Genomic DNA, 50,106 nt, shown 5'->3' with positions numbered 1-50,106 from the left:
ATGCCATCCACCGAAAGTTCACGACCATACCCTGAGATTTTGGTGCCCCCAAAAGGCAGTCGTGGGTCACTTTTCACCAATTCATTTACAAATACGGCCCCGTCCTCAAACTGGGGAATGAGTTCTTTTGCTACCTCAATATTTTCAGTAAAAAGGGAAACCCCCAATCCAAAATCACTTTGATTGACCAATTTTACAGCTTCTTCAGCAGTTTCAAAAACGGTGATGCCAATCAATGGGCCAAAGGTCTCTTCCTTGAAAATGGACATGCTAGGGGTTACATCACCCACAACGGTCGGCTCAAAATGGGCATCTTTCCGATTGCCCCCCAACAGAATTTTTGCCCCTTGCTCCACAGATTGTTGTAATTGCTGTTCAAGTTCTTTGGCTAGGTCTACCCGCGCCATGGGACCAATGTAGGTTTCAGGGTCAATGGGGTCACCACTTTTGAGTTCCCGAACGGCTTCCACAAATTTATTGGTGAACTCTGCTGCAATGGATTTGTGCAAAAGCAAACGCTTTCCGGCGATACAACTTTGCCCCGTGTTCTGAAAGCGTGCTTGGACGCATGTTTTTAGGGTTGCTGCTATATTGCAGTCGGCAAAAACCACAAGCGCATTGCTTCCGCCAAGCTCCAAAACGGATTTTTTGATTTCTGCCCCCGCAATGGAAGCCAGGGCACTGCCCGCGGGCATGCTCCCGGTAAGGGTTACCGCTTTTATTTTTTTGTTCTTGATGATGTCCTCAACCTTTGCACTACTGATGGGGAGATTGGTAAAACATCCTTCGGGGAAACCAGCCCGCTCAAAGACTTTCTCAATATTGGCGGCACTTTTCATCACATTGCTGGCATGCTTCAACAGACCCACATTCCCGGCCATCAATGCTGGAGCCGCAAACCGGAACACCTGCCAGAAGGGATAATTCCATGGCATTACCGCCAAAACGGGACCCAAGGGTTCATAACTTACATAACTTTCTTGAGCATCGGTTTTTATGGTCTTGTTGACCAGTTGCTCTTTGGCATTTTCAGCATAATATTCACAGACCCAAGCGCATTTTTCAACCTCTGCGATGGATTGACTGATTGGTTTTCCCATTTCCAATGTAATCGCTTCGGCATACTCCCTTTTGTTTTGTTTGAGCTCTTCCGCAGCAGCGTTCATTAAGCGGCTTCTTTCAGAAAATGAACGTTTCCTCCAAGATGTAAAGCATTCACCTGCCTTGTCAATGGCTTTATTGACCTGATTCATTGTGAATTCTTCTGTGTTGTAAACTTCTTTTAGGGTGTATGGGTTTATGGAATTAAGCATGCAAATAGGATTGTTGGTACTAGGTCTTGTAAGAGGGACGATAAACAACATCATGCCTCGCTTTGCTTAAAGATACCATTTGTGCAGGCTTTATCTTGGGTAAACAATTATAATAAAACCCTAATATTTTTAAAAAATGACGAAGAACGGTCAGAAATCAACTAAATCCCTGACTTTCATTCCAAGAGCATCTGCAATGGATTTCAAAGTGCAAATTGAAGTATTGATATCGCCTTTTTCAATGGAATTTATTTGACTTCTAGAAATGTTGGATTCGTAGGAGAGGTCATAGGTAGAGATGTCTTTTTGGGTTCTGATTTCCTTGATTCTTTTACCAAGGGCTTTCAGGTATTTTTCATCTCTAATTTTAGTCATAGGTCTAAAGTCACATATTTTGATTAGATTTATAGACCTATATATCGTACTATCCCATGTTGAATAAAAATCAATTGGATGAATTGTCCCAAATAATCGAAGACCAATACGGTACACCCGAAACTTTGGCCAATTGGCTGGATTTGGCCGTGGAAATGTTGTTTTATGTGGAAGAGAACACCTTTTCCCGTGTTGAAATACAGGAAGTGGCTACGGCATTAAAAAGTATTGCCCGAGTCTTAAGATGACATCAATCCCTCAACTGAAACAGCAAATCCATCACCTCAATCTCGGGTGGTTCGGACATTTCATAAGCCTTGGGTATACTTTTCGCCAAATCAGATTCCTTGTACGCTTGCAACGCTCCCATGGACTCCCAAATGTAAATGCCACTGTACAATCCTTCGCCTCGTTTTACGTAGTATTTTTGCACGAGCCCCGGAAAAGCCTTGAACTGAGGTTCACGCTCCTTGGCCCTGCGCAACAGCTCTTCTTCAGATAGGGGACTCTTTACTTTAACGATCAATAGTATCATGGTGGTTACATTTAAACATCACACCGCATAAACCCATCTTTTAAGGCCGCAATCTTGTCATCCCAAGTTGGAATGAACTCTTGGGCCACGTGTCCGGTAAAGCCAGTGGCCAAAATGGCCTTCATAATGGCGGGGTAGTACAGTTCTTGGATTTCGTCAATCTCGTGTCGCCCGGGAACCCCAGCGGTATGGTAGTGCCCAAAATAGGGGTGGTAGTTCTGTATACTGCGTATAATGTCCCCTTCTTGGATTTGCATGTGGTAGATATCGTATAACAATTTAAAATTGTCGCTACCCAAATGTTTGCAGAGTTCCACGCCCCAAAGCGAGCTGTCGCACATATAATCGGGGTGGTTTTGCTGGTTAAAAAGCTCCATCTGGATCACCACGCCGTGCTTTTCGGCCAAAGGTATGATCTTGGAAAGTCCATCCACACAGTTCTGCAATCCTACATAATCGTTCATGCCATCGCGGTTTCCACTAAAACAGATAAGGTTGGTATAGCCTGCCTCGGCCACTTTCGGGATGATTTCGGTATAGTTTTTTATCAGCTGCTCGTGGTACTTGGGGTTGTTCCACCCCTGTTCCAAATTAATTTCGGCCCCGTTGCACATGGAGCAATGAATGTCGTATTTTTTTAGGATGTGCCATCTATCGGGACCCACAAGGTCAATGGACTTGATGCCCAGTTCGTTCAGGGTGCTTAAAAACTCCTCAAAGGGAATATCGTTAAAACACCATTCGCATACACTGTGGTTGATGTTGTGCTTCAGTTTAAAATCTTTCTGTGCACCTTTCTCCTGCGCAAAGCCAGAGACCGATGCCAAACCCGCGGAACCCGCAGCGGCAGTGGCAATAAAATTTCTTCGTTTCATTTTGGGAATAGATTGTTCAGCGAAAGATAGTACATTAGACCTACAAATGGAAATCAAGCCCGATTCAAAACAACTCTTGGAACTGGCCCACTATAAAATGCCCTTTGGCAAATTTAAGGGGCGCTATTTGGTGGATCTGCCCTTGCCGTATTTGGTCTGGTTCAGTCAAAAGGGCTTTCCCGAAGGGAAGCTCGGCAACTACCTGAACACCATGCTCACCATCAAGGATAATAACTTGGAACCGCTCATACGAAAGCTGCAAAAAGAATTTCCCAAGAAATCCTCCTAATTTATGCGCTGCAATTTGTAACTTTACGCCCCGTAATAGAAAGACTAATATGTCACAGACCAAGTACATTTTCGTTACGGGAGGCGTTACTTCATCATTGGGTAAGGGAATCATCGCCGCATCTTTGGCCAAACTGCTACAGGCCAGGGGCTACCGAACCACCATACAAAAATTAGATCCCTACATCAATGTTGATCCCGGAACATTAAATCCCTACGAACATGGCGAGTGTTATGTGACCGATGACGGGGCCGAAACCGATTTGGATTTGGGTCACTACGAGCGTTTTTTGAACGTTCGCACCTCGCAGGCCAATAATGTCACCACCGGTAGAATCTACCAAAGTGTCATTGAAAAAGAGCGCCGAGGGGAGTTTTTGGGGAAGACCGTTCAGGTGGTGCCCCACATTACCAACGAGATCAAGGAACGCATCCAAAACTTGGGCAAAAGCGGCGAATATGATATTGTGATCACCGAAATTGGCGGTACAGTGGGTGACATTGAGTCATTGCCCTATATTGAATCCGTGCGACAATTGCTTTGGGAGCTGGGGGAACACAATGGCATTGTCATACATTTGACCTTGGTTCCGTTTTTATCGGCAGCGGGCGAGTTGAAGACCAAACCCACCCAGCACTCCGTAAAAACGTTGATGGAAAGTGGTATCAAGGCCGATATTTTGGTCTGCCGTACCGAACATGAAATATCAGATGACATCAAGGAAAAACTGGCCCTCTTCTGCAATGTGAAGAAAGAGGCCGTGATTCAATCCATTGATGCCTCCACCATATATGATGTACCAATTTTGATGCAGGAGGAAGGTCTGGATACCGTGGCCTTGGAAAAATTGGCTTTGCCCAATGATACCGAACCCAACTTGGACCAGTGGAAAGAATTCTTAAAACGACACAAAAATCCAAAGAACAAAGTCACCATTGGCTTGATTGGAAAATATGTGGAGCTCCCGGATTCCTATAAATCCATTCAGGAAGCCTTTATCCATGCTGGAGCGGCGAATGAAGTTGAGGTTGAGGTGCGTTCCATCCATTCCGAACACCTTACCGCCAAGAACATCGATAAGAAATTGATGGGACTGGATGGTCTTCTGGTGGCCCCGGGTTTTGGGGAACGCGGTATTGAAGGTAAGGTAAAGGCCGTACAATACGCCCGTGAGAATGATATTCCCTTTTTGGGCATCTGTTTGGGCATGCAAATGGCCGTAATTGAATTTGCCCGCAATGTTTTGGGCTTGGAAGGTGCCAATTCTACGGAAATGGATAATGACACCCCGTATCCCGTCATTAGTTTGATGGAAGAGCAAAAATCCATAAAGGATATGGGCGGTACCATGCGTTTGGGTGCTTGGGATTGCCATCTGACCGAAGGTAGTTTGGTACACCAAGTGTATGGCGCAACCGACATTGCGGAACGCCATCGTCACCGTTTCGAGTTCAACAACGAATACAAGCAGCAAATGGAGAAAGCGGGATTAGTGGCCTCTGGATTCAACCCCAAAACAGGACTTGTGGAGGTGGTGGAAATACCTTCACATCCATGGTTTGTTGGGGTGCAGTACCATCCGGAATACAAAAGTACCGTGGCCAGCCCACATCCCCTTTTTGTGGGGTTTGTAAAGGCTGTATTGACCCAAAAACAGAAACAAAAGAATGCCAGTTTGGCATAAACTGCGGTTTTGGACATATATTTGCCACCTGAAAGACCGATTAAAGATTTCTACTAAATAATTTTCATGGAAGAGAAGAAGCTGGATATCAATTCCATTATTGGATTTGTACTGATTTTTGGGATACTCATCTTTATGTTTTACCAAAATCAGCCTACCCCAGAAGAGTTGGAGGCACAAAAAGCAGAACAGGAACAGGTTGAGGCCGAAGCTAAAAAGGTTGAGGAAGAAGTCGACACCACTCCAATAAACCAATCAGAACCCATCAATTTACAGGATTCCACCGCAGTGGCCAATTATAAGAGTTCCGTAGGGGCATTTGGTTTCACCCAGGCTTCTGAAGGAACGACCCAATTGGAAAATGAGGTGCTGTTTTTGGAAGTGGCCAATAAAGGTGGACAGATTGTGGAGGCCAAAATGAAGGATTATGTCACCCATGATTCCGTTCCAATATATTTGGTGAAGGATGGCAATGCCAATTTTGCCCTTAATTTTTCAACCAATGACAATAGGGTGCTCAATACCGCTGATCTTTATTTTGAGCCATCATTGACCAAAAACGGGGACAATCAGGTGCTTTCCATGAAGGCCAAGATTTCCAATTCCCAATTTTTGGAATATCGCTATGAGATGAAACCCGGTGAGTATTTGGTGGATTTTACAGTGCGTTCCCAAGGATTGAACGGAGTCATCAATAGTACCCGACCCATTGAACTGACCTGGGACCTCAAAGCCATTCGTCAGGATCAAAGTGTACAATACGAAAACCGCTACACCCGTTTGACGTACAACCATGAGGATGATAAGATCAGCAAGTTATCCGAAAGTAGTGATTTGGACGAAGAGACCGAGGAAGATGTAAAATGGTTGTCGTACCGTCAGCACTTTTTCAGTTCCATTTTGGCAACGGACAATCACTTTAAAACTGCCAATCTCAGTTCCAAGAATTTGGTGGAGGAGGAGGGCAAAGACGTTCTCTTCACCAAGGAATATAGTACAAAGGCCCCTTTGGAGCTTAATGGGGGGGAGCTTTCCCAAAACATGCACTGGTACTACGGTCCAACAGACGTTAAAATATTGGATGACTATAAAGAGCTGGGACTGGCAGATTCCATTCCCTTTGGTTGGGGCATCTTTGGATGGATCAATCGCTACATCTTTACACCATTCTATACCTTCTTGAGTTCTTTCTTGCCTTTTGGTATTGCCATTGTTGTGATGACCATTATTGTGCGTTTGGTACTGTCCCCGGTGACCTATAAGTCGTATCTCTCACAGGCCAAGATGAAGGTGTTGAAGCCTGAGATCACGGAAATCAACGAGAAGTACAAGGACAACGCCATGAAAAAGCAGCAAGAGACCATGAAGCTGTACAACAAAGCTGGCGTTAGTCCCATGAGCGGATGTATCCCGGCATTGTTGCAGTTGCCCATTTTCTATGCACTGTTTATGTTTTTCCCAACGTCCTTCGCCTTGCGTCAAAAACCCTTTTTGTGGGCAGAGGATTTGTCTTCTTACGATACCATTTTTGAATTGCCTTTCACCATTCCTTTTTATGGGGATCACGTGAGTCTTTTCCCCATTTTGGCATCGGTGGCCATTTTCTTTTACATGATGATGACCACAGGGCAGAGCATGCAGATGCAACAACAGCCCGGTATGCCCAACATGAAGTTCATTATGTACCTATCACCCATTATGATGTTGTTCTTCTTCAACAACTACGCCAGTGGGTTGAGTTTGTACTACTTTGTTTCCAACCTCATTACCATCTTTATCATGTTGGCCATAAAGAACTACATTTTGGACGAGGATAAGATCCATGCCCAAATCCAGGAGAACAAGAAAAAACCGAAAAAAGAGAACAAGTTCCAGCGCAAGATGCGTGAAATGATGGAACAGGCCGAGGAGCAGAAGAAAATAGGAAAGCGCTAACAGAACCAAATCAAGGTGCTTCCAAAACAAAAAACTCCCTCAAGTTCTTGGGGGAGTTTTCCATTTGTAGGTATAGTTTGGAAAGATTTGGGACTCCAAAGATGCGGTATTGTGGCTGGTTAAAAAATAAATAGTTGTCAAAATGCGGTTTTTTGTATGGTAAAATGTGCCCTTTTGATGTGTCATCGATGAACGGTAATTCCCTATCGATAAATGGGCTGTAAAAAATACTTTTCAAAGCCATTCGCCCAACTTTGTAAGGCAAAGGCCAAACTGTGGACTACCTACCATCACTGAAGACTATTTTGTATTTTTGTACCCATAATCAATAGCAATGAAAAAGGTTGTTGTAGGACTTTCTGGAGGAGTGGATTCAAGCGTTACCGCCTATCTTTTAAAAGAGCAGGGGTACGAGGTAATTGGCCTTTTCATGAAGAATTGGGTGGATGACTCCGTCATTATTTCCGAAGAATGCCCATGGGTGGAGGACAGTAATGATGCCTTGATCGTGGCCGAAAAGCTCGGTATTCCATTCCAAACGGTGGATTTGAGTGCCGAATACAAGGAGCGCATTGTGGATTATATGTTCAGCGAGTATGAAAAGGGAAGGACGCCCAACCCAGATGTGCTCTGCAACCGTGAGATAAAATTCGATGTATTCCTAAAGATTGCCCTGCAATTGGGTGCAGATTATGTGGCCACAGGTCATTATTGCAGAAAAGGGGTTACCCAAAATGCTGATGGCACCGAAACCTACCAACTTTTGGCCGGGGCGGACAAGAACAAGGACCAGTCCTATTTTCTATGCCAACTTTCACAAGAGCAGCTTTCAAAAGCGTTGTTCCCCATTGGTGAGTTGACCAAGCCCGAGGTACGAAAGATTGCCGCAGAAAACGATTTGATCACCGCGGACAAGAAAGATTCCCAAGGACTTTGCTTTGTGGGAAAGGTGCATTTGCCCGAATTTCTACAACAAAAGTTGAGCCCCAAGAAGGGAGTCATTGTGGAAGTGCCCACGGATGCCTCACAATTCTCGGTTGCCGTACCCAATTTTCAGAATAAAAGGGAAGAACTGGCCTTCAATGCTGAAAAGCCTTTGTTTTCAGAAACCGATGGAAAAGTGGTGGGGGAGCACCAAGGAGCGCATTATTTCACCGTCGGACAGCGAAAAGGGCTCAATGTGGGCGGAACCAAGGAGCCTTTGTTCGTCATTGATACCGATGTGGAGAAAAACATCATCTACACCGGACAGGGAAAACTGCATCCGGGATTATACCGCCACACCCTTTTTGTGAATGAGGATGAGCTGCATTGGGTGCGCCCCGATTTGGCCTTAAAAGTGGATGAAACCATGGAAGTCATGGCGCGTATTCGATATAGACAACCCTTGCAACCCGCTACGCTCTATAAAATAGAGAATGGGCTGTATGTGGACTTCAAGGAAAAACAATCCGCCATTACCGAAGGGCAGTTTGTGGCCTGGTATATTGATGATGAATTGGTTGGGTCTGGGGTTATTGCGTAATTTGTATTTATATTTTATATTTACAGAATATAAATACAAATTAAAATGGCAACATACACTTCGTCGCTCCCCGATGAACTTCTAAACAGGCTTGCTGAAACATCCAAGGAGCTGAAACAGCCCAAGAACAAAATAATTGAACGGGCGTTGGTAATTTTTTTGGATGAATTGAAGCGGGCAAAGTATGCTAAATCATATAAAAAGGCATCCAATGATCCCAATGTATTGCTCATGGCAGAAGAGGGCATGGCCGAATACCTAAAGATGATTGAAGAGGCCGAAAAATGAAGCAAGGGGATATATGGCAAGTATATTTTGACCCTGTAAAGGGAAGCGAGCAAGCGGGCAATCGACCAGCGGTAATCATTAGTGGAAACACGCTCAATATCAATTTGAATATAGTGGTAGTCTGCCCTATAACCACCTCGGTGCATAATTATGAGGGAAATCCGGTGTTGGTGCCATCCCAAGAAAATGGTTTGTTAAAAACTTCAGAAATAATGGTCTTTCACATTCGTTCGCTATCAAAAGACCGCTTTAAACGGAAAATAGGGGTAATTTCCTCTTCGGAATTACAAAAAATAAAGAACACGCTAAATGATATTTTGAAATATTGAATAAACCTCCAAAGCCCATTGCCGAAGGTCAGTTTTACGCTTGGTGCCTATGCGACGAGTAGGTAGGCTCTGGGAGGTATTGCGTAATTTGCAGAAGTTTCCATTTTTATATATGAAAAACAGAATCACACAACTTTTTGGAATACAATATCCCATCATTCAGGCAGGGATGGTCTGGGCCAGTGGTTGGCGCTTGGCCTCGGCGGTTTCCAATGCGGGTGGATTGGGATTGCTGGGATCGGGCAGCATGTATCCCGAAGTACTCCAAGAACACATCGAAAAATGTAAAAAAGCCACGGACAAACCTTTTGGGGTGAATGTTCCCATGCTCTATCCCGATATTGACCGGTTGATGCAAATTATTGTCGACCAAAAGGTCAAGATTGTGTTCACTTCCGCTGGAAACCCCAAAACTTGGACCCCTTTTCTCAAAGAGAAAGGTATTACCGTGGTGCATGTGGTGAGCAGTGTAAAATTTGCATTGAGAGCCCAAGAAGCGGGTGTGGATGCCGTTGTTGCGGAAGGATTTGAAGCAGGCGGACACAATGGAAGGGACGAGACCACCTCTATGGTGTTGATTCCTTCGGTACGGGAGAAAATAAACATTCCCCTGATTGCTGCCGGGGGAATTGCCACGGGAAGGGCCATGTTGGCGGCCATGGTGCTCGGTGCCGATGGCGTTCAGGTGGGAAGTCGGTTTGTGGCCAGCCTTGAGGCTTCTTCCCACGAACATTTTAAGCAATGGGTGGTCAAAGCCCAAGAAGGGGATACCCACCTTACCCTTAAGGAATTGGCTCCGGTTCGACTCCTCAAAAATAAATTTTATCATGATGTGCAAGAAGCCTATGCCAAAGGGGCTACCGTGGAGGAGTTGAAAACGTTATTGGGAAGGGCACGGGCCAAAAAAGGCATGTTTGAAGGTGATATGGATGAAGGCGAATTGGAAATCGGGCAAGTTTCTGGGCTGATCCATGATATTAAACCAGCCGCAGATATTGTTCAAAATCTCATGACAGAGTTCAATTTGGCCAAAAAAGAGGTGCAAGGCCTTTAAAATAGGGGTATTACTCAATAACTTTTCATACATTTAGCCCGCGCAATGAGAACACTAATCCCCACACTACTCCTTTTTGTGCTCGCTCTGCATGGCTATGGTCAGGTTGAGCGGGACAAAGCACTCCATTTTTTGGGTGGTAATCTTTTTGGTCTTGCTGGAGCTGGAATAGCCAAACAAGCATCAGATGGAAATCGGGTCTGGACCTTCGTGGGCTCTGTGGCCGGGAGTGCCTTGATTGGGGTTGCCAAAGAGGCAGTGGATTCGGGACAGCGTGAAAATGGTTGGGACAACGATGATTTGGCCGCAACGGTTTTAGGCGGTGTCACAGTAGGCGTTACCATAGACCTCTTTTCCAAAAAGCGGGATAAAAAAAGACTTCGGGGCAACTACACCCAAAGAGAAGAACAAAAATTTGACTTCAACCCAAAAAAGAATACCGAAGCATTGGTGTTGGAAACCATACCACAGTCCTTACATTCATTGGGTCTTTCTTATGGCTTTCTTCAAAATTAAATTAGCCCCCTGGCCTTTATTTCCAAATATTTATTGATGGTGTTGATGGTCAGGTTTTCCGGTTTGGTCAAAATGGTCTGGATACCATGTTTACGCAATTCGTTTACAATGAGCCTTTTTTCATAAATGAATTTCTCGGCAATGGTCTGCTCAAAGATTTGATGGACCGTATTGGCTTTTCTTTCCGCAAATTCATTCAGCTCGGTATTTTCAAAAAATATGACCACCAATAAATGCTGTTTGGCCATGGCCAACAAGTAGGGGAGTTGCCTGTGCAGGGCATCCAAGGTTTCAAAATTGGTGTATAGCAATAATAAACTCCGTTGGTTGAGGTTACGTTTCACATCAATGTACAGTCGGCTGAAGTCACTTTCAATAAAATTGGTGTCCAGATTGTAGAGTGTTTCCAAAATCAGGTTCATTTGGGAGCTTCTCCGTTCGGCCACCACCCGGTTCTCGATTTTGTTGCTGAAAGAGAACATTCCGGCCTTATCCTGTTTTTTGAGGGCGATGTTGCTGATCACCAAAGTGGCATTGATGGCATAATCCAATAAGCTTAACCCGTTAAAGGGCATTTTCATCACCCGCCCTTTGTCTATCACGGAATAAATGGGCTGTGATTTCTCATCTTGGTACTGGTTGACCATCAACTGGCCTCTTTTAGCGGTGGCCTTCCAATTGATATTTCGGATGTCATCGCCCAAAACGTAATCCTTGATCTGTTCAAACTCCATGGTGTGACCGATACGACGAATTTTTTTCAGACCATATTCGTGTAACCTATTGGTAAAAGCAATCAAATCGTATTTCTGTAATTGCAGGAAAGAGGGGTAGACCGGCACCTCTTGGGCTTGGTCAAACGAATATTTTTTGGCCAAAAAGCCTATGGGTGAAATAGCAAAAATAGTTAAACTTCCGAAGGAATATACACCTCGCTCCGTGGGTCTCAGTTGGTAATCATAAGCTTTGTTGCCTCCACTGGAAATCTTGCTGGTCAGGCCAAAATCCCGCTTTTGGAACTGGAACGGAATCTCATCAATAATTTTCACCGTAACGGGAAAAAGATAGGTATTGGCCAGCTTCAATTGAATGGGGTTGTCATCACCATTGGACATCTTGTCGGGTAAAATCCTACCTCCTTCAATCTTTCCTTTTGAGGCAAACAAAAGAAGAATGTCAACCATCAACAAAAGGAGAAAAACAAAAAACACAACTTTTATGGCACCATACAAAGTCGGCACCATATAGGAAACCAGAAAGCCAATAATGATGGCCATCAGGGCTATAAAGAACCGTTTTTGCAGATATATGGGTCTAAAAAGTCGCCTCACGGATTATCTAGGAATTTCTATACTGTCCACTATTTGATTCACTACCTGTTCCGAAGTCAACCCTTCCATTTCCCGTTCCGGGGTCAGCATAATTCGGTGCCCCAAAACCGGACCGGCCACTTTTTTAATATCATCCGGCGTAATAAAATCCCGACCATTCATGGCGGCCAAAGCCTTTGATGCATCCATAATGGCGATGGAAGCCCTTGGCGATGCCCCCAAATATAGATTGGCATTGGTTCGGGTATTGTCCACAATGGAGGCGATATATTTGAGCAGGTTTTTTTCAACAATGATCTCTTTGATGGTCTTCTGGTAGTCCGCAATCTGTTGACCCGAAAGTAAGCTATTGATCAATTCTTCATCCACTTTATTCTTTTGCTCGTGCTTGCTTTCCAAAATTTGTATTTCTTCTTCCAAAGAAGGATAGTTTACATTGATCTTGAAGAGAAATCGGTCCAATTGAGCTTCGGGCAATCGGTAGGTACCTTCTTGCTCAATGGGGTTTTGGGTGGCAAATACCAAAAAAGGTGGTTTCATGGCATATTCGGTACCATCCATAGTAATTTGTCGTTCCGCCATGGCCTCAAAAAGGGCAGCCTGCGTTTTGGCAGGGGCACGGTTGATTTCATCAATCAGGATAATATTGGAGAACAAGGGCCCTTTCTTGAACTCGAACTCAGAGGTCTTGACATTGAAAACGGATGTTCCCAAAATATCACTGGGCATCAAATCTGGAGTGAACTGGATTCTGCTAAAATCCACATTCATGGTCTTGGCCAATAATTTGGCGGTCACCGTTTTGGCCACACCGGGAACACCTTCAATGAGTGAATGTCCGTTGGCCAAAATGGATACAATCAGCAATTCGATCATATCTTGTTGGCCAATGATCACTTTTCCCAATTCTGATTTTATCTGGGAAACGGCCTCCTGTAGTTGGGTCAGGTCAATCCGGCTGTTGAATTGTAGTGCGTCGTCCTGTTGTTCTTGTTCTTCCATGTGTCACTGCTTAAATGCGGTTATTCTTTTATTGAGTTCTATACTGTCTTGTTCTGTATGGGTGCTTTTGTTCTTTAGGTTCAGGACAAAATCAATCAAATTTTTGGTTTCCCCCACTTCTTTGCCCGCTCTTAAGGCCAAAACTTGAATGGTCTTTTCATCGAGTTGGGAGGTATCAATATGGTACCGATTTCTCAGATACGCCAAAAAATAGTTCAATTTTTTATGGATGAGGTCCGTGTAGTCCTTATTTTGATGGTACAAGGATCCCACCGCTTGGGCAAACTCCACCGAGGAGTTTTTCAAGGGCTCTATAACGGGGATGATGCGTTGCTCCCGTTTTCCTCGGAAAAGGACAAACAACAAAATGCCCAAAACGCCCAGATAGTAGCCCCATTTTAAAGCAGGCTGTGTCAATACAAAGCGCATGGGCGAATTTATGATGATGCGTCCCGATTTTTTGTAATTGTCCCAATACAACAGACCGGTATCCTGCACATAGGAAAAGGTGTGCGCCACATAATCCTGGTTTCCCTTCAGCATATAAAAATTGGAATAGGCCTGTGGGGTACTATTGATGATAAAGTGGCCTTTGCCAAACGGGGTCTTGATGAAATTGGGTCTGGTCACCTTTACTTCAGGTTGATTTTCCAAAAAGCTCTCCTTGGTATAGGTGATTTGGCCCAAAATGGTAGTGTTGGTGGAGTCGATGCTGGTAAAATGGGAGTTGAACATCCCACGAGACAACTTAAACTCCTCGTTATTGAATGTATTGTGGGTCAAGTTCAAGATAGCGGTGCCTTCCTTGAGGTTGTAATCCGAAGCAATGGTGATGTTCAAGGTGTCCAATAAAGGCCAACCAAAACCTGTGGCGGCGATGAAAACCGTATTTCCTTGATCTACATAATCCAAAAGTTGGTTGGTTTCCTGTTTGTCCAGCTCAACATATTCATTGATAAAAATATAGTTTGATGCCATGGTGGTATCCCGGTCTACTAAAACATCGTACACACTTTTTTCAACCGTTTTAATGGAATCATTGGGGAAAATTGTGGGCAATTCATTGTAAAGTACATAACATCCAAAGGGAATTTTATCTGTTGAAGTGTAGGAGGGACTCCAATTAATGGGTTTGGGCCGTACTATTTCAGTGATGATGATACCCACGACCACAGCGGCGAATATTGCAATGACTATTTTAGATCTACGGTCCATGGTCATTGCTGTATTAAATTGTTCAATCGGGTGAAACGGGAACTGGTTTTGGTGTAGCCAATTTCATCAATGGGTTGTTCACCGTACCAGATGTTCTCGTAGAGATAGGAGGCATTTTTAAACTCCTGTTGGAGGTTGTTTTGCTGTATTTCCCGTTCATAATCCACATTGGTCTTCTCAAAATGCCATTCAATGTGGTTCTTTTGGGAAAGCAGTTTCAAGATTTTGAGAAACTGGTACCGGACCGCAAGCCGATAATCCTTATCCTTCAGGGCATCATTCATAAGCGCATCCAAATCTATGGATTCAATATGGTGCTCGGCTAGATCTATGTCGACAATGGATTTGGCTTTTTTGGAGAAAATGGCACTGAATTTTTCATTGATGAACACCCGAACCAATAAGTAAATGACCAAGGCACCCATGAGCGCGTAAATGGTATATTCCAGAATGAGCAAGGTCTGGGGCGAAATGTCCAAACCAAAAGTCTCTCCAAGGCCGTTCAAAACCCATCGGATAAAACGAGCCAAGAGATTGGCGGATTCCCCGGTCTTTACATCATAATTGAAATCCTCGCCTGTGTATTTTTGGCTAAGATCCCCATTGATTTGCCGTTCGGACAAGGTGGAGGCTTCATCAATAGGTATTGAAATGGAATCGTTTTGGGCCAAAGAAAGAGAAGCCCAAAACAAAAGGAATATGGTGGCAATATGCTGGATCACTGCTCGGACTGTCCTATTTGTTCAATTTTACTGCGTGTGTTGAGGTTATAGGTTTTCTCATGCAATGTATAGAAAAGAATCCCATTAATGAATTGTGAAAGGCATTGGGCGTAAACCATGAGGATGAGCAGTGCACAAAGACCCAGGGTGTACACCACCGTGGATACGATACCGCTTACATCCACATTGTTTTCCACTACATGGAACGTATAGATGCCCACAAGGATTGCGGGAATAATCAGGACGATAAACATGAGGAGTCCATTGAGCAGGCCCAAAATAAAATTGACCCCAATTGATTTCCAAAAGTTTTTACTGACCAAATTCCAGCCTTCCCCAAAAGCATCGGTAACGCCCTTGTCCTCACTCAGCATACTAAAAAAGGAAACCCCTATCCAAGCGGTCATAAAAAATTGGATGATGTACTGGGCAAACATCCCCAACAAGGGAATAAAGGCAAAAATTATGGAAACAATAAAAAACAGGCCGTAAATGGGAATCAGCAGTAGGATAAAGACAATGGTATGGCCCAATTTATTTTTGGTTAGGTTCCAGACTTCAGTTTTATCAAAGCCCATGCCTTTATGCTCATCATATTTGATCATATAGGAGGAACTAAGGCTGAAATTTAACCCGGCGACCATTAAAAAAATCAGAAAAAACAGGATACCCCCTGCTATAATATAGATCCAATAGGTATCTTCACCACTTTGTCCTGCGTTGACTCCATATAAACCTGAGTTTTCTGAAATCATCCCCACAAATCCACTGACCAGCAAGTAACTGGTAATCAAAAGACCAATAAGAAATACGCCATTGTAGCTCAAGAAAACATTGGTGAATTTTTTAATGTTTTGCTTTAAAAAATCAAAGTATACCGTAAGAATATCGCCAAAATCGCGATTGATTCTAAGTTCGATGTAGTTGTCCTTCATAAGATCGGTTTAGTAAGATTGGATAAATGATGTAATAATAAATAATCAGGCAAAGTGATCCCCCAATAATCATAAAAGCCAGCCAATCCGGCATAGTGGCATAACGGGTGATGAACCCCTCAATAAACCCGGCAATGATAAAAAATGGAATGGTACTCACCACTACTTTTAGGCCATCTTTGGCCCCTTTCATAAAGGAGACCCGTCTTGAAAATGTCTTGGGAAACAAAATGCTGTTGCCCATAATGAGTCCGGCGCAACCCGCAATGATGATTACCGAAATTTCGATGGTGCCATGCAGCCAAATTTGCCGGTTGGCCTCAAAAAACACCCCTTTCGTATAAAAAAAGGTGATGAATGCCCCCAGCATCACTCCATTGCTGAACAAAATATAGGCCGTGCCAATACTGGTAATCACCCCAAAGGCGAAGGCCAAAAAGGCTACCCGGATATTGTTGATGGTAATTCCCAAAAATGTACCGATCTCACTACCGCTTTTGTAAATGGCCGTTGGCTCACCCTTGGCAATATTGTTCAAGGTCTCGTTTACATAGGCATCCCCCAAGATAAGCCGCACAAATGAGGAATCGTTGAGGGCCGAAATACAGCCAATGGCAGAGGCCACAATGAAAATGAGGAAAGCCACCAATAGCGTCTTGTGGTATTGCTTAAAAAAGAGCGGGAACTCCCGCGCCCAAAATTCAACAATACGGTTTCCCGATTCCTTTTTGTTCCTGTAAATTTTTTGATGCGCCTGCGACGCAAGTGAATTCAAGTACAATAAAGTCTTGCTTTCTGCGTAATACGTCTGTGCGTAGGCCAAATCGTTTGTGAGTTGGATGTAGCCATCCACAAGGGCATCGGGGTCGGTATGGGAGCCCAATGCGATTGCTTTTTCAAATGCAATCCATTTTTCCTTATTTTGTTTCACAAAGGCAGCCTCGCGCATAAGTGGAAATTCGTAAAGTTAAAATTACGGTTATATGGGTAACCTCCAAATCAATACAACGCAAAATGTCAACTTAGATTATAAGATTGTCAGTATTGGTGAACGTATTGTGGCATTTTTGATCGATGGATTCATCTTGTACATGTATGCGTACTTGGCGAACCTTATTGGCGATGCCATTGGGTATATCTATGAAGATACTTGGACCCAACGTGGGTTGGTGGCCCTTATTTTTTTGCCGGCGATGTTTTATTCCCTTTTGATGCATAGCCTTTTCAATGGGCAGACCGTGGGCAAAATGTTGATGAAAATGCGGGTGGTACGTTTGGATGGCACCCCGGTGCATTGGAGCAATCTTTTGGTGCGATGGATGCTGCGACTGGTGGATATCTGGATTTTTTTGGGCTCTATTGGCATTTTGAGCATCCTGTTTTCAGAAAAGAGACAACGGGTGGGTGATGCTGCGGCGGGAACTGTGGTGATCAGCACCAAAAAGAAGACAAAGGTTTCCCATACCATTTTGGAGGAAATCAGCGAGGAATACGTGCCCCAATTCACCAATGTGACCTTGTTGACCGACAAGGATGTGCGGTTGATCAAGGAAACCTTTCATATTGCCAAAAAGAGTGGGGATTTTAAGACCCTGACGGCCCTACGGGTAAAGGTGGAAAGTATTCTTCAGACCAATTCCAAACTTTATGATGTTCCTTTTTTGGATACGGTCTTAAAGGATTATAACTACTACACCCAAAAAATGTAAGTATGCTCTATCAAACCATTGACATTTTGGGGACCGTGGCCTTTGCCATTTCCGGGGTTTTGGTGGCCATGGAAAAACGACTGGATTTATTCGGGGTACTCATTATTGCTTTTGTGACCGCCATTGGAGGTGGAACGCTGCGAGACCTTCTCATTGGAAACACGCCGGTAGGGTGGATGACAGACATCACCTATATGATTACCATTTTCATTGCCGTTGTATTTGCCATCATTTTTGTGAACCAACTCAAATACGTTAGGCGCTCTTTGTTTTTGTTTGATACCATTGGAATCGGACTCTATACCATGGTGGGGGTGGAAAAAGGATTGCAGGCCGAACTGTTGCCCGTTGTATGCATAGCTTTAGGGACCATGACGGCCTGTTTTGGTGGGGTCCTTCGGGATATTCTTTGCAATGAGATTCCGGTGATCTTTAGAAAAGAGATCTATGCCACTGCCTGTATTTTGGGTGGGGCGAGCTATTTTTTGTTCACGGGGGGGCTCTCCATGCGGGAGGATTATGCCTATATCGCCGCCATCTTGGTTGTTATTGTGCTAAGAACCTTGGCCGTTCTTTTTGGGATACGGTTGCCCAATATCTACAAAAGGGAAGCATAATTCCAATACTTTTTGTTTTTTCAGAAGGAGGGCAGATGACAAACATCATCACGCCGGGTTGGTTAATCTATTATTAGCCTTATTAACCCTTCATTAATCTTTTTTACCCTTTTGTTAGCCATAGCTGCTAGATGAACACCCTATTTTCGTCGCAAGTTTAGTCATAAATAAGTAGTGTATTCAAGATAGAGGGCCGTCCTTAATTAGGTCGGCTTTTTTTATCAACCAATCAACCAATCAAAACAAAAAATGAAACCTCAAAGAACACTTTGTCTTATACTTTTTATTGCAGCGTCTTTCTTCGGAATCAAAACCTCAAGCGCACAAGGTTGTGTGGCCATCCGTCATTTTTCATCCTGTGTGGGAAATACGTTGGAGAGTAACCTTTTGGGTCCTGGGGACATTCAAATTGGAAGTAATTACCGTTATTTTAGATCGTTCCGACATTTTAGGGGAACCGAGGAAGAACCCGATAGGGTTGCCAATGGGTCAGAGGTGATCAACCATTCCCATTCATGGGATTTTTTCCTCACCTATGGCATCACTGATAGGTTGTATACCAGTATTACCATTCCAACTGTGATCAATACCCGATCTTCCTTGTACGAGCATGGTCGAGATGAAAGAAATGTTACCTATTCGCGCGGTTTAGCCGATATTCGGGTGGGAGTGGGCTATTGGCTGTTCGATCTTGAAAAGCACCAAAATGGAAATTTGGCTGTTGGGTTGGGGGTTAAGTTGCCCACGGGCAATTGGAATGCTTCCGATATTTTTTACAATGTAGGGCCAGAGGGTGGGCCTCAGGTTCGACCCGTTGACCAGAGCATCCAGCCCGGGGATGGTGGTTTTGGAATTACGTTGGATTTTCAATTCTATCAAAAAATTGCTGAGAAATTGTTTGCCTACGGTGGTGGATTTTATCTGATCAACCCAAGGGAAACCAATGGCACCCGAACCTTTAGGGAAACCTTGAGCCCAATTTTACAGAATGAAGCCATTATGGCCGTTCCCGATCAGTATTCACTGCGTGCCGGGGTGAGCCAAAGTTTTTCCAATACGATTTCTGGTTCGCTGGGAGCACGGTATGAAGGTGTTCCGGTAAAAGACCTTATTGGGGGCAATGAAGGATTTAGAAGACCGGGGAATGTCTTGTCCATTGACCCTGGAATTGCCTTTATAAAGGATAATTTTTCCATCAACTTAAATGTGCCTTTCGCGGTGCGAAGAGAGCGTCCGCAGAGTGTTACCGATAAACAGACTGAGGAAGCTACAGGAAACCCGAGACAAGGGGATGCCGCCTTTGCAGACTACTTGATCAATGTGGGAGTTTCTTTCCGCATCCCCAGCAAAAAGGTGAAAGTGGATCCAGAACTCATGAATGAATTCAGTAATTAATTTAAACACCGTGAAGCAAACCTCCAGAAACAGCCTTTTGGCAATTTCCATAGGTTTGGTCTACTTGTGGTTTGGAATACTGAAGTTTTTTCCAGACCTCAGTCCAGCTGAGGGATTGGCCAAAAGTACAATCCACATTCTTACTTTTGGGCTCATTCCAGATGATTTTGCCATCATACTTTTAGCACTTTGGGAAACATGGATAGGCGTGTTCTTAATCTTCAATTTGGCAAGGAGAACAGTTGCTTTGTTGGCTTTGGTGCATATTATTTTCACCTTTATGCCCTTGGTGTTTTTTCCGGATCAAGTATTCAACGAAGGGCCACTGTATTTAACCTTGTTGGGACAGTATATCATCAAAAATTTAATCATAATCGCAGCATTGCTTTCCTTGCTTAATGTTGATGTGAAATCCATTTCATTTAGATCCAAACCTAATTTTAAACAGGAACATCCTTTATCTACACGCATTTTCAAGTTTGGCGCAACTGATGACGGAAACCACCGAAAGCATTCTAAATAAGTATAATGAAGAGACAAAGATTTCCCCACTTTGCACTACTTTTCTTGTTGACTCTTTTATCCAATTTTTTTGTTTTTTCCCAAACTAAACTCACGGGTAAGGTAATTGATGCCACCGATTTGCAACCCCTCATCGGTGCACAGGTCATCATTCAAGAGGGACAGTTGGGAACCGTCACAGATGATTTTGGATTTTTTGAGGTCACTGCCCCCTATCAAAGAGGAACAGTCACCATAAAATATTTGGGTTATGAGGCAAAAGCGATTGATTTTACATCATCCATCACCAATTTGGGAGTTATTGAACTCGTTAGGGCCAACACCACCTTGGATGAGGTTATTGTGAGTGCCTCACCCCATAATTACAAGACCGATTTCAAGGGAAGTAACTTTAGGATTAACCCCATCACCTTACAAAACATTAATCCCCTGAGTACCGAGGAGGTGCTTCGTACCATTCCCGGAGTGAATATAGTGGGCGATATGGGACTGTCCAACAGGCCCAACATAAGCATAAGGGGGTCTTGGGGCAGACGTTCCAAGAAGGTTTTGTTGATGGAAGACGGAACACCTTCGGCTCCCGCGCCTTACATCGCACCCGGGGCATACTACAACCCGGTGAGCGACCGGATTACTTCCATTGAGGTATACAAAGGAGCGGATTTATTGCGGTATGGTCCCAATAACATGTATGGAGCCGTGAACTATATTACCGCCTTGCCACCCCAAAAACCAACCTTGAGGTTGAAATTGACAGGAGGACAACGAAACTATACATCTGGCCTGTTTTCGTATGGAGGTACCTGGAACAATATGGGAGCCTTGGTGGAAGGTGTCTATAAAAAGTTTGATGGCTTTACGGACAATTCCTCTGTGGAAATCTTGAACCTCAATGCGAAGGTGTTTGCCAAATTATCCAAAGATCAATCCCTCTATTTTAAGGTGAGTGGTCAGTTTGAGGACAATCAGGCCTCTTTGAGTTCACAAACCCCTTTTACTTTTGAGACCGACCCCACACAAAATCCCTTGGATGCCGATCAGTTTACCATGAGAAGGTATGGTGTGGACATCATCCACAAATGGTTGCCCAATGAAAAACTCAGTTTTACCTCAAAAATATATGCTTCGGATTTTGAACGCGATTGGTGGAGACAGGTCACTGCAAAAGTAAGGGCCTCCGAGGTTCAGGATTATGTGGGCGATGCCATTTACAATCAACGGTATGGATACCTGAACGGAAAAACATTTGATGATGAGGAATACGTGATCGTGGGAAGGGTATTGAACGGGCTGGAAAGTACAACGGATAGCCGATGGATATACAAAGTCTCTGGGATTAAGGAAACGGTGAAGGCGGTTTGGGAAGCCTTTGGCGCCCCAAGTGATTTTGAAGCCAGTATAAATTTACACAGGGAAACTTTCAAGGATGTCTTTTTGGAGGCCGAGAATTCACGTTGGGCCAGAAGCGGTGTGACCACCAAGGATCTATGGTATAGATTGTGGTCTGCCAATGGATACATTCGGAATGAATTCAACTTCGGAAAGTTGGGCATAAACCCCATTTTACGGTTTGAACATGTGGATATGTACCGACAAGACCTTATGGACCAAGCACAAGATCCAAACTTAGAAAGCACCTCAGAAGGTAGGGAACCTAACATCTATAATCAATTTTTACCCGGAATTACCATCAATTATAAAAAGGGAAGGGGAGAAATTTTTGGAAGTGTCTATCAGGGTATGATCGCGCCATCAAAAGTGTTCGGGTTTTTAGTGGAGCAGGATGGTGTGGTGACCAATCCTTTGGAAGGACAGAGCATCAATATTGACCCAGAGTTAAGCTGGAACAAGGAATTGGGGTGGCGTGGCAGTTTTTTGAATAATTGTATCAATGGTCAGTTGACCTATTTTCACAATGCGAGCAGAAATTTTTATGCGGGTGGGCGAAATGAGGTGTTTGAAGAATTGGGTAAAATCAATGTGCAGGGTGTGGAATTGGCATTTGATGCCGAATTGTTACAAAATGACGAACACCAACTCCATTTATTGGGGAATGCCACCTATATGCATTCTAAAGTAATGGAAGGCAAATTGGAAGACAAGGACCTTTTCTCACAGGTGATACACAGCTCAGCTACCCAGAACGAGTACATTACCAAAGTAAATGCCCATAGAAATGCTTACGAAATCTATGTGGACGATGGAGGAGGGGAAACCTTGCTTACCGATGAAACCATTGACGCCGGTGATTTTCCCAACATCACCAGAAGTACCATAACTTTTGGGGATCAAGGCATCAAAGATGCCGAAGCACCGTATACTCCAAAAATCAATATGAGCATTGGCCTAAATTATGATTGGAAAAGACTTTCCACAGGGTTTAATGTGCACCACGTGGGTGAGCAGTATACCGAATTCCATAATTTTAAGTCAGAGTCAGCAGATGGTGCTATTGGGCAACTCCCTTCTTTTACTACCCTAGATGCCTTTCTCAACTATGATTTTAGGATAGGGGAAAAGATGGATGCCACCGTTTTTGTCAATGGTAAAAACATAACCGATCAGAAGTACAGGGCCTCAAGATTAAACCGGGCTACTTCAGGTGTATTTGCTGGAGGCTTTCGGCAGATCATTTTTGGGATTAATCTAAAAATGTAAGGATCCCATATAGTTTCCGTGCCTATTATTTAAAAACCTCCTCAAAAAAGTGGGTCATCCGTTGCCAAGAACGATCATTGGCCAATGGGTTGAACATCATTCCTCCATCAGGATCATTGGCATTGGGGTTGGTAAAGGCATGGCCCGTATGTCCAAAAACATCCATTTCCCAGATGGCATTGCGTTCGGTGAGTTCATAGCCCAATGAAACAATGTCTTTTGGAAAAGCCAAAGGGTCTTCCCAACCGTGCATCACCAAAATTTTGGCTTTAATATCGCCTTCATGTTCAATACCTGGCGGGTCAAAAATGCCGTGGAAACAGACGGCACCTTTCACATCGATTCCGGAGCGGGCCAAGTCCAACACACATTTTCCACCGAAACAGAAGCCAATGGCCCCTATTTTTTTTACGTCGGCCATTTCATTTTCTTTTATAGTGTTCACTGCCAGAAGCAATCGGTTCAAGAGTTCTTGGCGGTCTTCCAACATTTCGTTCATCAAGGCTTCGGCCTCATTGGCGTCTTTGGCCCTTCGTCCCTGTCCAAAAACATCGATGGCAAAGGCTAAATAGCCCAATTTTGCCAATTCCTTGGCTTTGTCTTCTTCAAATTGGGATTGTCCCACCCAGGTATGGGAAACCAAAACCACGGGACGTTTGCCTTTAATAGTGTCGTCATAGGAAATTACGCCTTCGTAGGATTGTTGTTTGTCTGAGTAAATGAGTTGTTGAGTTTGTATCATTTTTTGAGTTATTCCATATGGAGTCTAAATTATATTATTTTTTTATTGGTTCACAAAACTTCAACATCAAGAATGTAAACATTTTTTTGGGGCCAGTCCCCGTCTCCAACGGGCACATTGTTTATGGCATCCACTACGTCCATCCCTTCAATGACACGGCCAAAAGGGGTGTAGGAACCATCCAAGTGATACGAACCGGGTTTGGTGACCACAATAAAAAACTCATAGGGTGAGGCCAACTTATGGGGGTTGTCCCTTTCGCTACTGGGCATGGAAATGGTGCCCCGGTGGTGTTTGTAGCCTTTTTTGGCATCGGGAGGAAGCAGATACCTTCCAATATCACCACGTTTTCTCGCTGTTTTTCTATCGTCTGAGTTGCCGCCTTGGATTATAAAATCCTTGACCACGCGGTGGAATTGGGTGCTGTCAAAATAGTTCTGTCGGGCCAAATAGATAAAATTCGCCTTGTGGTAGGGGACATCATCATACAGTTGAACGGTGAAACTCCCCATGGTGGTAGTGATCTTTACTTTGTTTTTTTTGAGCTTTTTGGCATAATCAAAAAAGAAATTGATGGCATTTTCTTCATCCAATACAAAGGTTTCTTCTTCCTGTTCCTCTTCTTCGGAAGGGTCTTTGATGTCTTCTTGCTGTACGGAATCTATTTTAACAGCGGTTTCTTCCTTTTGAACGACTTTCTTTTTTGGTGACTCTCCGCAGGAGACGAAAAAAATTAGTAGTATACTTGTAGTTAAAGCTGATGATCTTAACAACATGAATTTTGATGAATTTTGTGAAATAGCTTTAAAATTAAAAAATCTCCCTCTTCCAGGAGAAGAATCCCACTATAAAATGTCCCCACTGGAGCGGGTACAGTGGATGAAGCAGAACAATATCAAGAAAATAAATCCCAAAAGGGCAGGGGTCATGGCTCTTTTTTATCCTGATGTGTCCATGGAAACCCGATTGCTCCTCATTTTGCGAAAAACGTATGAGGGGGTGCACTCCAACCAAATCGGTTTTCCGGGCGGAAAGGTTGAAAGACAAGACAAGGATTTAATGCACACCGCCCTCCGGGAGACGCATGAAGAAGTAGGTGTGCCACCCACTTCGGTTGAGGTGATTCGGGCTTTGAGCGAGGTGTATATTCCCCCCAGTAATTTTATGGTTCAGCCCTACATGGGAATCTACCCCAATCCCCAACCTTTTGTGCCCCAAGAAGATGAGGTGGAGCAGGTGGTGGAGGCCTATGTGAAGGATTTTTTGGACGATGCCAACCTCATTGAGGAATTGTTGAGCACATCCTATGCAAAAAATATGAACGTACCTGCTTACAAATTAAATGGTTATACTGTTTGGGGTGCCACAGCCATGATGCTGAGCGAAATCAGGGAGCTTTTACGGCAAGTGCTTTGAACGCTATTTTGTAAATTTGCCAACAACAGTTACCCCATGGGCCTATTTAAAACAAATCCTTTCGGTCATATTCTTTTCTTAAAGCGTTGGTTGATCCGTTTTGCCGGTATGATCACCCACCAACGTTATAAAGGATTCAATACGCTTGAAATAGAAGGTTCCCAGATTATTCGGGATTTGCCCGAGACCAATGTGCTCTTTGTGAGCAACCACCAGACCTATTTTGCGGATGTGGTGGCCATGTTCCATGTGTTCAATGCCAGCCTAAAGGGCAGGGATGACAATATCAAGAACTTGGGGTATTTGTGGAAGCCCAAGCTCAATATTTATTATGTGGCGGCAAAGGAGACAATGAAGAAAAGTCTGCTCACCAAGATTTTGGCCTATGCCGGTTCCATAAGTATAGAGCGAACGTGGCGAGCTGGTGGGCAGGAGGTAAACCGACAAGTGAAGTTCAGTGATATCAGCAATATAGCCAAGGCATTGGACGACGGTTGGGTGATTACCTTCCCGCAGGGAACCACAACTCCGTGGAAACCTTTGCGAAAAGGAACGGCGCACATCATAAAAAGATATAAACCCGTGGTTGTTCCTGTGGTGATAGACGGATTTAGGCGTTCTTTTGATAAAAAGGGACTTCGGGTAAAAAAGAAGGGCATTTTGCAGTCCATGCAAATCAAGCCCCCGCTTGATATTGATTACGACAACGAATCCATTGAATCCATTTTGGAAAAACTGGAATATGCCATAGAGCAACATCCATCCTTTTTAAAGGTGATTCCTCAGGAAGAATTGGCGGCCTACGAGGAAGAAAACCAAAAAAGAAGGTATAGTTACCGGGGGGATTAGACTTCCAACTTTTTTAAATCTTTATAATTTTGCCGTAAACGTTTCAAAAGAATTCCGTAGAGCAGTTTGTAGAAGAGCCAGATAAGAACCAAAAACACTGCAATAAAAACTACAGAGAAGGCAATCGTCATTACCCAAAACATGGTGGTGTTGCCATCTTGGGCCGCGGCCTCCATAAGTTTCTCACCTTCGGGACCATACACAAAGGCACCATAAATACTAATAATCATGGATATGGTAAAGATGATCAGGTTGAACCACACGTATTGGGTCACGGTTCTCTTGACACTCAATATTGTTCCCATCAGTTTTTTTGATGAATCGGTGAAGGAGATTTTGCGGTAATTGATGTAGAACTTATAGATGAAGTACAAAATAATCCCATAATTGATGAAATTCAGTACCATGATAAGTCGGTAAATGTGCATGGCCTTGAGTTCCTGCATGGATTCCGCATCGCTGAAAATGATGTTCAACCCGGCCCAAAAAACAAATTCAATGATACTGATGTAAAAAATCCATTTTACGATGGAAGATGATTTTTTCCAGATCATCTTGTAGATTTGATCATAGGACAGTTTGGGAAGGTCGGCTTCCTTTTTCTGCCAGTCTTTTTTTAAAAGTTCCAGTTCATCCACCATAACCTAAGGGTTTAATATGGTTCTTAATTTATTTTTTACCCGATTCATTTTCACTCTGGCATTGACTTCGGTGATACCGAGTGTCTCCGCTATTTCTGAATAATCTTTGTCTTCCAGATAGAGAAAGACCAAGGCTTTGTCAATATCGCCCAATTGCCGCACTGCATCATACATCAATTTTAATTGCTTTTCCTCTGTGTCATCATAGGGGTCGGCCTTAATTTTGTGAACTACCGAGTCATAATCCTGCGTCTGTACCCTTCTTTTTGATTTTCTGTACAAGGTGATGGCCGTGTTCAATGCCACCCGATACATCCATGTACTGAACTTGGATTCCCCCCTAAATTTGGGATAGGCCTTCCACAATTGAATCGTTATTTCCTGAAAGAGATCATTGTGTGAATCCTTGTCGTTGGTATAGAGGCTGCACACCTTGTGAACAATATTCTGATTGTCCTCAAGTTCGGTAACAAAACGATGTTCCAGTTCTTTGTTCAAAGGTTGGTAAGTAGTTTGACTTATATGTAGCTACAAAACGGTTTTTGTTACAGTACCACCAGAAAACCTTTATTTACGGTAATCCAAGGCCGGTGGTCTGTTGCCCAATAAGGGGATGTATTTAAAGTCTTTGCCCCGGCGTTCTTCAAGTTCTGCCTTTGCTTCTTTTACGGTTTCGGGATTCTTGAAAATATCCATGGCGGTGAGGGTCAAGGTTTTTGCGGCCACCATCATTCCCTTTGTACCAATGGATGTCCCGCCAGCGGCAACGGCCTGCCAGCTGTGTGCCGGTGTGCCGGGAACCCAGGTTGCCGTTCCCAAACCAGCGGTGGGTACGGTGTAGCTTACATCGCCCACATCGGTGGAACCGTAGGCCCGGGCTTCTTCTTGGTAAGGTTGTATGTTCTCTGCGTTTCCCATGTCCAAGGTTTCGGACCCCAAGGTTTTGGATATTTTTTCCGCAAATGCTTTTTCTTCGTCAGTGTAGGTTACGCCCCCAACTTTGGTCAAGTTATCAAACATGATTTTTTGAAGGGTCAGGTTGGGCAAGAGTTCGTGTGTTCCCCCGATCATTTCGTAATCCATGGTGGTTCCTGTGCCCAAGGCAGCCCCTTCGGCGGCTTTTACGATGCGGTCAAAAATATCAATGACCACGTCCCTTTTTCCATGTCTTGAATAGTAATATACTTCAGCAAAATCTGGAACCACATTGGGTGCTTTTCCCCCATCGGTGATCACATAATGGATTCTGGCATCCTGCGGAATGTGTTCACGCATCATATTGACCATGGCATTCATGGCCTCAACGCCGTCCAAGGCAGAGCGACCTCTTTCCGGTGCCCCGGCAGCATGTGCAGAAATGCCATAAAACCGAAATTTGGCAGATTTATTGGCCAACGCTGCTCCGGCACTGGCTTCATTTTCTGCGCCTGGATGCCAATGCAAAGCTACATCCACATCGTTGAAGACCCCTTCACGGACCATATAAACCTTTCCGGAACCACCTTCTTCGGCTGGACAACCATAAAAACGAATGGTTCCCTGTATTTTGTTGGAGGTTAGCCAATCTTTTACGGCTATGGCTGCCGCTGTGGACGCCGTGCCAAAAAGATGGTGCCCACAAGCATGTCCAGCTGCTTTATTGGCCGATTTTTTCTCGGGAACGGCTTGTTGGGACAATCCGGGAAGTGCATCATACTCCCCTAAAATGGCAATCACCGGAGATCCTGACCCATATTCGGCCTTGAAAGCAGTGGGAATGCCCGCTATGCCTTTTTCAATCGTGAAACCGGCATCGGAAAGGGTTTCTTGCAGGAGGGCAGCGCTTTTTTCTTCTTGGTAACCCATTTCGGAAAGTCCCCAAATCTCATGGGCAATGTCGCCATATTTCTGGGTTTTGGAAGTTAAATCTTCAAGGACTTTTTTTTCATCTTTTTGGGAAAAGACAGTAGTTGCGGAAAGAATGAGTGCAATACTGATCGGGAGAAATTTTTTCATTGTATGGAGTTTTGAGTCAGGCGTTAAAGATACTAAAAAACCCATCTAAATATGGCATAGCCAACATGGGAATGCTTAATTTTGCAGGCATGTCAACCATGAATATTCCGCAAACAAGCTACCCTCGGGTAGTGATCATTGGAGGTGGTTTTGGAGGAATCGCCTTAGCCAAGAAGCTCAGTAAAAAAGAAATGCAGGTAGTGCTTTTGGATAAGCACAACTACCATAACTTTCAACCCTTGTTGTATCAAGTTTCAACAGGTGGATTGGAACCGGATTCCATTGCCTATCCGATCAGAAAAGTGCTTCAGGGGTATCCCAATTTTTTCTTCCGATTGGCCAAGGTGGTAAGTATTGACACCAAAGTTAGACAGGTGAACACCAACATTGGTGAGATCAATTACGATTATTTGGTTGTTGCAGCAGGGTCGGAGACCAATTTCTTCGGAAACAAAAATATTGAGACCAAGGGCATGGCCATGAAGACCATTCCACAATCGTTGAATCTGAGGAGCCTTATTTTGGAAAATTTTGAGCAGGCACTCCTTACCGACGACCTTCATGAACGTGATGCGCTCATGAACTTTGTAATTGTGGGTGGCGGACCTACCGGTGTGGAGCTGGCCGGTGCCTTGGCGGAAATAAAAAAGGGAATATTGCCCAAGGATTATCCCGATCTGGACACCAGAAGGGCACAGATAAACCTGGTGCAGGGTGGAGACCGTATTCTTCCCGAAATGAGCGAAGTGGCCTCCCAAAAGGCCGAACGTTTTTTGGAAGACTTGGGGGTGAACGTCTGGAAGAACATCAGGGTTATGGATTATGACGGCAATCACGTTACCACAGATACCAGCACCTCTTTTGAAACGGCAACATTGGTATGGGCAGCTGGAGTGCAAGCGGTTTCAATTAAAGGCTTGGATGGAAAGGAATTTCTGTGCAGAGGGAATCGGTTGAGAGTGAACCAGTTCCATCAAGTTGATGGGTTCACGGAGATCTTCGCCATTGGGGATGTGGCCCAAATGGAAACCGAGACCTTTCCCCATGGCCATCCCATGATGGCACAACCTGCTATTCAACAGGGTAGAAGTCTTGGCGATAACTTGGTGCGATTGGTGGAAGGCCTGCCTATGAAACCATTTGTCTACAAGGATAAAGGCAGTATGGCCACCGTTGGCCGGAACAAGGCCGTGGTGGATATGAAAAGGGTAAAATTCCAAGGGGTGTTTGCTTGGTTTGTATGGATGTTTGTACACCTGTACTTCTTGATCGGTTTTAGAAATAGGGTAGTGGTGTTCATCAATTGGGTGTACAATTACATTCGTTTTGATCGTGAGGCCCGTTTGATCATTCGGCCTTATAAAAAGCAGAACCAAGTCTCCAAAAATCAATTGAATAAGGATTGATGGTATTACATTCTCATTTCCTAGGATGAAATTCGTTTAAAACCTGGGTCAAATGCACCCGGTTTACATGCATATAGACCTCGGTGGTGGTAATGCTTTCATGCCCCAACATCTGTTGTATGGCCCGCAGGTCGGCCCCATTTTCCAAAAGATGCGTGGCAAAGGAATGCCGGAATGTATGCGGGCTGATATTTTTTTTCAAACCAATGTATTCCGCCAAGCGTTTAATAATGGTGAAGATCATGGCTCGGGTGAGCTGTTTTCCCCTTCGGTTCAAAAAAACAAAATCTTCATGCTCTTTTTGAATGGGTAAATGTAGCCGCACCTCATTGCGATAGATGTTGATGTATTTTTGGTTGATGCTGCTGATGGGTACAAATCGTTGTTTGTTCCCCTTGCCCGTAACTTTTATAAAATCTTCATCAAAATATAGGTCGGACAACTTTAAGTTGACCAATTCTGACACGCGAAGCCCGCAGCCATACAAGGTCTCCAAGATGGCACGGTTGCGTTCCCCTTCGGGTTTGGACAGGTCAATGGCCGAAATGAGCCCGTTTATTTCTTCAACGGACAAGGTATCGGGCAACTTTCTCCCAATTTTTGGGGTCTCGATCAAATCCATGGGATTGTCGGAGCGATAATCCTCAAAAACCAAATAATTAAAAAATCCTTTCAAGCCAGAAATAATACGGGCCTGTGATCTTGGATTCACGGTTTTGGCCACATCGTAAATGAACTGCTGTACAGTTTCCTGATCAATTTGGATTGGGGATTCAGTAATGCTGTGTTCGTTGAGGTACTCCATCAACTTTTGCAGGTCCAGACCATAGTTTGAAATGGAATTTGAACTGAGTCCCCGCTCAATTTTCAGATAGTTTTTATAATCCTGTAGTGCTTGGTGCCAGTTCATGGTTTAAAGATAGCGACAATAATTTTTGAATGCTTTGCCCTTTTTCACCGATTGGTCAACTGATATGGCTTTTTGGTCAATTTATAGTGGGAATGAAAGAAGGGTTTAAATACATTCGTCACTTGTGTGAAAGTAGGTTTTTAACATTTGCGAATACTATATCCATTGAAGACCCGTTTAAGTGTTTAGCAAATTTTAACAAATATGAACAAGACATTTTTATTGGCAACCGCAGCAATGCTTGCCATTAGTTTTTCGACAATGGCCCAATATGTGGACCGTACAAGTTTTAAAGCAGGTTTAAACGCGGGTCTTCCTGTTGGAGATGCTGGAGATGCTTCCAGTTTTAGCCTTGGTTTGGATTTGGCCTACCACATTGGGGCCTCCGAACTGTTGGATGTAGGTTTTGCAACTGGGTTTATCCATGCTTTTGGGGATACCACCTCCCTTTCGGGCGGAGCAGTTACCGTGGAGTATGAGGACTTTCAATTTTTGCCGGTAGCAGGTTCTCTTCGGATATACCCAACCTATGATTTTAAATTGGGAGCCGATGTAGGCTATGCCGTTGGATTTAATGAACTGAACGAAGGCGGGTTCTATCTAAGGCCCATAATTGGTTACAACATTACCGGAAATACGGAATTGAATGTCTCCTATGTCAATATTAGTAATGACTGGAGTTTTTCAATTGCAACCTTGGGAATTTTGTTTTTGTTCTGATTTGGAACCTATGACCGCGGTTGCTTGGAAATAAATTAGATGTGAACTATAAAAATTGAATTATGAATTAATAAAACAAACTGTTGATAACCCCAAATCCTATAACAGTTTTTAGAACATGAATTATTAACCAATAAATACTTAAAAATGAAAAAATTACTATTTGTTTTTACGCTTGTGCTTCTATGTTCTGTATCCATCAAAGCCCAGACCAGCTATAAGGCAGCGTTGGGGCTGGGTGTGGACACGGCGGTTGAAGATGCCACCTTTGTTGGTGCCACAGGAAAGTTCTTTTTCTCTAGCAATCATGTGGGGCAGGCAGATTTGGGTTTTGAAGACAATGCAACCATAATTACGGCATTGTATTCGTACCACAAGCAATTTAGAGGAGCCAGAGGACTGCGATGGTATGTGGGTATAGGGCCCAGTATCATCCTTATCGAGGATTTTGACAATATTTTTGCGTTACGTCCCCATGGTGGATTGGATTTCAAAATAAACGGAGCACCCATTGTCATTAATTTTGATTGGAGGCCTTCCATCATTCTTAGCGACGGGCCGGACAATCATGTAGCTGCCTTTGGATTGGGCATTCAGTTTGCCTTTAATTGATTCAGAAGATAAAATGATAAAAAGGGGCGGCATATACCGCCCTTTTCTTTTTATTGTATTTTTAGCCCCATGAAACTAATGATCATCAATGGGCCCAATTTAAACTTGTTGGGCAAACGGGAACCCGAAGTCTACGGGAACACCACTTTTGAGGAATACTTTGCAGAATTGAAAAAAAAGTTCCCACAAGTGGAACTAGAGTACTTTCAATCCAATATAGAGGGGGAACTCATTCAAAAGATACAGGAAGTTGGGTTTGATTATGATGGTATTATTTTGAACGCTGCGGCCTATACCCATACCTCGGTAGGTATTGGCGATGCCATAAAAGCAGTGACCACTCCTGTTATTGAAGTGCATATTTCAAATACCCATCAACGGGAAGAATACCGCCATGTTTCGTACATATCCCCGGTGGCGAAAGGTGTCATTTTAGGCTTTGGGCTACAAAGCTATGACTTGGCCATCCAAAGTTTTTTAAGCTGAGGGACTCAAATATTTTTTATCCGCATAGAATGTCCCGAAGGGCAAAAGGGAAGCTACAAAAAGAATAATGAACCTTTTAATGCTCCATTTGTGTTCCCAACAAAACACAACGGCTACTACCACGTACAGTATGAAAAGAATTCCATGGGCATAACCAACAATCTTGTTGGGTTCGGGGATATCGGCCCAATGTTTTAATGGCATGGTCATGCCAAACAACAACAAATAGGAAATTCCCTCTAGAATAGCAGTGGCCCTGAAAAGTTTTAGCATAGTTTGGTTATAGGTGGATTACTTCATCATAGGCATCCGCAACCGCTTCCATAACCGCTTCGCTCATGGTAGGGTGTGGGTGAACGGCCTTCAGTACTTCATGTCCTGTAGTTTCCAATTTTCTGGCCACCACGGCTTCTGCGATCATATCCGTAACACCAACCCCGATCATGTGGCATCCCAGCCACTCACCATATTTGGCATCAAAAATCACTTTTACAAAGCCTTCAGGGGTCCCGGCAGCTTTGGCTTTTCCACTGACAGAAAATGGGAATTTGCCCACTTTTATATCGTATCCTTTTTCCTTGGCCTGTTTTTCGGTCAATCCAACGGAAGCCACTTCAGGAATGCAATAGGTACACCCTGGAATGTTGCCATAATCGAGCGGTTCCACATGCATGCCCGCAATTTTCTCAACACACAAAATACCCTCGGCGGAAGCTACGTGGGCCAGTGCCTGGCCTGGAGTAACATCACCAATCGCATAATAGCCGGGAATGTTGGTCTGATAGTAATCGTTCACCAAGATTTTGTCACGGTCAACAGCGATTCCAACATCTTCCAACCCAATGTTTTCAATATTGGTCTTGATGCCCACGGCTGAAAGCACAATATCAGCTTCCAGAACCTCTTCACCTTTTGATGTTTTTACGGTGGCCTTTACGCCATCACCGGAAGTGTCCACTTTGGTGACTTCCGCAGAGGTCATGATTTTTACACCAGCTTTTTTAAAACTGCGCTCCAATTGTTTGGAAACGTCCTCGTCCTCAACAGGAACAATATTGGGTAAATATTCCACCACGGTCACCTCGGTTCCCATGGAATTGTAGAAATAGGCAAATTCGATACCAATGGCACCACTACCTACCACGATCATTTTCTTGGGTTGTTTTTCAAGCGACATGGCCTCTCTGTAGCCAATCACTTTTTTACCATCTTGGGGTAGACTTGGTAATTCACGGCTTCGTGCGCCAGTGGCAATAATGATATGGTCAGCTGTATATTCGGCGGTATCGCCATGTTCTCCTTTTACCAACACTTTTTTGCCGGGCTGCACTTTTCCAAAGCCATTAAGGACTTCAATCTTGTTCTTTTTCATGAGGAATTGAACACCTTTGCTCATTCCTTCCGCTACACCACGGCTTCTTTTGACGACGGCACCAAAATCATGCTCCACATTTTCGGCACTCAAACCGTAATCCTCGGCATGCTTCAAATATTCAAAAACCTGAGCGGATTTTAAAAGGGCCTTGGTAGGGATGCACCCCCAATTGAGACAAACACCACCTAAACTTTCTTTCTCAACAAGGGCTGTTTTGAATCCAAGTTGTGAGGCTCTGATTGCGGTTACATATCCACCGGGACCACTTCCCAAAACGATTATATCGAACTTGCTCATTAGATCTTGATTTTTAGTTGTTCAGATTTGAAGCCTGCTTTAGAGCGGGCAGGTGCAAAAGTACGGAATTCAATTCCCAAATCCCAAGTCCAAGAAAGTCAAAAAGCACCCTTTTTTGTGAAATCAGTTTTTGTCCTTGCCAAACATCTTTTGATTAAAGGCATCGGAGTCTCCTTTTGGAATGGAAAGTGATTTCCAGCGGGTGCCTTTTAGCATTTTTCCGATAAAAACCAACTGCCCTACATGGCTGGCATAATGGGCCAATTGCCGATTAACGGCTTCAATTACGGTGTGCTCTTCATCCCTGATTTTGATTTTGGTATCAAAATTTGATGGATTGATGCTTTCCAAAGCATCAAACAGGCAGTTCCAGCCTTTTTCCCAAGCAACGATCATTTCATTTTTGGTGGCGTAGGGGGCTTCAAATTCCATTTCCCGGTCCCGCCACGGTTTTTCACCGTCCTCGGTCAAAAAATTGGTCCATCGGCTCAACATATTTCCCACCATATGTTTTACAATGATGGCAATGGAATTGTCCGTTTCTGAATAGGTCCGTTGGATATCATCATCGGTCAATTGGGCAAACGTATTGTCGCCCATGGTTTTATACCGATGAAACTCAAATTTTATATTGGAAAGATAGTTTTCTTGAAAGTTCATTCGGTGCTCTCTGGATCAAAGCCAATACTTACCGAGTTGATGCAATACCGTTGTCCGGTAGTTTCCCTCGGGCCATCGTTAAAAACATGTCCCAAATGACTTCCACAGTTGGCACAGCCGGTTTCGGTACGGATCATTCCATGTGTGGTATCCCTGATATATTCAATGGCACCTTCCACAGCTTGATCAAAAGAAGGCCATCCACAGCCGCTTTCAAACTTGTGTTCGCTTTCAAAAAGTTTGGCATTACAGGCTTTGCAGTGGTAGTCGCCATCTTCAAAATGCAGGTTGTACTGTCCAGTGAAGGGACGCTCCGTACCTTTCTGGCGCAACACATAGTATTCTTCTGGGGAGAGTTCTTTTTGCCACTCCTCCTCGGTTTTTTGAATATCGTATTTTTTGGTCATAGCGGCGTTTAGTGTAAGTTTTAGTCAGGGATAAAATCCAGTGCAACCCCGTTGATGCAGTGGCGTTTTCCGGTGGTTTCACTCGGACCATCGTTGAAAACATGCCCCAAATGCCCACCGCAGGTAGCACAATGTTCCTCGGTACGGGCCACTCCTATTTTATAGTCCACATCATAGGCGACATTGCCCTCAATTTCCCGGTCAAAACTGGGCCAACCCGTCCCGGATTTAAACTTGTGCTCACTTCGGAACACGGGCGTTCCACATCCAGCGCAAACATAGGTCCCTTTTTGTTTGTTGTCCAAAAGGTCACTGGTAAATGCATTTTCGGTGGCTGCCTTTCTAAGGACATAGTATTCCATGTCCGTAAGTTCGGCCTTCCATTCCGCATCGGTTTTGGTGACTTTGTAGGCAGTTTCTTTTTTGGTTTCCTTTTTCTCTTCTTGTGATGTGCCCTTACAGCCCACAAAGGCCAAAAGCACGATCAAAAGCAATTTTTTTCCCATTTCTTCTTCGTTTTATACAATAGACGTGGTTTTTAGCCTATCCTTTCAAAAATACCAAAAAAGAAAAGTCCCAGAGGAAACCTTTGGGACTTCTTGTATATGATTGAAAGAGATTTTAATTCAAATCAAGTTTCTGTACCTGATTTTCCTCAATGCCCAAAGCGGACATCACGTTTTCAATATTGGAGGTGTCCATTTTGGACGAATTGGCAAAAACACTGGGTACAAACACAATCCGGAAGATTTGGTCATCCGTAAAATCAGTGCTTATGGTAGAGAGATCAAAATTCCCCTCAATGAAAAGTTCCACGTCCACAAAAGTGTGTTCAAACACGTATTGTATGGTGCCTTCGGGAAGAAAGAAGTTTTGTGGAAGCTGGCTCCAAAGATCGGCATCGCTACCATCCTGTAAACCTACCGTACCGGCCCAACGATACACCAAAACGGCATCGGCTTCAAAAACTTCAAAGTCGGTGACATCGCTAAAATTGATCAAAGTACTGAAAAGGTTGGCATCGCCGTCATACCCAAAGTTGACGCCTTCCACTTCCACTACCTGCCCTTGGATGCCATCAGCTCCATCGAGACCGTCAAGTCCGTCAAATCCGGGAGGTCCCGGAGGTCCTGCTGGGCCTTCACAGGCAACGGTGAACAATACGAGCAATGCTCCGATAAAAATGTTGAATTTATTCATGATTTTGGATTTTGGATTTGTTTTCATTTTGTCTGTTTTTCAGTAAAAATCAAAAAGCATTCCATTTTTTCAAAAGAACTCAATTTTATTTGAAAGGAATGGCTGAAAATCGTATTCTTGGATAAAGATGTGTTATATTGTAAATGCTAAATATAGTTTATGTCCAAGGTAGTTACCCATAGTTTGTTTACTGAATTTGATATTAACCTTTTTAAGGCGGGAAAACATTTTCGGCTTTATGATAAATTGGGTTCCCACCTTACGGAAGTGGATGGGGTAAAGGGCACCTACTTTGCGGTTTGGGCCCCATCGGCCAAATCTGTTTCCGTAATCGGCGATTTTAATTACTGGAATGCCGGCGAGCATGAACTACATGTACGCTGGGATGCCAGCGGTATTTGGGAAGGCTTTATTCCCGGTGTGGACAAAGGAACCAAGTACAAATACAAGATCCAATCGCACAATAATGGTATCTGGACCGAAAAAGCCGACCCATTTGGCCGATTTTGTGAACAACCCCCCAATACAGCTTCATTGGTCTGGGATGCTCCATACAACTGGAAGGATGCAAAATGGATGGAGACCCGGGAGGAAAAAAATGGATTGGACAGACCCTATTCGGTCTATGAAGTGCATTTGAGCTCTTGGAAGAAGAAAAATGGGTGGGAATCCCTTACCTATCTTGAAATGGCTGACGAGTTGGTGGATTACGTTGATAAAATGGGATTCACCCATGTAGAGTTCATGCCGGTCATGGAATATCCATACGATCCCTCTTGGGGATACCAGATCACAGGATATTTTGCCCCAACGTCACGGTTTGGAAAACCAGAGGATTTTAAGGTGTTGGTGGACAAGTTCCACCAAAAAGGAATTGGGGTCATTTTGGATTGGGTGCCGTCCCATTTCCCGGAAGATGCCCACGGCCTTGGCTTTTTTGACGGGTCGCACCTCTACGAACACCCAGACCGAAGAAGGGGGTACCACCCTGATTGGAAAAGTTTGATTTTCAATTATGGAAGGAATGAGGTCAGGGCCTTTTTGATCAGTAATGCCATTTTTTGGCTGGACCAATACCACGTGGATGGACTTCGGGTGGATGCCGTGGCCTCCATGTTGTATCTGGATTATTCGCGTGAGGATGGCGAGTGGGAACCCAATATGTATGGCAACAATGAGAATTTGGAAGCCTTGTCGTTTCTTAGGGAGATGAACAAAGAAGTCTACGCCAGTTTTAAAGGCGTACAGACCATTGCGGAGGAATCAACGGCGTTCAATGGAGTTACCAAACCGGTACATTTTGGTGGACTGGGCTTTGGAATGAAATGGATGATGGGGTGGATGCACGATACCTTGGAATTCTTTAAAAAAGAACCGATACACCGATCCTACGACCTTAACGACATTACGTTTAGCATGACCTACGCCTTTACCGAAAACTTTATGTTGCCGTTTTCGCATGATGAGGTGGTCTACGGAAAACAATCCCTGCTCTACCGTATGCCAGGCGATGAATGGCAGCGTTTTGCCAACCTTAGACTTTTGTTTGGATATATGTTCACCCACCCCGGGGGCAACTTATTATTTATGGGGGGTGAGTTTGGACAATCCTCGGAGTGGAATTTTCAGGAAAGCTTAAATTGGCACCTTACGCAATACGATTTCCATGCTGGGATACAAGAAGTTATCAAGGATCTTAACAAGCTGTATAAAACCAATCCGGCATTGTACGAGAAACAATTCAATCCCGAAGGTTTTCAATGGATTGAGTACAACGATAGGGAGAATACGGTGGTCACTTACATTAGAAAGGGCAACAACCCCAAGGACGATTTGATCATAGCCTGTAATTTTACACCCGTACCCCGCGAAAATTATAGGGTTGGTGTCCCCAAGAGCACCCAACTGAAATTGGTTTTCAACAGTGACGATACCAAATATTCCGGTAGCGGTATGGGCAAGAAAACAATAAAACCGTCAAAAACAGCATGGAATGGACATCCACAATCGGTGGTGATGACATTGCCCCCTTTAGCGGTGGTCGTCTACAAATAATGGAGTCACTACATCGTTGTAGTTAGGTTGTTGTTCAAAACATCTTTTTAATTTGTCATGCTAAAGTATTTCTTTTGTCAGTCTGAATAGCCAGCTATGATTACCAACACGGAAATTGAAAAAAGAGGGAACCAACATCCCAATCATATAGTCGATTTCAAACAGGAAAACGACAAGCTATATTTTACAACACAGAATGGGGTAATTTTACAGATTACCATATTGCGCGATAGTGCAGTCCGATTCAGATATGCCACCGAATACGTCTTTGAGCCCGACTTTTCCTATGCCATCAGTGAAGATGTGAGTTTGGGTTACAACATACTTACCGTAAAGGAAGAAATCCCGGAATATGTCGTGACCACTTCCAAGATAAAGATCTATATCAGCAAAACAGACCTTAAGGTCCAGATTGCGGATTTGGAAGATACGGTGATTTTGGAAGATGAATTGGGCTTTCATTGGGAGGAGAATTACGATTACGGGGGCAATGTTGTAAAAATGAGCAAGACCTGCCATTCCGGTGAAAGTTATTACGGAATGGGAGATAAGGCTTCGCACACCAATTTAAAGGGCAAACGGGTAAACAATTGGGTAACCGATTCCTATGCTTATGGAAAGGATCAGGAACCTTTGTACAAGGCCATTCCTTTTTATGTAGGTCTCAAAGAAAGTATTGCCTACGGTGTATTTTTTGACAATTCTTTCAGTACCTATTTTGATTTTGCCAACGAGAAAAGAAATGTGACCAGTTTTTGGGCAGATGGGGGAGAGATGAACTATTACTTCTTCTATGGCCCAAAAATGAGCCAGGTGGTGGAAGCGTATACAGACTTGACCGGTGTGCCCGAACTTCCCCCGTTATGGGCACTGGGATTCCATCAATCCAAATGGAGCTATTACCCTGAGAGAAAGGTCAAGAAAATAGCCTCCACTTTTAGGAAACTGAAAATACCCTGCGATGCCATTTATTTGGATATCGATTACATGGAGGGGTTTCGATGCTTTACCTGGAACAATCGTTATTTCCCCAATCCCAAAAAAATGGTCGAGGAAATGGAAGAGGACGGCTTTAAGGTCATTACCATGATCGACCCCGGAATAAAAATAGATCGCGATTATTGGGTGTACCAGCAAGCCATGGACCATGGTTATTTCTGTAGACGGGCCGATGGCCCCCATTTTAAGGGAAAAGTTTGGCCGGGAGAATGCAAGTTCCCGGATTTCACCGACCCTGAAGTACGTGAATGGTGGGCGGGACTGTACAAAGAGATGATTGCCGATATGGGAGTAAGAGGCGTTTGGAACGACATGAACGAACCCGCCGTTATGGAGGTCCCTTCCAAGACTGCCAATCTGGATGTTCGCCATGATTATGATGGTCATCCTTGTAGCCATAGAAAAGCCCATAATGTGTATGGCATGCAAATGGTGCGTGCCACTTACGAGGGCATAAAAAAATTCACCTTTCCAAGAAGACCTTTTGTGCTTACCCGGGCCGCTTATTCCGGGACACAGCGCTATTGCGCCACATGGACAGGTGACAATGTGGCAACCTGGGAACATTTATGGATCGCCAACGTACAGATGCAACGTATGTGCATGAGTGGATATTCGTTTGTAGGTTCCGATATTGGAGGTTTTGCAGAGCAACCTAATGGAGAACTGTTTGCCAGATGGATGCAATTGGCCATTTTCCACCCATTTTGCCGGGTACATTCCAGTGGAGATCATGGGGATCAAGAGCCGTGGTCTTTTGGAGATGAAATAACAAACATTGTCAGGAAATATATCGAGTTAAGGTATCAGCTCTTGCCTTATTTGTATACCATGTTCTACAAGTATATAAAAGAAGGAACACCCATGCTTCAGTCGTTGGTTTTTTATGATCAAGAGGATACCCAGACCCATTTCAGGACCGATGAATTTTTATTTGGCGAGCAAATGTTGGTCTGTCCGGTTCAAGAGCCCAATGCGCATGGTAGAAGAATGTATTTCCCAAGGGGCAAGTGGTATAGCTATTGGACGGATGAGGTCATCACCGGAGGCTTGGAAAAATGGGTGCCCGCCGAAATCGAAAAGATACCATTGTTCGTTAAAGAAGGGGCCATGGTACCCAAATATCCCGTTCAACAATATGTGGGGGAAAAAGAAATCAAGGAATTGCGCATTGATGTCTACTACAAGGAAGGTTTGGAAAATTCCAGCGTATACGAAGATCAGCAAGACGGGTATGACTATAAGAAAGGACGTTTCAGCCTAAGAAACTTTAGGTTGCGCGGTAAGGAGAACGAATTGATCATCCAACAGTTCAAGGACGGTAATTTTATTACGCCCTATGATAAATTCCAACTTCATTTTCACGGTTTGCCATTTGACATCGGAATGGTGGAACTGGACAATGAAGAGGTTGATCCAAAGGACATTAAATTGAACGGGGGCAACTCCATTGAGGTAAGTAAGGATTTTACGGAGCTCCATATTTTTGGAAAATAATTTTGTAAATTTCCTAAAGCTAAACACTATTAAAACTTAGGTATGAAAAGGTTGATTTTGGTAATTGCGGTGTTCTTGGCCGTGGCCGCATGCAAAACAAATCCGTTTACGGGGAAAAGTACGCTCAATTTTTATCCCAATAGTCAAATTTTTCCCATGGCATTTGCCCAATATGATGAATTTTTGGGTGATAATAAAGTAATAACAGGAACATCCGATGCCCAAATGATCACAAGAGTGGGGCAGCGAATTGCTTCAGCAGCGGAACGATGGCTTGATGCCAATGGATATCCGGGCTATTTAAAGGATTATAAATGGGAGTACAATTTGGTGGATGATGAGACGGTGAACGCTTGGTGTATGCCCGGTGGTAAAATTGTTTTCTATACCGGTATTTTGCCCATAACCCAAAATGAAGCCGGGATTGCAGTGGTCATGGGGCATGAAGTGGCCCACGCCTTGGCCGATCATGGGGCGCAGCGTATGAGCGCAGGAATGCTGCAACAAATTGGGGCAGTGGCAGGCAATGTGGCCATCCAAGATCCAGAGAAAAGAAATATGTTCAACCAAGCCTATGGATTGGGCTCAACCGTTGGGGTAATGTTGCCTTTTAGCAGAAGCCACGAGACAGAGGCAGACCGGATTGGGTTGCAGATCATGGCCATTGCAGGCTATAACCCCGATGAGGCAGCGAAGCTTTGGCAACGCATGAAAGCCCAATCAGGGGGGCAGACACCGCCCGAATTTTTGAGCACACACCCTTCAAATGATACCCGTATCAGTAATTTAACGGCTTGGGCACCGGCCGCAAAACAAGAAGCCCGTAAATTTGGGGTAACATCATTCAAATAAATTGGGATTTAACAAAACCAAAAATGTCATTTTGAGCCAGCGTGAAATTTATTTTCATTAAAAGTTCAAAATGACATTTTCATTTTAACCAACCACCATGGCACAAGTACTGGCACTAAAAGGAAGTAAAAAACTATTGAATGCTTGGGCGTTTTACGATTGGGCCAACTCGGTCTACAGTTTGGTCATTTCCTCAGCGGTCTTTCCTATTTTTTATGGCGCTTTATTTCGTGTGGCCGGTATTGAAAAAGTAACCGTATTTGGCGGGGAAATAGCCCGGGCCCCCTTGATCAGCTATGTAACATCCTTGGCCTTTGTCTTTATTGCCGTAGTGACCCCTCTGGTATCTGGGATTGCAGATTATATGGGAAACAAGAAGATTTTTCTCAAATTTTTCTGCTATTTGGGGGCACTTTCCTGCATTGGTCTGTATTGGTTCTCTTTGGAGAACATCTATTTTGGGTTGATATGTTATTTCTTTGGTTTGGTCGGGTTTTGGGTCAGTTTTGCCATTAATAATTCGTATTTGCCGGATATTGCCTATCCCGAGCAGCAAGATGGCATCAGTGCCAAAGGCTTTTCTTTGGGGTACGTTGGCAGTGTAATTTTATTGGTGTTCAACTTGGCCATGGTGATGCAGCCCGATACCTTTGGTATTACCGATAGTGGGGGAGAGGTAGCCGAAATCAAGGCCATGAAATACTCTTTCATTTCTGTTGGAATTTGGTGGATTCTTTTCAGTCAATACACCTTTGCCCATCTACCCAAAGGGTATAAACGTGAAGGAGAACGAAAAAACATCATTCTGAATGGCTTTCGTGAACTCAAAAGTGTTTGGAAACAACTGGAATCTGAAACCCGATTAAAACAGTATTTGGTCGCTTTTTTTGTATACAGCATGGCGGTACAGACCATTATGCTGATCGCCACCTATTTTGGCGAAGAAGAAATAGCCTGGGGGTCAGATACTGAACGAACCACGGGACTGATCATAAGCATCTTGGTCATTCAAATTGTGGCCATTTTGGGAGCGACACTTACGGCAAAGGCCTCCAGTAGTTATGGAAACATCAGGACCTTGATCGTCATAAATTGTATTTGGGTAATGCTGTGTGTATATGCCTACTTTTTACAGACACCAACGGATTTTTATATTGCCGCAGGTTTTGTGGGGCTTGTTATGGGTGGTATTCAGGCCCTGTCACGATCTACCTATTCCAAATTTTTACCGGAGACCACCGATACCACCTCATTCTTCAGTTTTTATGATGTGGCGGAAAAAATAGGGATCATCATCGGTACGTTCCTGTACGGTGCGGTGGCGCAACTTACTGGAAGTATGCGGAACAGCACCATCTTTTTAGGACTTTTCTTTTTGGCGGGAATATTTCTTTTGGCCAGGGTGAACAATAAAGAATAGGATATAAAAAAAAGCCCCGGCTGCTTACCGAGGCTTTTCGTTTTTTGATTGGTAGTGATAAACTCCTTTTATCCTCTGGTAATATCTCCAGAACCCGAGGATTTACTGTTGATTTTCTTTGGATTGCCACGGTAATGGATGTCCCCGGACCCAGAGACCCGGGCATCTATGGATTGGTTGGCGGTGACTTTGATGTCGGCAGATCCTGATACCGCAGCGGTTACGTGTTCAGCCTCTAATTCATAGGCCTTAATATCGCCAGACCCTGACACCTGTACATCAAAATCGGTGGTCCTTCCTGAAAGGGTAATGTCTCCAGATCCAGATAGAGCGGCTTCTACACGTTCCGCCTCAACCATAAGAGCCATGTCGCCAGACCCTGCAATGCGAGCACTAAAGCTGTTGGATTTGATTGTGGTTTGCCCTGCAATATCACCAGAGCCGGAGAGGGAGACTTCGCTAATGGACTCAACGGGAACGGTAATATGGATTCCCTTGCCCCAGCTTGAGGGTCTGAGATTGACCCCTTTTTCAACCTTTATTACCAAGGTTCCGTTTTTCACCTCTGTCTTTACATATTCCAAAAGATTGGATTCGCCTTCCAGAGTGAGTTCACCTTCTTTTCCACCTACCAAATCAACATCGAACCAACCGGCCAGTGCTACGCCGTCGTAATCGCCAACCGAACGCTCTATGGTTACAACATTGCCATCTCCCTTAATTCTTTTGCCCCATTGGGCATTGGTTATGGCCACAGTGCAGAGTGCCAAGGCCATTGTGATAATTTTTTTCATGATCTTGTGTTTGTTTTTTGATATGATTCAGTTTTTATAAAATGTAATGCCTCCGTAGTCTGTGGTGATGCTTACCCTATTGCCGGAGTTTTCTTTTCCGTAATACCCTTTGTAATATTTTTCACTGTTTTTTTCCTTGCTGATGCTGATTTCAAAATCGTCCTTTCCGCTTACCCCGGCATATTCCGCAATAATTTCAAAATCAAAGTAGTACTCAGGATGATACCCGATTTTTATCCCGGTGTAGTCTGTTCTGATCTCCACATTCCCGGCATCTGGGGCCAATTGGTCAATTCGTAGTGAACCATAATCACTGGATATGCTAACGTTGCCGTGTACCGTTCCCAGTTTCACGCCGATGTAATCCCCAGTTCCATTCACATTTTTTACGTTATGGGCCTCAAGGGAACCATAATCGCTGGTGTATTCCAAATTATCCATTTCCTCGATCACGGCGTTGGTATAATCTGCCTTTATAGTGAGGTTTCCAGCTTTTTCAATAGTAAAACCGGAATAATCGGCTACAATTTCCCCACTATTTATATAGCCAAAATGAGATTTAGAGGTATAATCGAACTTAAGCTCATTGTTTCGTCCGCGAAGTTCCCCGGCATCAATTTTACCATAGTCGCATTTAATTTTGGCATGGCCGTCAATACGGTCCAAAAAGATGCTTCCATAGTCATTGCTGAGGTTAATATTGTTTTTCACCGGCAGTTTGATCGTGTAGTTTACCTGTACATTGATGTTCCTGTGTTTGCCCCAGTTCCATCCCCAACTATTGCCGCGGTCTCCAAAAAGGGTTCTGGCGGACACCATACCGGGGTTGTTCTCAAAATCAACATCAATCTCGTTCAAACGTTCCTGTACACGATCTTCATCATTGCCATTGGCCTTGATGTGCACCTCGATCACAACCCTATTTTCGTTCCAGGAGGTGATGTTGAGGTTGCCATAGCTGTTGTCCACCTTGAACAACGCATCGGAATTTACATTGAAATCCCGCTTTATGGTTTTCTCCTTGGTATACTTGCCATCCATACCATCGGTATGTGCGCTCAGCGTAAGGGGTAGGAGCGTTAAGGCCAAAAGGAAACTTTTATATAGTAATGTTTTCATCATTGTATGATTTTAAATTTTTAATATTTTCTACTTGGCTCAAAACATCTTTTAAAAGATCGATTCGGGTCTGGAAATTGAAGATCATGGCGTTTAGGATGATTTTACTGTCACCACCGTTGACAAGATCCCGCTCCAAGCTTTTATAATCCTTTTCCAACTTTTTCAATTGCAACAAGGTGTCATCCACCAATTGTGCTGTTTCAGGTGATTTTTGGTTCTTTAACAGGGTTACCTGCTCTTCAATCAGGTTGGCAAAGTAGAACTCGGTTTGGGACACTTCCGGGGAAATTTCAACAACCTGTTGCTCCAGACTCTGGCCCGTGCCCAAATATTGGAAGGCCAGTATACCAACGACAGCAATAGAGACGGCAATGGACAGGGATTTCCACCAGCTTGTCTTTTTCCTGTGGATGGAAACAGTGCCACTGGATTGGTTCAGCTTCTCCAAGAAGCGGTCTTGGTGCCCCGGTTGTGGTTCTTCAAGGTCAAACTGCCCTTGAAGCCTGTCAAACAATTGATCTAATTTATCTTCCTTCATGATCAAATACTTAATGTCAATTTTTTTCTAAGGCTTTCCTTGGCCCTGGAAATTGTAGTTCTGCAATTGGCATAACTAATGTTCATTATTTCACTTATTTCTTCGTAATCGTATCCTTCAATTAAATGTAAGGTCAAAGAAACTCTGTAGTTGTCTTTCAAACTTTTCATGGTCTCCATCACTTTTTGAGCCTTCAGTTCCGTAAAACCATTCTGATTCAAATCAACTTCATCATTATCTTCGACCTTGTACATTATTTCATCCAAGTCCACAGCCCTTCTTTTTTGCTGTTTTTTGTAATGATGGATACTGTTGTTGATCACAATCCGCTTCAACCATGCGCCAAAGGCAACCTCCCCTTTAAATGTGTGCAGTTTCGTAAACGCGTTCAAAAACGATTCCTGCATTACATCTTCTGCTTCGGCGGAGTCTTTTACAATCCGAAACGCTGTGTTGTACATAGCTTTGTAATAGCGATTGTAAACCTCCAACTGTGCACTTTGTTTTCCCTGCATGCACGATCTTAGCAGTGCATCAATATGTTCATTTTGGTGGCTCAAAAAATGATTGATTTGTCTTATAGAGGGGTGAATTTATCAATTGTTACACTTTTTTCTTAAAATTTAAATTTTAATCAAAAAGAATTCCTCACAGCTTACTGCGAGGTTTCCGATGAAATTGTCATTCCCGTGAAAGGGAATCTGAATAAAAGAATTTCGGTTTTGACCTATTGATCAAAATGAAACTAGCATATTGCTCCTTCACTTGATATGGGGATAGTTAGTTTCAAGAAATTCTTTTATTGGCATAGGAATTGCCTTCTTATGGGTGTAAATAAGCCCAATACCCCTTGCGTATATTGATTTTGAGGGAGTTGTAATGGCTTTTGGTTTAATATAATAAGGTCGAATTTTGTTGTTTCTGACAAAATGACCGATATGACGATATGGGAAACATGAAAATATCAAGTTTTGACAATATAGATTTTCAAGGCCTGGATGAGGATGCGGAGCTGATACCGTTGCTCACGCCGGAAGATGAAGAACAAATGAACAAAGAGAGCCTACCACAGGTTCTGCCAATATTACCGTTACGAAACACGGTACTTTTTCCGGGAGTGGTGATACCCATCACGGCCGGGAGGGATAAATCCATCAACCTGATCAAGGATGCCAATAATGGCTCCAAGACCATTGGTGTGGTCTCCCAAAAAGATGAGGAAACCGAAAATCCTGGGGTGGACGATATCAATACCTTGGGTACCGTTGCCCGGATCTTACGGGTGCTTCAAATGCCCGATGGGAACACTACCGTCATCATTCAGGGAAAAAAACGGTTTCAGATTGAAAGCATCGTTTCCGAAAAACCATATTTAACGGCTACAGTAAAGGAGGCAAAAGAAATTCGGCCCGATGAAACAGGTGAGGAATTTGAGGCCATTATTGACTCTATTAAGGAGTTGGCCTTTAAGATCATTAAGGATAACCCCAATATTCCAAGTGAGGCCACATTTGCTATAAGGAATATTCAGAGCAATTCGTTCCTGATCAATTTTGTGTCCTCCAACCTTAACCTGAGTGTTGCCGAGAAACAGCAACTTTTGGAAATTCCCAACTTGCAGGAACGCGCCTTGACCACCCTGCGGTACATGAACATGGAACTGCAACGGTTGGAACTGAAAAATGACATCCAGTCCAAGGTACGAAGTGACATGGACCAGCAACAGCGGGAATATTTCCTCCACCAGCAGATGAAGACCATCCAGGAAGAGCTGGGCGGCATGTCTTACGAGCAGGAAGTGGATGAAATGCGCGAGCGCGCCAAAAAGAAAAAATGGAGCAAGAAAGTTGAGGAGCATTTTGAGCGAGAGCTTGGCAAAATGCAGCGTATGAATCCCCAAGTCGCCGAGTATTCCATTCAGCGTAACTATTTGGATTTGATTTTGGATTTGCCTTGGAACGAATATTCAAAGGATAAATTCGACCTAAAACGCGCCGAACAAATCTTGGATCGAGATCATTATGGACTTGAAGATGTAAAACGAAGGATCATTGAGTACTTGGCCGTACTGAAGCTACGGAACGATATGAAATCGCCCATCCTTTGTCTGTATGGCCCTCCTGGGGTTGGTAAAACTTCCTTGGGGAAATCGGTGGCCGAAGCCTTGGGCAGGGAATACGTGCGTATGTCCCTGGGTGGATTGCGTGACGAAGCCGAAATCCGCGGACACCGAAAAACCTATATCGGTGCCATGCCCGGGCGAATTGTACAGAGCTTGAAAAAAGCAGGCACGTCCAATCCCGTTTTCATCTTGGACGAGATCGATAAATTGTCCAACAGCCATCAGGGAGACCCATCTTCTGCCATGTTGGAGGTTTTGGACCCTGAACAGAACAGTGACTTCCATGACAATTTCTTGGAAATGGGCTATGATCTGTCCAAAGTGATGTTCATTGCCACGGCCAATAACCTGTCCACCATCCAACCCGCCCTTCGGGATCGGATGGAAATCATCAATGTAACGGGCTATACCATCGAGGAAAAAGTGGAGATTGCCAAACGGCACCTGCTTCCAAAACAATTAAAGGAACACGGCCTTTCCGCTAAAGATTTAAAAATTGGCAAGCGTCAGTTGGAGAAAATCGTGGAAGGCTATACTCGGGAATCTGGAGTGCGTGGCTTGGAGAAACAAATTGCCAAAGTGGTTCGTTTTGCCGCCAAATCCATTGCGATGGAGGAGGAGTACAACATCAAGATCACCAATGAGGATATTGAAAAAATCCTCGGTCCGGCCCGATTGGAGCGAGACAAGTATGAGCACAACGAAGTCGCCGGTGTGGTCACCGGACTGGCTTGGACCAGTGTGGGAGGCGATATTCTGTTTATCGAGTCCATTCTTTCCAAAGGAAAAGGAACCCTTAATATTACGGGTAACCTTGGAAAAGTGATGAAGGAATCCGCCACCATTGCCATGGAATATATCAAATCCAATGCCGATACCTTTGGTATTGACCCAGAAGTGTTCGACAAATACAATGTGCATATTCACGTGCCCGAAGGTGCCACACCCAAAGATGGGCCCAGTGCGGGGATCACCATGCTGACGTCTTTGGTGTCCCTGTTCACACAACGTAAGGTGAAGAAAAGTGTGGCCATGACCGGGGAGATCACCCTTCGGGGCAAAGTGTTGCCCGTGGGGGGAATCAAAGAGAAGATTTTGGCCGCAAAACGTGCCCGAATCAAGGAAATTATTCTCTGCGCGGACAATCGCAAGGACATTGAGGAAATTAAGGAGGAATATCTGAAAGGATTGACGTTCCACTACGTGACCGATATGAGCGAGGTGATTGACATTGCCGTTACGGACAGAAAAGTGAAAAACGCCAAGACCCTATAATTTTTTTGATAAAATATGCATTAAGAAAGGATCCCTTGTGAGCTTGCACTCAGTGAAGTCGAAGTGGGAAATTCGGGGCGTTATTCCTATTTTTAACCAATGGGAAAAATCACAATTGCCGTTGATGGCTATTCTTCAACTGGAAAAAGTACGATAGCAAAGCGTTTGGCCGCAGCCTTAAACTATGTTTATGTGGACACTGGGGCCATGTACCGGGCCGTTACCCTTTATGCTTTGGACAATGGGTTTATCGGGACTCAGGATGACATTCCTGCCTTGGTGAAACAGTTGCCAAAAATCAAACTAAAGTTTGTGCCGAACAAAGAAACAGGTCGTTCTGAAATGTTTTTGAACGGAGAAAACGTGGAGCAGGAAATCCGGACGATGCGGGTTTCCCGGCAGGTGAGTAAGGTGGCATCGATTGGTGAGGTAAGGACCAAACTGGTGGAAATGCAGCAAAAAATGGGCAAGGACAAGGGCATTGTCATGGACGGCAGGGATATTGGCACGGTGGTTTTTCCGGATGCCGAACTGAAATTGTTTATGACCGCCTCTCCAGAAATCAGGGCCACCCGGCGCTATAAAGAATTGTTGGACAAAGGGGAGAAGGTCACTTTTGCCGAAGTGTTGAAAAATGTGGAGGAACGGGACCGGATAGATTCCACCCGCACCATCTCACCCTTGCGCAAGGCCAAGGATGCCATTGAGTTTGACAATGGCGATATGGGATTGGAAGAACAGTTTGAGCGTATCCATGAGTTTGCCAAACGGGTGATTGCGAGGGAGGGGTGATAAGGGGTAGAGTTCTTAATGGTATTAATCTATACAAATTAATTACTGCTTTTTAGTTCTAGGTATTCATTAAATTTTAGAGTATATACTTGAATTCTTC

At 43.9% G+C, this 50,106-nt stretch carries 52 protein-coding genes; 26 read left to right on the top strand and 26 right to left on the bottom strand.

Features of this window, described 5'->3' with window-relative positions; all coding sequences use genetic code 11:
- Nucleotides 1-1,313 (bottom strand): NAD-dependent succinate-semialdehyde dehydrogenase (locus tag A7D14_RS16915; protein ID WP_067037264.1); only part of this gene is annotated, 1,313 nt, incomplete at its 3' end.
- A 150-nt stretch (nucleotides 1,314-1,463) separates the two neighbouring features.
- Nucleotides 1,464-1,688: a helix-turn-helix domain-containing protein gene (locus tag A7D14_RS16910; protein WP_067037263.1), complete on the bottom strand. Its 225-nt coding sequence runs from the start codon at nucleotides 1,686-1,688 to the stop codon at nucleotides 1,464-1,466.
- Nucleotides 1,689-1,744: 56 nt separating this feature from the next.
- On the opposite strand from A7D14_RS16910, the gene A7D14_RS16905 reads away from it, so the two are divergent.
- Entirely contained in the window at nucleotides 1,745-1,936 is a 192-nt protein-coding gene (locus A7D14_RS16905) for a hypothetical protein (protein ID WP_067037261.1), read from the top strand.
- Nucleotides 1,937-1,938: 2 nt separating this feature from the next.
- Here the strand turns inward: A7D14_RS16905 and A7D14_RS16900 are convergent, their stop codons facing one another.
- Both A7D14_RS16900 and A7D14_RS16895 read right to left on the bottom strand, forming a co-directional pair.
- Nucleotides 1,939-2,223, bottom strand: a complete 285-nt coding sequence (locus A7D14_RS16900) for a hypothetical protein (protein ID WP_067037260.1) — start codon at nucleotides 2,221-2,223, stop codon at nucleotides 1,939-1,941.
- A gap of 11 nt (nucleotides 2,224-2,234) precedes the next feature.
- Nucleotides 2,235-3,098, bottom strand: coding sequence for a hydroxypyruvate isomerase family protein (locus A7D14_RS16895; RefSeq protein WP_067037259.1), 864 nt, complete (start codon nucleotides 3,096-3,098; stop codon nucleotides 2,235-2,237).
- A gap of 46 nt (nucleotides 3,099-3,144) precedes the next feature.
- On the opposite strand from A7D14_RS16895, the gene A7D14_RS16890 reads away from it, so the two are divergent.
- The 8 genes from A7D14_RS16890 to A7D14_RS16850 all read left to right on the top strand — a co-directional run bounded on the left by A7D14_RS16890 (nucleotide 3,145) and on the right by A7D14_RS16850 (nucleotide 10,718).
- Complete coding sequence (locus A7D14_RS16890) at nucleotides 3,145-3,387, top strand: DUF3820 family protein (protein WP_067037257.1); 243 nt, start codon at nucleotides 3,145-3,147, stop codon at nucleotides 3,385-3,387.
- Nucleotides 3,388-3,436: 49 nt separating this feature from the next.
- Nucleotides 3,437-5,071 carry a CTP synthase gene (locus tag A7D14_RS16885; RefSeq protein ID WP_067037255.1) on the top strand — a complete coding sequence of 545 codons (1,635 nt, stop codon included), beginning with the start codon at nucleotides 3,437-3,439 and terminating at the stop codon, nucleotides 5,069-5,071.
- Nucleotides 5,072-5,137: 66 nt separating this feature from the next.
- Nucleotides 5,138-7,006 carry a membrane protein insertase YidC gene (yidC, locus tag A7D14_RS16880; RefSeq protein WP_067037254.1) on the top strand — a complete coding sequence of 623 codons (1,869 nt, stop codon included), beginning with the start codon at nucleotides 5,138-5,140 and terminating at the stop codon, nucleotides 7,004-7,006.
- A gap of 334 nt (nucleotides 7,007-7,340) precedes the next feature.
- Complete coding sequence (mnmA, locus tag A7D14_RS16870) at nucleotides 7,341-8,531, top strand: tRNA 2-thiouridine(34) synthase MnmA (protein ID WP_067037250.1); 1,191 nt, start codon at nucleotides 7,341-7,343, stop codon at nucleotides 8,529-8,531.
- Between the two features lie 45 nt (nucleotides 8,532-8,576).
- Nucleotides 8,577-8,819: a CopG family transcriptional regulator gene (locus A7D14_RS16865; RefSeq protein ID WP_067037248.1), complete on the top strand. Its 243-nt coding sequence runs from the start codon at nucleotides 8,577-8,579 to the stop codon at nucleotides 8,817-8,819.
- On the top strand, nucleotides 8,816-9,148 hold the full coding sequence (locus A7D14_RS16860) for a type II toxin-antitoxin system PemK/MazF family toxin (RefSeq protein WP_067037246.1): 333 nt from the start codon (nucleotides 8,816-8,818) through the stop codon (nucleotides 9,146-9,148). The genes A7D14_RS16865 and A7D14_RS16860 overlap by 4 nt, the downstream gene beginning before the upstream one ends.
- Nucleotides 9,149-9,260: 112 nt before the next feature.
- On the top strand, nucleotides 9,261-10,202 hold the full coding sequence (locus A7D14_RS16855; protein ID WP_067037241.1) for an NAD(P)H-dependent flavin oxidoreductase: 942 nt from the start codon (nucleotides 9,261-9,263) through the stop codon (nucleotides 10,200-10,202).
- A 45-nt stretch (nucleotides 10,203-10,247) separates the two neighbouring features.
- Complete coding sequence (locus A7D14_RS16850) at nucleotides 10,248-10,718, top strand: hypothetical protein (RefSeq protein WP_067037239.1); 471 nt, start codon at nucleotides 10,248-10,250, stop codon at nucleotides 10,716-10,718.
- On the opposite strand, the gene A7D14_RS16845 is transcribed toward A7D14_RS16850, so the two are convergent.
- Genes A7D14_RS16845 through A7D14_RS16820 form a run of 6 tightly spaced genes read right to left on the bottom strand, consistent with a single transcriptional unit; the run spans nucleotide 10,715 to nucleotide 16,872 of the window.
- On the bottom strand, nucleotides 10,715-12,049 hold the full coding sequence (locus A7D14_RS16845; RefSeq protein WP_255307483.1) for a DUF58 domain-containing protein: 1,335 nt from the start codon (nucleotides 12,047-12,049) through the stop codon (nucleotides 10,715-10,717). The two genes, A7D14_RS16850 and A7D14_RS16845, sit on opposite strands and share 4 nt — an antisense overlap.
- Before the next feature lie 3 nt (nucleotides 12,050-12,052).
- Nucleotides 12,053-13,051 (bottom strand): AAA family ATPase, encoded by a 999-nt coding sequence (locus A7D14_RS16840; RefSeq protein ID WP_067037235.1) that lies wholly within the window; start codon nucleotides 13,049-13,051, stop codon nucleotides 12,053-12,055.
- Nucleotides 13,052-13,054: 3 nt separating this feature from the next.
- Nucleotides 13,055-14,266 carry a DUF4350 domain-containing protein gene (locus tag A7D14_RS16835; protein ID WP_176712442.1) on the bottom strand — a complete coding sequence of 404 codons (1,212 nt, stop codon included), beginning with the start codon at nucleotides 14,264-14,266 and terminating at the stop codon, nucleotides 13,055-13,057.
- 2 nt (nucleotides 14,267-14,268) lie between these two features.
- Complete coding sequence (locus A7D14_RS16830) at nucleotides 14,269-14,988, bottom strand: hypothetical protein (RefSeq protein ID WP_067037228.1); 720 nt, start codon at nucleotides 14,986-14,988, stop codon at nucleotides 14,269-14,271.
- A complete protein-coding gene (locus A7D14_RS16825) occupies nucleotides 14,985-15,923 on the bottom strand; it encodes a hypothetical protein (RefSeq protein WP_067037226.1) in 939 nt (312 codons plus the stop codon). Before A7D14_RS16825 ends, A7D14_RS16830 begins: the two co-directional genes overlap by 4 nt.
- On the bottom strand, nucleotides 15,898-16,872 hold the full coding sequence (locus A7D14_RS16820) for a stage II sporulation protein M (RefSeq protein WP_067037223.1): 975 nt from the start codon (nucleotides 16,870-16,872) through the stop codon (nucleotides 15,898-15,900). Before A7D14_RS16820 ends, A7D14_RS16825 begins: the two co-directional genes overlap by 26 nt.
- A 34-nt stretch (nucleotides 16,873-16,906) precedes the next feature.
- Here A7D14_RS16820 and A7D14_RS16815 point away from each other — a divergent pair, with 34 nt between their 5' ends.
- From A7D14_RS16815 to A7D14_RS16795, 5 genes are all read left to right on the top strand, one after another.
- A complete protein-coding gene (locus A7D14_RS16815) occupies nucleotides 16,907-17,632 on the top strand; it encodes an RDD family protein (RefSeq protein ID WP_067037221.1) in 726 nt (241 codons plus the stop codon).
- A 2-nt stretch (nucleotides 17,633-17,634) separates the two neighbouring features.
- On the top strand, nucleotides 17,635-18,249 hold the full coding sequence (locus A7D14_RS16810; RefSeq protein WP_067037220.1) for a trimeric intracellular cation channel family protein: 615 nt from the start codon (nucleotides 17,635-17,637) through the stop codon (nucleotides 18,247-18,249).
- Nucleotides 18,250-18,498: 249 nt separating this feature from the next.
- Nucleotides 18,499-19,644, top strand: a complete 1,146-nt coding sequence (locus A7D14_RS16805; RefSeq protein WP_067037219.1) for a protein involved in meta-pathway of phenol degradation — start codon at nucleotides 18,499-18,501, stop codon at nucleotides 19,642-19,644.
- Nucleotides 19,628-20,167, top strand: a complete 540-nt coding sequence (locus tag A7D14_RS16800) for a DoxX family protein (RefSeq protein ID WP_083158141.1) — start codon at nucleotides 19,628-19,630, stop codon at nucleotides 20,165-20,167. The genes A7D14_RS16805 and A7D14_RS16800 overlap by 17 nt, the downstream gene beginning before the upstream one ends.
- A 5-nt stretch (nucleotides 20,168-20,172) precedes the next feature.
- The gene (locus A7D14_RS16795; protein ID WP_083158140.1) at nucleotides 20,173-22,824 is read left to right on the top strand and encodes a TonB-dependent receptor; all 2,652 of its coding nucleotides are present in this window, start codon (nucleotides 20,173-20,175) and stop codon (nucleotides 22,822-22,824) included.
- A 25-nt stretch (nucleotides 22,825-22,849) separates the two neighbouring features.
- Here A7D14_RS16795 and A7D14_RS16790 read toward each other — a convergent pair whose 3' ends face one another.
- The gene (locus A7D14_RS16790; protein ID WP_067037213.1) at nucleotides 22,850-23,566 is read right to left on the bottom strand and encodes a dienelactone hydrolase family protein; all 717 of its coding nucleotides are present in this window, start codon (nucleotides 23,564-23,566) and stop codon (nucleotides 22,850-22,852) included.
- A 50-nt stretch (nucleotides 23,567-23,616) separates the two neighbouring features.
- Complete coding sequence (locus tag A7D14_RS16785; RefSeq protein ID WP_067037211.1) at nucleotides 23,617-24,342, bottom strand: peptidylprolyl isomerase; 726 nt, start codon at nucleotides 24,340-24,342, stop codon at nucleotides 23,617-23,619.
- Here A7D14_RS16785 and A7D14_RS16780 point away from each other — a divergent pair.
- Together A7D14_RS16780 and A7D14_RS16775 are read left to right on the top strand one after the other, a co-directional pair.
- The gene (locus A7D14_RS16780; RefSeq protein WP_067037209.1) at nucleotides 24,341-24,982 is read left to right on the top strand and encodes an NUDIX hydrolase; all 642 of its coding nucleotides are present in this window, start codon (nucleotides 24,341-24,343) and stop codon (nucleotides 24,980-24,982) included. The genes A7D14_RS16785 and A7D14_RS16780 overlap by 2 nt on opposite strands.
- 36 nt (nucleotides 24,983-25,018) lie before the next feature.
- Nucleotides 25,019-25,831, top strand: coding sequence for a lysophospholipid acyltransferase family protein (locus A7D14_RS16775; RefSeq protein ID WP_067037207.1), 813 nt, complete (start codon nucleotides 25,019-25,021; stop codon nucleotides 25,829-25,831).
- Here the strand turns inward: A7D14_RS16775 and A7D14_RS16770 are convergent.
- The 3 genes from A7D14_RS16770 to A7D14_RS16760 all read right to left on the bottom strand — a co-directional run bounded on the left by A7D14_RS16770 (nucleotide 25,828) and on the right by A7D14_RS16760 (nucleotide 28,467).
- Complete coding sequence (locus A7D14_RS16770) at nucleotides 25,828-26,472, bottom strand: hypothetical protein (RefSeq protein WP_083158139.1); 645 nt, start codon at nucleotides 26,470-26,472, stop codon at nucleotides 25,828-25,830. The genes A7D14_RS16775 and A7D14_RS16770 overlap by 4 nt on opposite strands.
- 3 nt (nucleotides 26,473-26,475) lie before the next feature.
- On the bottom strand, nucleotides 26,476-26,970 hold the full coding sequence (locus tag A7D14_RS16765; protein ID WP_067037205.1) for an RNA polymerase sigma factor: 495 nt from the start codon (nucleotides 26,968-26,970) through the stop codon (nucleotides 26,476-26,478).
- A 69-nt stretch (nucleotides 26,971-27,039) separates the two neighbouring features.
- Nucleotides 27,040-28,467, bottom strand: coding sequence for an amidohydrolase (locus A7D14_RS16760; protein WP_067037204.1), 1,428 nt, complete (start codon nucleotides 28,465-28,467; stop codon nucleotides 27,040-27,042).
- A gap of 98 nt (nucleotides 28,468-28,565) precedes the next feature.
- Here A7D14_RS16760 and A7D14_RS16755 point away from each other — a divergent pair, with 98 nt between their 5' ends.
- Nucleotides 28,566-29,873 (top strand): NAD(P)/FAD-dependent oxidoreductase, encoded by a 1,308-nt coding sequence (locus A7D14_RS16755; protein ID WP_067037268.1) that lies wholly within the window; start codon nucleotides 28,566-28,568, stop codon nucleotides 29,871-29,873.
- 13 nt (nucleotides 29,874-29,886) lie between these two features.
- On the opposite strand, the gene xerD is transcribed toward A7D14_RS16755, so the two are convergent.
- A complete protein-coding gene (gene xerD, locus A7D14_RS16750; protein ID WP_067037203.1) occupies nucleotides 29,887-30,783 on the bottom strand; it encodes a site-specific tyrosine recombinase XerD in 897 nt (298 codons plus the stop codon).
- Between the two features lie 204 nt (nucleotides 30,784-30,987).
- Between xerD and A7D14_RS16745 the strand changes: the two genes are divergently transcribed.
- The 3 genes from A7D14_RS16745 (at nucleotide 30,988) to aroQ (ending at nucleotide 32,601) form a co-directional block, all read left to right on the top strand.
- Nucleotides 30,988-31,503 carry a hypothetical protein gene (locus A7D14_RS16745; RefSeq protein ID WP_067037201.1) on the top strand — a complete coding sequence of 172 codons (516 nt, stop codon included), beginning with the start codon at nucleotides 30,988-30,990 and terminating at the stop codon, nucleotides 31,501-31,503.
- Nucleotides 31,504-31,650: 147 nt separating this feature from the next.
- On the top strand, nucleotides 31,651-32,115 hold the full coding sequence (locus tag A7D14_RS16740; RefSeq protein WP_067037199.1) for a hypothetical protein: 465 nt from the start codon (nucleotides 31,651-31,653) through the stop codon (nucleotides 32,113-32,115).
- A 69-nt stretch (nucleotides 32,116-32,184) separates the two neighbouring features.
- The gene (aroQ, locus tag A7D14_RS16735) at nucleotides 32,185-32,601 is read left to right on the top strand and encodes a type II 3-dehydroquinate dehydratase (RefSeq protein WP_067037197.1); all 417 of its coding nucleotides are present in this window, start codon (nucleotides 32,185-32,187) and stop codon (nucleotides 32,599-32,601) included.
- On the opposite strand, the gene A7D14_RS16730 is transcribed toward aroQ, so the two are convergent.
- The 6 genes from A7D14_RS16730 to A7D14_RS16705 form a co-directional block, all read right to left on the bottom strand.
- A complete protein-coding gene (locus tag A7D14_RS16730; RefSeq protein WP_067037196.1) occupies nucleotides 32,593-32,874 on the bottom strand; it encodes a DUF3817 domain-containing protein in 282 nt (93 codons plus the stop codon). The genes aroQ and A7D14_RS16730 overlap by 9 nt on opposite strands.
- Before the next feature lie 7 nt (nucleotides 32,875-32,881).
- Nucleotides 32,882-34,273 (bottom strand): dihydrolipoyl dehydrogenase, encoded by a 1,392-nt coding sequence (gene lpdA, locus A7D14_RS16725; RefSeq protein WP_067037195.1) that lies wholly within the window; start codon nucleotides 34,271-34,273, stop codon nucleotides 32,882-32,884.
- Between the two features lie 123 nt (nucleotides 34,274-34,396).
- Nucleotides 34,397-34,933: a DUF1572 family protein gene (locus A7D14_RS16720; protein WP_067037194.1), complete on the bottom strand. Its 537-nt coding sequence runs from the start codon at nucleotides 34,931-34,933 to the stop codon at nucleotides 34,397-34,399.
- Nucleotides 34,930-35,340, bottom strand: a complete 411-nt coding sequence (gene msrB, locus A7D14_RS16715) for a peptide-methionine (R)-S-oxide reductase MsrB (RefSeq protein WP_067037193.1) — start codon at nucleotides 35,338-35,340, stop codon at nucleotides 34,930-34,932. Before msrB (A7D14_RS16715) ends, A7D14_RS16720 begins: the two co-directional genes overlap by 4 nt.
- A 20-nt stretch (nucleotides 35,341-35,360) precedes the next feature.
- Nucleotides 35,361-35,846 (bottom strand): peptide-methionine (R)-S-oxide reductase MsrB, encoded by a 486-nt coding sequence (gene msrB, locus A7D14_RS16710; RefSeq protein WP_067037191.1) that lies wholly within the window; start codon nucleotides 35,844-35,846, stop codon nucleotides 35,361-35,363.
- A 115-nt stretch (nucleotides 35,847-35,961) separates the two neighbouring features.
- Nucleotides 35,962-36,567, bottom strand: coding sequence for a collagen-like protein (locus A7D14_RS16705; RefSeq protein ID WP_255307482.1), 606 nt, complete (start codon nucleotides 36,565-36,567; stop codon nucleotides 35,962-35,964).
- Between the two features lie 132 nt (nucleotides 36,568-36,699).
- On the opposite strand from A7D14_RS16705, the gene glgB reads away from it, so the two are divergent.
- The 4 genes from glgB (at nucleotide 36,700) to A7D14_RS16685 (ending at nucleotide 43,363) form a co-directional block, all read left to right on the top strand.
- A complete protein-coding gene (gene glgB, locus A7D14_RS16700) occupies nucleotides 36,700-38,595 on the top strand; it encodes a 1,4-alpha-glucan branching protein GlgB (protein WP_067037189.1) in 1,896 nt (631 codons plus the stop codon).
- 96 nt (nucleotides 38,596-38,691) lie between these two features.
- A complete protein-coding gene (locus tag A7D14_RS16695) occupies nucleotides 38,692-41,091 on the top strand; it encodes a glycoside hydrolase family 31 protein (RefSeq protein WP_067037188.1) in 2,400 nt (799 codons plus the stop codon).
- Nucleotides 41,092-41,133: 42 nt separating this feature from the next.
- A complete protein-coding gene (locus A7D14_RS16690) occupies nucleotides 41,134-41,943 on the top strand; it encodes a M48 family metallopeptidase (protein ID WP_067037187.1) in 810 nt (269 codons plus the stop codon).
- 97 nt (nucleotides 41,944-42,040) lie between these two features.
- Complete coding sequence (locus A7D14_RS16685; protein WP_067037185.1) at nucleotides 42,041-43,363, top strand: MFS transporter; 1,323 nt, start codon at nucleotides 42,041-42,043, stop codon at nucleotides 43,361-43,363.
- Between the two features lie 68 nt (nucleotides 43,364-43,431).
- Here the strand turns inward: A7D14_RS16685 and A7D14_RS16680 are convergent, their stop codons facing one another.
- From A7D14_RS16680 to A7D14_RS16665, 4 genes are read right to left on the bottom strand one after another with little or no spacing between them, the layout of a single operon-like run.
- Nucleotides 43,432-44,157, bottom strand: a complete 726-nt coding sequence (locus tag A7D14_RS16680; RefSeq protein ID WP_067037183.1) for a head GIN domain-containing protein — start codon at nucleotides 44,155-44,157, stop codon at nucleotides 43,432-43,434.
- Between the two features lie 27 nt (nucleotides 44,158-44,184).
- Nucleotides 44,185-45,276: a hypothetical protein gene (locus tag A7D14_RS16675; RefSeq protein ID WP_067037181.1), complete on the bottom strand. Its 1,092-nt coding sequence runs from the start codon at nucleotides 45,274-45,276 to the stop codon at nucleotides 44,185-44,187.
- Nucleotides 45,257-45,817, bottom strand: a complete 561-nt coding sequence (locus A7D14_RS16670; protein WP_067037180.1) for a hypothetical protein — start codon at nucleotides 45,815-45,817, stop codon at nucleotides 45,257-45,259. Before A7D14_RS16670 ends, A7D14_RS16675 begins: the two co-directional genes overlap by 20 nt.
- A gap of 2 nt (nucleotides 45,818-45,819) precedes the next feature.
- Nucleotides 45,820-46,377 (bottom strand): RNA polymerase sigma factor, encoded by a 558-nt coding sequence (locus A7D14_RS16665; protein ID WP_067037179.1) that lies wholly within the window; start codon nucleotides 46,375-46,377, stop codon nucleotides 45,820-45,822.
- Nucleotides 46,378-46,763: 386 nt separating this feature from the next.
- On the opposite strand from A7D14_RS16665, the gene lon reads away from it, so the two are divergent.
- Together lon and cmk are read left to right on the top strand one after the other, a co-directional pair.
- Nucleotides 46,764-49,214: an endopeptidase La gene (gene lon, locus A7D14_RS16660; protein ID WP_067037178.1), complete on the top strand. Its 2,451-nt coding sequence runs from the start codon at nucleotides 46,764-46,766 to the stop codon at nucleotides 49,212-49,214.
- A 99-nt stretch (nucleotides 49,215-49,313) separates the two neighbouring features.
- The gene (cmk, locus tag A7D14_RS16655) at nucleotides 49,314-50,006 is read left to right on the top strand and encodes a (d)CMP kinase (RefSeq protein ID WP_067037177.1); all 693 of its coding nucleotides are present in this window, start codon (nucleotides 49,314-49,316) and stop codon (nucleotides 50,004-50,006) included.
- Nucleotides 50,007-50,106: the final 100 nt, after the last annotated feature.

Origin of the sequence: Allomuricauda sp. CP2A, assembly GCF_001683915.1 — a bacterium.
Lineage (GTDB): Bacteria > Bacteroidota > Bacteroidia > Flavobacteriales > Flavobacteriaceae > Flagellimonas.
This window is presented reverse-complemented; position numbering and strand designations above follow the sequence as displayed.

What these genes read in the sequence shown, in the direction of transcription:
- A7D14_RS16890 (WP_067037257.1), top strand. Translation starts at nt 3,145, where the DNA reads ATGGAAATCAAGCCCGATTCAAAACAACTCTTGGAACTGGCCCACTAT.
- A7D14_RS16785 (WP_067037211.1), bottom strand. Translation starts at nt 24,342, where the DNA reads ATGTTGTTAAGATCATCAGCTTTAACTACAAGTATACTACTAATTTTT.
- A7D14_RS16755 (WP_067037268.1), top strand. Translation starts at nt 28,566, where the DNA reads ATGAATATTCCGCAAACAAGCTACCCTCGGGTAGTGATCATTGGAGGT.
- A7D14_RS16905 (WP_067037261.1), top strand. Translation starts at nt 1,745, where the DNA reads ATGTTGAATAAAAATCAATTGGATGAATTGTCCCAAATAATCGAAGAC.
- A7D14_RS16815 (WP_067037221.1), top strand. Translation starts at nt 16,907, where the DNA reads ATGGGTAACCTCCAAATCAATACAACGCAAAATGTCAACTTAGATTAT.
- glgB (WP_067037189.1), top strand. Translation starts at nt 36,700, where the DNA reads ATGTCCAAGGTAGTTACCCATAGTTTGTTTACTGAATTTGATATTAAC.
- A7D14_RS16780 (WP_067037209.1), top strand. Translation starts at nt 24,341, where the DNA reads ATGAATTTTGATGAATTTTGTGAAATAGCTTTAAAATTAAAAAATCTC.
- cmk (WP_067037177.1), top strand. Translation starts at nt 49,314, where the DNA reads ATGGGAAAAATCACAATTGCCGTTGATGGCTATTCTTCAACTGGAAAA.
- A7D14_RS16670 (WP_067037180.1), bottom strand. Translation starts at nt 45,817, where the DNA reads ATGAAGGAAGATAAATTAGATCAATTGTTTGACAGGCTTCAAGGGCAG.
- A7D14_RS16910 (WP_067037263.1), bottom strand. Translation starts at nt 1,688, where the DNA reads ATGACTAAAATTAGAGATGAAAAATACCTGAAAGCCCTTGGTAAAAGA.
- A7D14_RS16770 (WP_083158139.1), bottom strand. Translation starts at nt 26,472, where the DNA reads ATGGTGGATGAACTGGAACTTTTAAAAAAAGACTGGCAGAAAAAGGAA.
- msrB (WP_067037193.1), bottom strand. Translation starts at nt 35,340, where the DNA reads ATGACCAAAAAATACGATATTCAAAAAACCGAGGAGGAGTGGCAAAAA.
- xerD (WP_067037203.1), bottom strand. Translation starts at nt 30,783, where the DNA reads ATGAACTGGCACCAAGCACTACAGGATTATAAAAACTATCTGAAAATT.
- lpdA (WP_067037195.1), bottom strand. Translation starts at nt 34,273, where the DNA reads ATGAGCAAGTTCGATATAATCGTTTTGGGAAGTGGTCCCGGTGGATAT.
- A7D14_RS16675 (WP_067037181.1), bottom strand. Translation starts at nt 45,276, where the DNA reads ATGAAAACATTACTATATAAAAGTTTCCTTTTGGCCTTAACGCTCCTA.
- A7D14_RS16695 (WP_067037188.1), top strand. Translation starts at nt 38,692, where the DNA reads ATGATTACCAACACGGAAATTGAAAAAAGAGGGAACCAACATCCCAAT.
- A7D14_RS16810 (WP_067037220.1), top strand. Translation starts at nt 17,635, where the DNA reads ATGCTCTATCAAACCATTGACATTTTGGGGACCGTGGCCTTTGCCATT.
- A7D14_RS16840 (WP_067037235.1), bottom strand. Translation starts at nt 13,051, where the DNA reads ATGGAAGAACAAGAACAACAGGACGACGCACTACAATTCAACAGCCGG.
- A7D14_RS16745 (WP_067037201.1), top strand. Translation starts at nt 30,988, where the DNA reads ATGAACAAGACATTTTTATTGGCAACCGCAGCAATGCTTGCCATTAGT.
- A7D14_RS16705 (WP_255307482.1), bottom strand. Translation starts at nt 36,567, where the DNA reads ATGAAAACAAATCCAAAATCCAAAATCATGAATAAATTCAACATTTTT.
- A7D14_RS16790 (WP_067037213.1), bottom strand. Translation starts at nt 23,566, where the DNA reads ATGATACAAACTCAACAACTCATTTACTCAGACAAACAACAATCCTAC.
- A7D14_RS16865 (WP_067037248.1), top strand. Translation starts at nt 8,577, where the DNA reads ATGGCAACATACACTTCGTCGCTCCCCGATGAACTTCTAAACAGGCTT.
- A7D14_RS16730 (WP_067037196.1), bottom strand. Translation starts at nt 32,874, where the DNA reads ATGCTAAAACTTTTCAGGGCCACTGCTATTCTAGAGGGAATTTCCTAT.
- aroQ (WP_067037197.1), top strand. Translation starts at nt 32,185, where the DNA reads ATGAAACTAATGATCATCAATGGGCCCAATTTAAACTTGTTGGGCAAA.
- yidC (WP_067037254.1), top strand. Translation starts at nt 5,138, where the DNA reads ATGGAAGAGAAGAAGCTGGATATCAATTCCATTATTGGATTTGTACTG.
- lon (WP_067037178.1), top strand. Translation starts at nt 46,764, where the DNA reads ATGGGAAACATGAAAATATCAAGTTTTGACAATATAGATTTTCAAGGC.
- A7D14_RS16795 (WP_083158140.1), top strand. Translation starts at nt 20,173, where the DNA reads ATGAAGAGACAAAGATTTCCCCACTTTGCACTACTTTTCTTGTTGACT.
- A7D14_RS16855 (WP_067037241.1), top strand. Translation starts at nt 9,261, where the DNA reads ATGAAAAACAGAATCACACAACTTTTTGGAATACAATATCCCATCATT.
- A7D14_RS16800 (WP_083158141.1), top strand. Translation starts at nt 19,628, where the DNA reads ATGAATTCAGTAATTAATTTAAACACCGTGAAGCAAACCTCCAGAAAC.
- A7D14_RS16680 (WP_067037183.1), bottom strand. Translation starts at nt 44,157, where the DNA reads ATGAAAAAAATTATCACAATGGCCTTGGCACTCTGCACTGTGGCCATA.
- A7D14_RS16895 (WP_067037259.1), bottom strand. Translation starts at nt 3,098, where the DNA reads ATGAAACGAAGAAATTTTATTGCCACTGCCGCTGCGGGTTCCGCGGGT.
- A7D14_RS16860 (WP_067037246.1), top strand. Translation starts at nt 8,816, where the DNA reads ATGAAGCAAGGGGATATATGGCAAGTATATTTTGACCCTGTAAAGGGA.
- A7D14_RS16820 (WP_067037223.1), bottom strand. Translation starts at nt 16,872, where the DNA reads ATGCGCGAGGCTGCCTTTGTGAAACAAAATAAGGAAAAATGGATTGCA.
- A7D14_RS16690 (WP_067037187.1), top strand. Translation starts at nt 41,134, where the DNA reads ATGAAAAGGTTGATTTTGGTAATTGCGGTGTTCTTGGCCGTGGCCGCA.
- A7D14_RS16720 (WP_067037194.1), bottom strand. Translation starts at nt 34,933, where the DNA reads ATGAACTTTCAAGAAAACTATCTTTCCAATATAAAATTTGAGTTTCAT.
- A7D14_RS16760 (WP_067037204.1), bottom strand. Translation starts at nt 28,467, where the DNA reads ATGAAAAAATTTCTCCCGATCAGTATTGCACTCATTCTTTCCGCAACT.
- A7D14_RS16835 (WP_176712442.1), bottom strand. Translation starts at nt 14,266, where the DNA reads ATGGACCGTAGATCTAAAATAGTCATTGCAATATTCGCCGCTGTGGTC.
- A7D14_RS16900 (WP_067037260.1), bottom strand. Translation starts at nt 2,223, where the DNA reads ATGATACTATTGATCGTTAAAGTAAAGAGTCCCCTATCTGAAGAAGAG.
- A7D14_RS16850 (WP_067037239.1), top strand. Translation starts at nt 10,248, where the DNA reads ATGAGAACACTAATCCCCACACTACTCCTTTTTGTGCTCGCTCTGCAT.
- A7D14_RS16805 (WP_067037219.1), top strand. Translation starts at nt 18,499, where the DNA reads ATGAAACCTCAAAGAACACTTTGTCTTATACTTTTTATTGCAGCGTCT.
- mnmA (WP_067037250.1), top strand. Translation starts at nt 7,341, where the DNA reads ATGAAAAAGGTTGTTGTAGGACTTTCTGGAGGAGTGGATTCAAGCGTT.
- A7D14_RS16740 (WP_067037199.1), top strand. Translation starts at nt 31,651, where the DNA reads ATGAAAAAATTACTATTTGTTTTTACGCTTGTGCTTCTATGTTCTGTA.
- A7D14_RS16885 (WP_067037255.1), top strand. Translation starts at nt 3,437, where the DNA reads ATGTCACAGACCAAGTACATTTTCGTTACGGGAGGCGTTACTTCATCA.
- A7D14_RS16685 (WP_067037185.1), top strand. Translation starts at nt 42,041, where the DNA reads ATGGCACAAGTACTGGCACTAAAAGGAAGTAAAAAACTATTGAATGCT.
- msrB (WP_067037191.1), bottom strand. Translation starts at nt 35,846, where the DNA reads ATGGGAAAAAAATTGCTTTTGATCGTGCTTTTGGCCTTTGTGGGCTGT.
- A7D14_RS16825 (WP_067037226.1), bottom strand. Translation starts at nt 15,923, where the DNA reads ATGAAGGACAACTACATCGAACTTAGAATCAATCGCGATTTTGGCGAT.
- A7D14_RS16775 (WP_067037207.1), top strand. Translation starts at nt 25,019, where the DNA reads ATGGGCCTATTTAAAACAAATCCTTTCGGTCATATTCTTTTCTTAAAG.